The following is a 57,671-nucleotide window of genomic DNA, read 5'->3' on the forward strand; positions in this document are numbered from 1 at the left end:
AGACGGTGGTGCGGTCGTCGGCCGCGACCCGCAATCCGGCGAGGAACGCTGGCGGTACGACCGCGACCGGGCGTTGTGCGCGGTCACCGAGGCCTGGGGCGACGTGGTCTCGGTCTATCGCGGCCCGCGGGGATGCGGTCAGGTCACCGCGCTCGACTCGGGCAGTGGCTCTCGGGGCGCGCAACGGTCGAGCGACGCCGACGATCCGATCCGGGTCGTCGGCGCCGGTTCGCACCTGATCGCCTTCGGCGAGTCACGTCTCGAGATGTGGCGCTCCGATCTGGTGCGCACGGTCGAGTACGGGCGCGTCGACGCACCGGTGAACCCGAACGCGCAGCCACGATCGGGTTGCGAACTGCGCTCGGCGGATTCGGGCGCCGAAGTGCTGGCCGTGCTCGAGCAGTGCGCGAACGAGCCGACCAATCGACTCACCCTTCTCGATCCCACCCCCGACGACAGCACCAAGCCCGAGGAGTTCGCGTCGTCGGTGCTGCCGGAAGCGGGCGGGGACTCCCGCATCGTCGCGGTGGTCGGCGACCGCACGGCGGTCTACCTGGCCCCGGACGACAACGACGGGCCGCGCATCGAGGTCTTCGACAGCGAGGGCGTCCTCCTCGACACGCACGCCCTGTCGCGTCCTGCCGGCGAATCGGACGACCCCGCCCTCGAGCGCGGCGGCGTGCTCGTGTGGTGGACGGGCCGCGACACCGTCGCATTGTCCACCACCGATTTCGCCCCGCAGTGGACCGTCGAGGACACTCTCGGCAACGGCGACATCATGGCCGGTTCGCTGCTCCTTCCCGTCGAGGACGCCCTCGTGGGAGTCGACTCACGGACTGGTGAACCCGGCCCGCGCATCGACGTCGAGCGCGGGACGGTCTCCACGGTGAACGTCGCCGTCGCCGGGGATGTCGTGGTCGAGCAACGCGGCGATGAGCTCGTGGCACTGCGCTGATGGCGAGCCGTCCCGGTCGGTGCTGAAAGCGAGCCGTCCCGGTCGGTGCTGAAAGCGAGCCGTCCCGGTCGGTGCTGAAAGCGAGCCGTCCCGGTCGGTGCTGACGTGTCAGTCCGCGACGGAGGTCTCGAAAGTCTCGAGTTCCGCCTCCCCCGACCAGTAGCGCAGCAGGTTCTCGGAGAGCGCCCGGTACGCCTCTGCGCCCTTGTTCTTGCGTCCCGCCAGCACCGTCGCGCCCGATGCGGAAGCCTCCGCGAAGCGGACCGTGCGGGGTACGGGTGGGGCCAGCACCGGCAGGTCGTACCGGTCGGAGACATCGGCGAGCACGTCGCGACTGTGCGTGGTCCGCGAGTCGTACAGGGTCGGCAGCGCGCCGAGCAGTTCGAGATCCGGATTGGTGATCTGTTTCACCTCGTTCACCGTGCGCAGGAGCTGCCCGACTCCCCTGTGCGCGAGCGTTTCGCACTGCAGCGGAACGAGCACGGACCGCGCCGCGGTCAGCCCGTTGAGGGTGAGGACGCCCAGAGAGGGCGGGCAGTCGATGACGACGACGTCGTAGTCGTCCTCCACCGACGCCAGCGCCCGCTTCAGGGTGTATTCACGCCCCGGCTTCATGAGCAGCATCGCCTCCGCACCCGCGAGGTCGATGGTCGCCGGCAGCAGCGACATCCCCTCCGCTGTCCCGAGCAGAACGTCCTTCGTCTCGACACCGCCCACGAGCACCTCGTGCACGGATTGTTCGAGCTTGTCGGGGTTGTGCCCGAGAGAGAAGGTCAGGCACCCCTGAGGATCGAGATCGACGACGAGCACCCGCCGGCCCAGCGCCGACAGCGCGGCCCCCAACGACGCGACGGTGGTCGTCTTGGCGACGCCACCCTTCTGATTTGCCACTGCAAGTACCGTTGCCACGACCCCGATCCTCGCGCACTCGGCGGCGCAGCGCGAGGTGAATCCGCCCACGAGACCGCAGGAGGCAGCCCGCCGTGATCCGCAGAGCCACACCCGAGGACGTCCCCGCGATCACCGGGCTGATCTACGACCTCGCCGAATACGAGAAGGCCCGGCACGAGTGCACCGTGGTGCCCGAGCAGATCCACGAGGCTCTTTTCGGGCCGCAGCCCTCGGTGTACGCGCACGTCGCAGAGGAATCCGGAGAGGACGGCACCGAAGGCCGGGTCGTCGGGGTGGCGTTGTGGTTCCGGAACTTCTCCACGTGGGACGGCGTGCACGGGATCTACCTCGAAGATCTGTTCGTCCGTCCCGAACACCGCGGCAAGGGACACGGACGGGCACTGCTCGCGGCGCTCGCCCACGAATGCGTGGAGCGCGGTTACACCCGCCTGAGTTGGTCGGTGCTGGACTGGAACGAGCCGTCCATCGGTTTTTACCGATCCCTCGGTGCCGTCGCGCAGGACGAGTGGACGACCTTCAGGCTCAGCGGCCCCGCCCTGCAAGCGCTCGGCAGCTGAGCCGGATCACTCGTCGACGTCGGGCGCGTACTCGTGCGCGAGCCACCGCGACGTGGGCGGGCTGAACAGCAGCACGAGCGTGGGGACCACGACGAGCGCCAGCACAGTGCCGATGACCGGCTGGTGGGAGTCCGTCAGCAGCGACCACACCACGGGCAGCAACAACAGCTGCGCGAGTATCGCCACGGCACGTCCCCAGCGCACACCGCGCACGAGCGCGATCCCGCCGGCCAGGACCCCGCCGAACAGGATGAACAGCCACAGCGCGAAGCCGTAGCCATTGGTGACCGACTGATCGTGTTCGCCCGAGGCGGCGCGGATGATCGAGTACACCGCGAATCCCATCGCGACGACGCCCTCGAGGACGACGAGCCAACCGGCGGCACGCACGGTCGACGGAACGCTGCTGCGAGGTGTTTCGAGAGGCACCCGTCCAGCGTAGTGGACCCGCCGGGCACCACTTAGGCTGATGTTCCGTGCGCGCCCTGCTGATCGTGAACCCGAATGCGACGACGACCACCCCGGCCGGTCGCGACCGCCTCGCTCACGCCCTGAGAGGCCGGCTCGCGCTGACCGTCGCGCACACGACCCACCGCGGGCACGCCGCAGAACTGGCGCGTTCGGCGCACGCCGACGGGATGGACGTCGTCGTCGCGCACGGTGGCGACGGCACCGTCAACGAGATCGTCAACGGCCTCCTCGGCCCCTCCCCCGACCGAGGCGCCGATCCGACCCTGCCGCGACTCGCGGTGGTGCCCGGCGGCTCGGCGAACGTGTTCGCGCGATCCCTGGGACTGTCCGCCGATCCACTCGAGGCTACCGAGCAGGTACTCGAGTCGTTGCAGGAGGGCAGGACCAGCCGGATCGGCCTCGGCCACTGCGACGGGCGGTGGTTCACCTTCAACGCGGGCCTCGGTCTCGACGCCCAGGTGTGCGAGGCCATAGACCTGAGCCGCGCCGAGGGCAAGAAGGTGACGACGGCGCGCTACGTGCGGCACGCGGTGGCCCGGTTCTTCGCGTCGAAGCGGGCCGAACCGGCGCTCACGCTCGAGATGCCCGGATCCGAACCTGTTTCGGGGGTGCACTATGCGTTCGTGTCGAACTCGAGTCCGTGGACCTATCTCGAGTCCCGGCCGGTGCACACGAATCCCGGCACCTCGTTCGACACCGGTTTGGGTGTGTTTGCTATGACGACGACCCGGGTACTTCCGAGCCTGCGGGTGGTGAGACAACTTCTGGCCGCCCGCGGCGAGCCGGCGTCGCCGCATCTGGTGCGTGCGGACGATGTCGCGCGCGTGCGCGCCCGGGCCTCGCGCCCGATCGGACTTCAGGTCGACGGCGACTATCTCGGACTCCGGACCGAGGTCGAGTTCGTGTCCGTGGCGTCGATCCTCGATGTCGTCGCGCCCCGCTGACGATCCCCCCCAGCGGGACAGCGACAGAAAGAGAAGCACGAATTCTGTGATTGCCACTACCTTCTCGGCTCGAGGGGAGTAGAAAGAGGGATTGGCGAACTCGTAGCCCACACCAGCGTGAGCTTCCCCACGATCGTGGTCGATTCTATTGACTCCACGCTCGTTCGTGAAAGCATTCACAAGTAACCGCGCGGAAACACTCCGTGCCACAGGCGTGAACACGCATTGACCAATCAGCCGGTGCACACGCACCATCGAAGGAGAGTAGAAGCATGGACTGGCGCCACAAGGCCATCTGCCGCGACGAGGATCCGGAACTGTTCTTCCCCGTGGGAAACAGCGGCCCGGCTCTCGCGCAGATCGCGGATGCCAAGCTCGTGTGCAACCGTTGCCCCGTCACCGCCGAATGCCTCTCCTGGGCGCTCGAATCCGGCCAGGATGCCGGCGTCTGGGGCGGTATGAGCGAGGACGAGCGCCGCGCCCTCAAGCGTCGCAACGCCCGCACCCGCGCTCGTACGGCGGTCTGAGCAACTCCGATAGACGTTCGAAGGCCCGGCTCCCCTACGGGGGGAGGCCGGGCCTTCTTACGTGCACGGTCGTAAGGACGATCAGGCGACCGGCACCTTGCCCAGCGGTAGTTGCAGGCGTGCATCGGTCCCGCCGACCTCGTTGGACGTCAACTCCAACGATCCGCCGAGCTCGGCAGCCACGAGGGTCCGGACGATCTGCAGACCGAGCCGGTTCGACGCCTCGAGGCTGAACCCCTCGGGAAGACCCTTCCCCTCGTCGCGGACCACGACGTCGAGCATGCGGGCCGAACGCTGGGCATTGACGGTGACCGTGCCGTTCACGCCCGGATCGAAGGCGTGCTCGACGGCGTTCTGGACGAGTTCGGTCAGCACCATGACCAGAGGCGTGGCGCGATCCGCGGGGAACACGCCGAGATTCCCCTCCCGCACCACCCGGATCTGGCTGCCGACCGTCGACACGTCGACGACGATGGGGATCAGCTGGTCGAACACACCGTCGAGATCGACCTCCTCGTCCACTGACATCGACAGCGCCTCATGGACCAGGGCGATGGATGTCACGCGACGGACCGCCTCCCCCAGGGCCTGCTGGGCTTCCGCGTTCCCGGTTCGGCGCGCCTGCAGTCGCAGCAGCGCGGCGACCGTCTGCAGGTTGTTCTTGACACGGTGGTGGATCTCGCGGATGGTCGCGTCCTTGCTCAGCAGTGCCCGGTCGCGTCGCTTGACCTCGGTGACGTCGCGGACGATCACCGCGGCGCCCCGGATCTTCCCTCCCGGGTTCAGGACCAACGCACGGATCAGAACGGTGGCCCCGAGTGCCTCGATCTCCATGCGCTGCCCCAGACGGCCCTCCACGGCCCCGCGGAGGTAGTCGGTGACGTCGCGACTCTCGAAGGGGTCGGTGACCAGTGCGCGGGTCGTCTCGACGAGATCCTGACCGATCAGGTCGGAGTTCAGACCCATCCGGTGATAGGCCGACAGCGCGTTGGGGCTCGCGTAGACGACCTTGCCCTTCCGGTCGAGCCGGATGAATCCGTCGCCCGCACGCGGACTCGACTTGGTGTCCGAGCGCGCCTCGGGCGTCGGGAAAGTGCCCTCGCTGATCATCCGGTAGAGGTCGTCGGCGCATTCGAGATAGGCCGTCTCGAGCGCGCTGGCCGACCGCCGCGACACGCGGGCGGCGTCGCGGCTGAGCACCGCGACGACCCGACCGTCCCAGCGCACCGGCACGGCCTGACGGATGTTGATCCCGGCGCCCGGGGACGACTTGACGTCGACGATCTCTCCGGTTTCGAAAGCCTTACGGACGTAAGGATGTTCGTTGTCGGAGACGAGCGTGCCGACGGCGTCCTCGGGGATCACCGTCGAGGCGGTGGTGGGTCGGCACTGTGCGACGCACACGATTTCGGACGGCGCCGCGTCGACCCACAGGAGGACGTCGGCGAACGACAGGTCGGCGAGCAACTGCCACTCGCCCACGACACGTTGGAGGTGATCGACGGCCGCGCCCGGAAGATCCGTGTACCTCGCGAGCAACGAACTGAGTGTGGACACGGGAACCGCTTTCGTACTCAGGAGATACCCGCCGTCAGGAGATCACGGCGATGAGGTCGCCCTGCTGGATGACATCCCCGACCGAGACTCCGACGGAGGTCACGGTGCCCGCCGACTCGGCGAGCACGGGAATCTCCATCTTCATCGACTCGAGGATCACCAGCGTGTCACCCTCGGCCACCACGTCACCCTCTCGCACGACGACCTCGAACACGGTCGATACCATCTCCGCGCGTACGTCTTCCGCCATCGAACACCTCGTTTCACGCTCCGGCGGCGGACCTGCCGACAGGACCACTCGACCGCACGTGAAACACTGTAATGAACGAGAAAGGAGATCCCACCATGGGTAAGCGAGGTCGCAAGAAGCGCAGCCGCAAGGGTAACGCCGCCAACCACGGCAAGCGTCCCAACGCCTGAGACGCGGACAGGGGCCGGAAAGCAGCAGCTTTCCGGCCCCTGTCACCTTCGGGGGTCTCACTCAGGACTCGGTACGAGTGAACTCGCCTACGACTCGGTACGAGTGAACCCGCCTACGACTCGGCGCTGTCCGTCTCGGTGATCACCACGGTGCGGCGGATCTGCAGCATGAGCCGCTCCCGCAGGCCCTCGGGTGCGTGTTCCCCGCCGCACTTGCGGCTGAGCAGCGATTTGATCTTCTCCTCGATCCCGTAGGCCTCGAGGCAGGTGCCGCACTCGTCGAGGTGCCGCTGCAGCTTCTCGCGGGAACCGGCGTCGCATTCGGAGTCGAGAAGCAGGTAGACGTCCGCGATGACCGCCGAGCAGTCGAGTCGATCGAAGTCGGGTTCGCTCACTGCGGTGCTCCCTTTCCGCTCTCGGGCTGATCCGATGTTCCGGTTGTGGCGTCCACGGCCTTCTCCCGCATGAAACCGCGATCGCGCGCCACGTCGGCCAACAGGCCCCGCAGCTGCTTGCGACCCCGGTGCAGTCTCGACATCACGGTGCCGATCGGCGTCCCCATGATCTCGGCGATCTCCTTGTAGGGGAACCCTTCGACGTCGGCGTAGTAGACGGCCATGCGGAACTCCTCGGGAAGCTCCTGCAACGCCGCCTTGATGTCGTCGTCGGGAAGCGCGTCGAGTGCCTCGACCTCCGCCGACCGCAGACCGGTCGACGAATGCTCGGCCGTGGCGGCGAGCTGCCAGTCGGTGATCTCGTCGGTCGGGTACTGCGCGGGTTGCCGCTGACGCTTCCGGTACGAGTTGATGTAGGTGTTGGTGAGGATCCGGTACAGCCAGGCCTTGAGGTTGGTGCCCTCGCGGAACGACCGGAAGGCGGAGAACGCCTTGATGTAGGTCTCCTGTACGAGGTCCTCGGCGTCGGAGGGGTTGCGGGTCATCCGCAGCGCAGCGCCGTAGAGCTGATCGAGCAGGGGAAGCGCGTCCCGCTCGAACCGCTCGGTCAGTTCTTCCACAGACTCCTCGATCACACCGATCCCTTCATCGACGCCTGTCGAGAAGGCTACCGGTCCGACGGCGTCCGGATCGGGGGGACGTCCGATGGCGTCCGGTCGAGGCGGGCACAGCACTGCCACGAATTCTCCGATCGTCGGGTCTCGGGTGGCCGGTGGATCCACCCGTCGGTGTGCAACGCCGTGCCCACCGCGCTTGTTCCCCACCTCCGGTTCTCTAGAGTGATCGGATGGCCTCGACATCCACTCCCGCGACGGTGTTGTTGAAGCGCGAGAAGGTCGCGCACCGGGTCCACGAATACGCACATGACCCGAGGTCGTCGTCCTTCGGCGCCGAAGCCGTCGAGGAACTCGGCACACACCTCGGGGTTTCCGCCGAACAGATCTTCAAGACGCTGGTGGTGTCGCTGTCCGACGGCAAGCTCGCCGTCGCGGTGATCCCGGTCCCGGCGACGCTGTCGCTCAAGGCCGCAGCCGGGGCGCTGGGCGGCGGCAAGGCCGTGATGGCCGATCACACCGCCGCCGAACGCGCGACCGGGTACGTCGTCGGCGGCATCTCCCCGCTCGGGCAGCGCAAGCGTCTGCGCACCGTGATCGACGTCTCCGCCGAGCAGTGGGACCGGGTGCTGTGCAGCGCGGGTCGGCGAGGGCTCGAGATCGAACTGGATCCGCACGATCTGATCCGGCTGACCGGCGCCGTCGTGGCCCCGATCACGGCCGGTCCGTAGGGCCCGTCCGCTCCGGCAGCGCCTACAACAGCACCATCTGATCGCCAGCGCCGTCGTCGGGTTGCAGCAGTTCGGGGCCGTTGTTGCGGATGCTGTTGACCTTCGCGGACACGCGGCGGATCTCGATCGCCGAGATCGCCTCGACGCTCGGCACGATCAGATCCGGATGGCCGAGACTGTCGGGGTCGAGCCACGCATCCCACCGCTCCGGCGGGAGGATCAGCGGCATCCGTTCGTGCACGTTGCCGAGTTGCTCGACCGACTGAGCGGTGAGGATCGCCGTGCTCGACAGCGGCGGTGCCTTCGGGTTCCGCGGGTCGCGCCACTCCGCCCACACCCCGGCCATGCAGATCCGCGAGCCGTCGGCCGGCGCCATGAAGTACGGCACCTTGCGAGGCTTGCCGTCCGGCGCGGGTTCGACCTGCCATTCGTACCAGCCGTCCATCGGGACGAGGCACCGCTTGTAGCGCAGCGACCGCGCGAAGCTCGGCTTGGTGGCGACCGATTCGGATCTCGCGTTGATCAGTGGTGCGCTTCCGCCCACCTCTTCGGCGAAGTGCGGCACGAGTCCCCATCGCATGCGGCGGATGCGGCGGCGGACGGGACCGTCGGGATCTTCCCCGTCGTGCCGGGCGACAACGGTGAGAACCTCGGTCGTCGGCGCGACGTTGTAGTCGGGCCCCCGCCCGTCCCGGCTGCTGTCGTCGCCGGTCTCGTCGAGTGCGTCGAGTTCGACGGCGAGCGTCGCCGGGTCGGCGGTGGAGACATACCTTCCGCACATGCCGTCGAGTGTGGCATCGCCGGGTGACGGAACCGACACCGGCGCGCACCGGGTGGGCGAGGGTGCCCGCACCGGTCCGGATGGGCGAAGATGGTCGGGTGAGTCTGTGGAGAGCACCCCGCGCCGTGTCCCCGGTTCGAGCGTCGGTGACGCTGCCGGGATCGAAGTCGATCACCAACCGTGCCCTGATCCTGGCCGCACTCGCCGACGGGCCGTCCACCCTGACCGGCGCGCTGCGCAGCCGCGACACCGACCTGATGATCGGGGCCCTGCGCACGCTCGGCACGACCGTCACCGAGCGCGACGGCGGCACCACCCTCGACGTGACCCCCGGCCCCCTGCGCGGAGGCGAGGTCGCCTGCGGACTGGCCGGCACCGTCATGCGGTTCGTACCGCCGCTGGCCGCACTGGCCGACGGCGACGTGCGGTTCGACGGCGACGAACAGGCCCGCGTCCGCCCGATGAGCACCGTGCTCGACGCCCTGCGCGCCCTCGGCGCCGACATCGACGGCGACCGGCTGCCCTTCACCGTGCACGGCCGCGGTGCGGTGCGCGGCGGTTCCGTGACCATCGACGCTTCCGCGTCCTCGCAGTTCGTCTCGGGTCTGCTGCTGTCCGGGGCCGCCTTCGACGAGGGCGTGGTGGTCCGCCACGCCGGTGAACCGGTGCCGTCGATGCCGCACATCGAGATGACGGTCGAGATGCTCCGAACGGCCGGGGTCCCCGTCGACACCTCCGGGGCCGACACCTGGCGGGTGCCCCCGACGACGATCAAGGCCGTCGACGTCACCGTCGAGCCCGACCTGTCGAACGCCACGCCCTTCCTCGCGGCCGCGGCGGTCACCGGTGGTGTCGTCTCGGTGCCCCTGTGGCCCGAGTCGACCACCCAGGCCGGCGACGCGATCCGCGGCATCCTCGAGCAGATGGGCGCCGAGGTGACGTGGGCCGACGGGACGCTGACCGTGCGCGGCCCGGGCGAATTGCGAGGCATCGACGTGGACCTGCACGACGTCGGCGAGCTGGCGCCGACCGTCGCGGCCCTCGCCGCGGTCGCCGCCTCGCCCTCCGACCTGCGCGGTATCGCGCACCTGCGCGGTCACGAGACCGACCGGCTGGCGGCGCTCGCCACCGAGATCGGTCGTCTCGGGGGTTCGATCACCGAGACCGAGGACGGCCTGCACATCGAGCCGACGCCGCTGCACGGTGGTATCTGGCACTCCTACGCCGACCACCGGATGGCCACGGCCGGTGCGATCCTCGGGCTCGTCGTCGACGGGATCGAGGTCGAGGACATCGGCACCACCGCCAAGACGCTCCCCGATTTCGAAGGCCTGTGGGAGTCGCTGCTGACGGGGAGCGACTCCTGAGGCGGCGGGAGTACGACGAGTCCGACGTCCGGGTCCGCCCCGGGCGCGGCTCGCGGCCGCGCACGAAGGACCGCCCGGCCCACCGCAATGCCGAGGAGGGCATGGTCGTCTCCGTCGACCGCGGGCGGTGGGGTGTCGCGCTCGGCGGTGATCCCGACCGGATCGTGACGACGATGCGGGCACGCGAGCTCGGCCGGACCCCGATCGTGGTGGGCGATCAGGTGGGTGTCGTCGGCGATCTCTCCGGTCGCCCCGACACGCTCGCGCGCATCGTGCGGGTCGAGGACCGCAGCACCGTCCTGCGGCGCACGGCCGACGACACCGATCCGTTCGAGCGCATCGTCGTCGCCAATGCCGAACAGCTGCTCATCGTGGTCGCGCTCGCCGATCCCCCACCACGGACCGGACTCGTCGAACGCGCACTCGTCGCGGCCTATGCCGGCGGTCTCGCTCCCCTGCTGGGACTGACCAAGAGCGACCTCGCCGATCCCGACGAGTTCGCCGCGCACTTCGCGGATCTCGACATCCCGGTGCTGCTCGTCGGTCAGGACGACGATCTCACCGCCCTGCACGAGCGGATCGACGGTCGCGTGACCGCCCTGATCGGGCACTCGGGGGTCGGCAAGTCGACACTGGTGAACAGGCTCGTCCCCGACGCCGACCGCGCCACCGGCGAGGTCTCCGGGGTGGGCAAGGGACGTCACACCTCCACCCAGTCGGTGGCCCTGCATCTGCCCGAGGGCGGGTGGGTGGTCGACACCCCGGGCATCCGGTCGTTCGGGCTCGCGCACATCGGGCCCGACGACGTCGTCGCGGCGTTCGGGGACCTGGCCGAAGCGGTCGAGGACTGCCCGCGCGGGTGCACGCATCTCGGCCCGCCCGCCGATCCCGAATGTGCCTTCGACTCGTTGGAGGGCAAGTCGCACAACCGGGCGATGGCCGTGCGCGAACTGCTCACGGCGCTCGCGTCCAACGACCCCTGGTGAACCGACGAACCCCGGCCGAACGCACGAACCCCGGCACCTGTAGGTGCCGGGGTTCGTGCTCGTTCTCGTGACCGTCAGCGCATGCCGAGCGCGCGGCGGACGAATCCGCGCTTGCGTGTCTTCTCGATGGTGGTGGCCAGACCCACGCGGCGGCCGGTGGCCGGATCGATCTCCGGCGCTCCGCCGAAGCCCCGCTCGGAAGCGGTCTCCGGGGCGGCGTCGCGGTCGTCCTTGAGGTACTTGTCGGGCAGCGACAGCTTGGCGATGGTGCGCCAGGACTTCCAGTACTGCACCGCGAGCGGGCCGGTGGTGTACGGCAGGTCGTACTTCTCGCACAGCTCACGCACACGCACCGCGATCTCCGCGTACCGGTTGGACGGCAGGTCGGGGTAGATGTGGTGCTCGATCTGGTAGCTCAGGTTGCCGGTCATGAAGTCCATGACCTTACCGCCGGAGATGTTCGCGGAGCCGAGCATCTGACGCAGGTACCACTCGGCACGCGTCTCGGTCTCGATGTCCTGCTTCGTGAACTTCTCCGCACCGTCCGGGAAGTGACCGCAGAAGATCACCGCGTTGGTCCAGATGTTGCGCACGAAGTTGGCCGTGGCGTTGGCCCTCATCGTGGACTTCCAGGACTTGCCGGTGAGCGCCGGATAGATCACGTAGTCCTTGAGGTGCTGTTTGCCGAGCTTGGCAAGCACCTCCTTGCCGCGTGCCTTGGTGAGCTCGCGGTCGTCGCGCCCCTGGATGACCTTGCCGAGCTCGAGCAGCTGGATGGCGATGCCGTACTGGAACAGCGCTGCGAGGATGGCGTTGTACGCGACGTTGCCGAGGTAGAACGGCTTCCATCGCTGGTCGCGGGTAACGCGCAGCAGGCCGTATCCCACATCGTCGTCCATGCCGAGGATGTTGGTGTACTTGTGATGCAGGTAGTTGTGGGTGATCTTCCAGTGCGCCGACGGGTCGACGTTGTCCCACTCCCAGTTGGCCGAGTGCACCTCGGGGTCGTTCATCCAGTCCCACTGCCCGTGCATCACATTGTGCCCGAGCTCCATGTTCTCGATGATCTTCGACAGGGAGAGCATGCCCGTGCCCAGCAGCCACAGCGGACGCTTGTTCGAGCCGAGCAGCACGAGGCGCCCGCCGATCTCGAGGCCGCGCTGCAGCCGGATCGTGTTGCGGACGTACCGAGCGTCGCGCTCACCGCGGGACTCCTCGATATCGTGCCGGATGGCGTCGAGTTCGCGGCCGATGGCCTCGACGTCCGCCTCCGTCAGGTGCGCGTACTCCTTGACATCCGATATCGCCATGCGGGCTACTCTACCGTAGGTTACGGTCCCGTAGGTTAGCCGGATTCGGAGCTGTGGCGCGAATCACAGAGTGACGGAAGGTCGCGGGTGACCCGATTCACCAGGCGACGACGACGTTCTGCTACCGCATGCTCGGCATGGACCCGCAGCGCCGTGAGCAGACCCCGGTGACGTCCGGTGGACGCCTCGGTGACCACCGCGGGCGCCTCCGGGCGCCACCTGTCGAACTTGCGCTCGGAGGAGGTCTCGGGGGCGTCGTCGGCCGTCGCCTTGAGGAATCGGTCGGGCAACGCGAGCTTGTGGATCGTGCGCAGGGCGAGCCAGTACTGCCGGGCGAGCGAACCGGTCGTGTACGGCAGGTCGTACTTGCCGCACAGCGCCCGTACACGGGCGGCGATCTCCGGGTAGCGGTTGCTCGGCAAGTCCGGGAACAGGTGATGCTCGATCTGATAACTGAGATTCCCGGTGAGGAAATCCATCGCACGCCCACCGGAAATGTTTGCGCTACCGAGCAACTGGCGCAGATACCACTCTCCGCGCGTCTCGTTCTCGTAGTGTTCGGTCGTGAACTTCTCTGCGCCGTCGGGGAAGTGGCCGCAGAAGATCACGAGATACGCCCAGATGTTGCGGATCACGTTCGCGGTGAGGTTCGCCGACAACGTGCTGCGCCAGGCCGGCCCGGTGAGCGCCGGGAAGAACACCAGGTCCTTGACGACCTGCCGGCCGGCCTTCGCTGCGAATTCCTTGTTGGGCCCCGAATTCCACTGCACGGGCGGGACGCCCTCGAGTTCCTTCTTCGCCGAGAGGTCGTGCAGCGCGATCCCCCACTCGAAGGTCAGCGCGAGGACGATGTTCGCGATCGGCTGCGCGAGATTGCGCGGACGCCACTTCTCGTCGCGCGTCATCCGCAGGATGCCGAATCCCACGTCCTCGTCCATGCCCACGATGTTCGTGTAGGTGTGGTGCGCGTAGTTGTGGGCGCGCTTCCAGTGCTCGGACGGACCGGTCTGATCCCATTCCCACGATGTCGAGTGGATCTCGGGGTCGTTCATCCAGTCCCACTGCCCGTGCATCACGTTGTGCCCGAGTTCCATGTTCTCGATGATCTTCGCGAGCGACAGCGCAGCGGTACCGATGATCCAGCGCGACCGTCGACGCGAACCGAACAGCGCGCAGCGTCCGACCACCTCCAGCACACGCTGCGCACGGATGACGGAATGGATGTAGCGGGCGTCCCGCGGGCCGCGCGAATTCTCCACATCCCGTCGAATCGCGTCGAATTCGTTTGCAAGAGCAACGATGTCGTCTTCGGTCAGATGAGAGAACGCGCGGATGTCGGTGATGGCCAAGCGGGATCCTTCGGAGGTTTGCTGTCGGTGTCTATACGTCCAGTGTGCAGTCGCCGGCAGCGGCGGAGATGCAGGTCTGGACGCGTTCGCCTTCTGCGTGCTCCTTGCCGGATCGCAGATCGACGACGTGCCCCTTCTCGAGCGGCACAACACAAGTCTGACAGATTCCCATGCGGCAACCGAAAGGCATCAGCGCACCGACGCTCTCACCGGCCTCGAGAATCGTCGTGGCGCCGTCCACAGTGACGGTCTTGCCGGACTTCGCGAACGTGATCGTTCCGCCCGAGCCAGAGGTGTCGGCGCGGCTGACGGCGAAGCGCTCGAGGTGGACCTGATCCTCGATGCCCTCCGCGGCCCAGTGCGCGGTGATGTCGTCGAGCATCTGCTGGGGACCGCACGCCCAGGTCTGACGCTCGCGCCAGTCGGGGCACACCTCGTCGAGCTCCGAGAGCGCGAACTTGCCCTTCTCACGGGTGTGACGCACGTGCACGCGGAAGCGATCGTGGGTGGCGTCGAAACGCTCGAGTTCGGACCGGAACATCACGTTCTCGGCCGTCGGCGCGGAGTGGATGTGCACGACGTCGGGCAGGTCGAGTTCGCGCTCGACCGCACGCCGGTCGAGCGTCCGCAGCATCGACATGATCGGCGTGATGCCACTGCCGGCCGTGAGGAAGAGGATCTTCGCCGGCGGCGGGTCGGGCAGGACGAAATCGCCCTTCGGGGCGGCGAGGCGCACGACGGTGCCCTCGGGAACCCCACCGACGAGGTGGCTGGACAGAAAACCCTCGGGCATCGCCTTCACGGCGATGGAGATGACCTTGTCGTCCCAGGTGGGCGACGAGGTCAGCGAGTAGGAGCGCCAGTGCCAGCGACCGTCGACATGCAGACCGATGCCGATGTACTGGCCGGGCGCGTATCCGAAGTCGAAGCCCCAGCCGGGACGGATGACGATCGTCGCGGAATCGGGGGTCTCCTGGCGCACCGAGACGATGCGCCCGCGCAGTTCACGGGCGGACCACAGCGGGTTGACCAGATGCAGGTAGTCGTCGGGGAGCAGAGGGGTGGTTAGCCGGGCCACCGCGCCACGCAGGACGTTGGAGAGCGACTTCTCCCCTGGCGCGACGTGTGCCGCAGGCTTCTCGATCCATTCCTTCAGGCCCATCCGACCGTTTCTCCTCACTCCGGTTACGGCTCCGTAGGTTATCAGAGGTTACGGAAGCGTAGGTTGAGCGAGAGACGGTCGTCACACCTATGACGTGGCGATATGCGAGGTCAGAGCAGTTCGAGCAGGAAGGGCAGTTCCTGGGCCGCGTACCACGCCAGTTCGTGGTCCTCCGCGTCGCCGAGGACGAACTCGGCCTCCTCGTCGCCCAGTTCGGCGGCATCGACGATCTCGCGTGCCCGCGCGACGTCGGCCTCCGCCTCCTGCAGGTCGATGTGCACCGACGCAACCGCACGCATCGTGATCGGCCCGGCGAGCTTGACGACCGCATCGTCGAGATCCGGTCGCGGCTTCACCTCGTCGACGTCGGCCGCGATCACCACCCGACGCGACGCGAAGGACGGATGATCGTTCGGCTCCTCGGACCCGAGCAACCGCAGCGACGCGCGTGCCGCCTCGGCCATAGCGACCTCGGCGAGCTCCTCGTCGTCGCCCGCCGTGTAGGCCTCGCGCAGAGCGGGGGTCACCGCGAAGGCCGTCCGGCCCACCGCGTCGACCTCACCGTCGGCGACGAGGCCCTGCAACATCGCGAGCGTTGCCGGTACATAGACACGCGTCACTTCTCACCTGCCGGCATCCGTCAACTCCTCGAGAGATTCCTGGATCAGCGTCGCTGCCACGTCCACATCGGGCATCGCATCACGATCCGCATTCAAACCGTAGTAGATCTTGCCGTCGTAGGACGTCAACGCGATGCTCAGGGCCTGATTCTTCAGCAGCGGCGAGACCGGGAAGATCTCGAGCAGCCGGGATCCGGTGAGGTAGAGCGGGTGCTGCGGACCGGGCGCATTGGTGATCATGAGGTTGAACATCCGCTGCGAGAAACCCATCGCGACCCGGGCTCCCACCGCGTGCATCGTCGCCGGGGCGAAGCCCGACAAGCGGACCATCGTCTGCGCCGCCACCCGCCGCCGCTGCCGCGAGTAGGCCTCGCCCGCATGCGCGATGTGCGACAACCGGACCACCGCGTTCGGCTCCCCCACCGGCAGATCCAGCAGGAAGGACGACACCTCGCCCTGCGGGTGCACCTGGATCGTGTCGTTGTCGCCGCAGTCGTCCGGATCCTGGGTGTACACCGACATCGGGACCATCGCCCGCACCACCGTCGCCTCGGTGACCGGCTCCCCGCGGGAGAGCAGCCAGTACCGCAACGCGCCGGCGAGGACCGCGAGCACCACGTCGTTGATCGTGCAGCCGTAGCGGGAGTGGATCTTGCGGTAGGGCTCCAGATCGGAGCGCACCACGGAGAACCGACGGCTCCTCGAGATCTGCGTGTTCAGCGGAGTCTCGGGCGCCGACTGCGCTGCCGTGCGGGCGATCCGGCCGACGGCGTCGACGGTCTCGGTGAGGGTCGCCGTGAGATCGCCCACGGCCGATCGCACGGCGGCGATCCCCTCCCCCGGGCGCGCGACGAGTTCGGCGAGCGCTCCGACGAGCAGAGCGGACTCCGACGGTTCGCGTTCGGGCATCCACAATTCCTCGGGGACCTCACGCGGCACCGGTTCCTTGTCGAAGAGCACCTGGACGATGTCGAGGGCCTCCTCGCCGTCGACGAGCGCCGAATGCGACTTCGTGAACAGCGCCACCCGATCGTTCGCGAGCCCCTCGACGAGATACATCTCCCAGAGCGGTCGCGTGCGGTCGAGCGGTCGCGAGACCAGACGCGCGACGAGGTCGTGCAGCTGTTCGTCGGAGCCGGGTTTCGGCAGCGCGGAGCGCCGCACGTGGTAGGTGATGTCGAAATCGCGGTCGTCGACCCACACGGGTCGCGAGAGCCCGAATGCGACCTCCCGCACCTTCTTCCGGTAACGGGGCACCTCGGGCAGTCGCTGCTCGACCAACCGCAGCACGCTCTCGTAGTCGAGACCGCCCTCGGGGGGTTCGAGGATCGCGAGCGACCCGACGTGCATCGGCGTGTTGCTCGTCTCCAGGTAGTAGTACGACGCGTCCTGCGCCGTCATCCGGCTCGTCATCGACCCCGTTCCCCCTCCTGACCCGAACCTCCCGAACATCGCCACCACGACTCGGCGCCGTCCGTGGCTCCGCTCCCGATCTCCTCGGGATCGAGATCGAAGAGTACGGCCAGTTCGCCCGGCGCGTCGTGTGAACCATCATGGTGTACGCCGACCATCCCCGCAGCGGCGGCGCCTCGCACATTGCCGACCGAATCGTCGACGAAGACGCACTCGCCGGGTTCGAGGTCCAGCAGCCGGGCGACCAGCAGGTAGCTCTCGGGGTCGGGTTTGGCGACACGTGCGTCACCCGAGAGCACCACGCGGTCGACGAACGGACCCTCGAGATCGCGCAGCCACTGCGCTCCGGGCCCACCGGGATCGTTGCTCAGCAGGGCGGTCCGCACCCCACGCGCGCGCAGGACCGTCACGGCCGCGCCAAAGGTGTCGGGGTCGCTTCCCGGCCCGACCAGGACGCCACCGACGTCGAGTACGAGTCCTCGCATCACGACACCACCGTAGGTCCTGGACGTCCTGCTCGCGCAGCGCATCCCGCGCGCGTCGAACCGGGACCGTCGCCCGGAGATGTGGCATCATGTGCGCGGTTCGTCCTCTCCCGAACCGATCCGCCGTCACGGTGTCACCGTGACGATCCGTTCTCATGCCCTTCGGGAGAGCCCATGTCGCATCACACCGGGCGCTACGTGCGCCGCCTCACCCGCCTCGAACCTCCGGTCGAGGAGAGCTGCCACCGTCCCCGCAGCCACGTCGCCCGTCGGCCCACGCCGCACGACGGACGCTCGGGACGCGCCACGCTCCGCCGCGGCGGAACCGGACGCCCGGCCGAGGGCCCGAGCATCGAAGGCCCGGCCACAGAGCCGAGCGACCGACCCGCGATCGTGCTCGATCCGGGTGTCGTGCGGGTTGCGGAGACGGCGGTGCGCCTGGTCCTCGAGGTCGTCGACGGCCGCCGTCCCGCGGTGCAGTCCACCACGGTCCTCGATCCGCGTCTCGTCGCGACGATCACCGCGGGCCGGCCTCCGCGTGCCGGACGCAGCACCGCGATACTGCTGCGGACGCGGGTGCGTCCCGTCGACGCCGACACCGTGGAACTGTTCGGCAGCTACGGTCGCGGGGACCGGGTGTTCGCCTTCGCCGGCCGGATGGTGCGCAAGCGTCCCCGTCCTCGTGCTCCGCACCGTTGGACGATCACGACCCTGTGGCTCGGGTGAGCCACAGGGTCGTGGGGTGGTCGTGAGTCTTCGACTCAGCGCCTACGTGAGTCTTCGACTCAGCGCCTACGTGAGTCTTCGACTCAGCGCGTTCAGCGTCGCCGGTTGGTCTTCGCATCGCGCCGGGCCGCGGCACGACGCTCCTTGCGGGTGCCCGCCTGCCTGGGCGCGGAGCGCGCGTCGGAACCGGCGGTCGTACGCGCGACGTGGGCGCGGCCGTCCTCGTCGGGACCGGTGTAGGTCAGACGCCGCTCGGTCTCGTCGAGACCCTTGGCCCGCAGCGCGGTCGGTGCGGGCTCCGCCTGCGCCGCCGGGGCCGGCTGTGCCTGTTGTGCCGCCGGGGCCGGCTGTGCCTGTTGTGCCGCCGGGGCCGGCTGTGCGGGTCGGGCGGGAGCAGCCTTGGCGAGGCTCGGGGACGCCTGCGCGGCGGCCGCCGCAGAGGCCGGCGTGACCGCCACACCCGCGGACTGCTGCTGTTGCGCGGCCTCGACCTGGAGGTTGAACAGGAATCCGACCGATTCCTCCTTCAGGCCCTCGAGCATCGCGGTGAACATGTCGAAGCCCTCGCGCTGGTACTCGACGAGCGGATCACGCTGCGCCATCGCGCGCAGGCCGATGCCCTCCTTGAGGTAGTCCATCTCGTAGAGGTGCTCGCGCCACTTGCGGTCGAGAACCGACAACAGCACGCGACGCTCGAGTTCGCGCATCGCGTTCTCACCGGCAATGGCCTCGAGTTCGGCCTCGCGACGTGCGTAGGCGGCGCGGGCGTCCTCGAGAAGGACCTCGAGCAGACCGTTGCGGTCGAGGTCCTCGTTCTCGGCGACGAGCGTCTTGTGGTCGACACCCACCGGGTAGAGGGTCTTGAGCGCCGTCCACAGCTGCTCGAGATCCCAGTCCTCGACGTAGCCCTCGGCGGTCGCACCGTCGACGTAGGCGGTGATCACGTCGGTGAGCATGTGCTGCACCTGACCCTCGAGGTCCTCGCCGCGCAGGATCCGGCGACGCTCCTCGTAGATGACGGTGCGCTGCTGGTTCATCACCTCGTCGTACTTGAGGACATTCTTGCGGATCTCGAAGTTCTGCTGCTCGACCTGCGTCTGCGCGCTCTTGATGGCCTTGGAGACCATCTTCGCCTCGATCGGCACGTCGTCGGGCAGGTTCAGTCGCGTCATGATCGACTCGAGCGCGGCGCCGTTGAAGCGTCGCATCAACTCGTCGCCGAGCGAGAGGTAGAACCGCGACTCGCCCGGATCACCCTGACGACCGGAACGGCCACGGAGCTGGTTGTCGATACGACGCGACTCGTGCCGTTCGGTGCCGAGCACATACAGGCCACCGGCCGCTCGCACCTTCTCGGCGTCGGCCTTCGACTCGGCCTTGATCCGCTCGAGGGTCTCGTCCCAGGCCGCCTCGTACTCGTCCGGCGTGTTGACCGGGTCGAGGCCGCGCTTGCGCAGCTCGATGTCGGCGAGGATATCGGGGTTGCCGCCGAGCACGACGTCGGTACCGCGACCGGCCATGTTCGTCGCGACCGTCACCGCGCCGGACCGGCCGGCCTGCGCGATGATCTGCGCTTCCTGCTCGTGGAACTTCGCGTTGAGCACGCTGTGCGGCACACCGCGCTTGGTGAACTGCCGCGACAGGTATTCCGACCGCTCGACGCTCGTCGTACCGATGAGGACCGGCTGGCCCTTCTCGTGACGCTCGACGACGTCGTCGACGACGGCCGCGAACTTCGCTTCCTCGGTCTTGTAGATCAGATCGCCCTGGTCGACGCGCACCATCGGGCGGTTGGTCGGGATCGGGATGACACCCAGGCTGTAGATCTGGTGGAGCTCGGCGGCCTCGGTCTCGGCCGTACCGGTCATGCCCGACAGCTTGTCGTACAGGCGGAAGTAGTTCTGCAGCGTGATCGTGGCGAGCGTCTGGTTCTCGGCCTTGATCTCGACGCCTTCCTTTGCCTCGATCGCCTGGTGCATGCCCTCGTTGTAGCGGCGGCCCGACAGGACGCGGCCGGTGAACTCGTCGACGATGACGACCTCGCCGTTGCGGACGATGTAGTCCTTGTCCTTGGCGTAGAGCTCCTTGGCCTTGATGGCGTTGTTGAGGTAGCTCACCAGCGGCGAGTTGGCCGCCTCGTACAGGTTGTCGATGCCGAGCTGGTCCTCGACGAACTCGACGCCGGCCTCGTGCACACCGACGGTCCGCTTGCGGATGTCGATCTCGTAGTGCACCTCGGGCTTGAGCAGCTTGGCGATGCGCGCGAACTCGGAGTACCACTTGCTCGACGCGTCGGCGGGACCCGAGATGATCAGCGGGGTCCGGGCCTCGTCGATGAGGATCGAATCGACCTCGTCGACGATCGCGAAGTTGTGGCCACGCTGGACGAGATCGTCGAGCGAGTGCGTCATGTTGTCGCGCAGGTAGTCGAAACCGAACTCGTTGTTGGTGCCGTAGGTGATGTCCGCGGAGTAGGCCGCGCGGCGCTGGGCCGGGGTCATGCCGGACAGGATCACGTCGGTCTCGAGTCCGAGGGAACGGTGCACGCGGCCCATCCACTCGGCGTCGCGCTTGGCGAGGTAGTCGTTCACGGTGACGACGTGGACGCCGTCGCCGGAGATCGCGTTGAGGTAGGCCGGCAGCACGCAGGTGAGGGTCTTGCCCTCACCGGTCTTCATCTCGGAGATGTTGCCGAAGTGCAGCGCCGCGCCACCCATGATCTGGACGAGATAGTGCTTCTGGCCGAGCACACGGAAGGACGCCTCCCGGGCGGTCGCGAAGGCTTCCGGAAGCAGATCGTCGAGCGTCTCGCCGTCCTGGTAGCGGCTCCGGAACTCGTCCGTCTTGGCACGGAGCTCGGCGTCGGTCAGGGCCTCGAAGTCCGGGGAGAGGGAATCGACATGCTCGGCGATGTGCTTGAGCCGCTTGACCATGCGACCTTCACCGATCCGGAGCAGCTTCGTCAGCGACAGCACTGGTGTGTTCGTCCTCAATCTCGGGTACCTGCACGGACAAGAAATCCGGCCGAGGCCTTGTTGGACCCCGGCCGGATTCCATGGTAGGCGCTGCGCGGGAGTGACCGCGATGGCGAGGTGCCTTCGGTCACTCCCTGCAGTGTCACACGAGCCTGATCAGACCGTAGTCGAAGGCGTGTCGCCGGTAGACCACGGACGGCTTGTCCGTCTCCTTGTCGTGGAACAGGTAGAAGTCGTGACCGACGAGTTCCATCTCGTAGAGGGCGTCGTCGACGGTCATCGGCGCAGCGTTGTGTTCCTTCGTCCGGACGATGCGACCGGGACCGTCCTGAGGCTCCTTCTCGCTGTCGCCGAGCGACAGGTCGGGCGAGATCGCGAGCTCGTCATCCTGGGCGAGGGCCGCGGTGGCTTCCGCCACGGACACGGGCGTCTTCTCACCGTAGGAGACCTTGCGGCGCTCCTTCGTCCGTCGCAGGCGCGATTCGAGCTTGCTGATCACAGACTCGAAGGCAGCGTAGAAGCTGTCGGCACTGGCCTCGGCGCGTACGACAGGTCCCTTTCCGCGGGCAGTGATCTCGACCCGCTGACAACTCTTCCTCTGACGCCTGTTGCGTTCGTGTTGCAACTCGACGTCGAAGATGAAGATCGTCGGATCGAAACGTTCGAGCCGAGCGAGTTTCTCGGAGACGTAGATCCGGAAGTGATCGGGGACCTCGACGTTGCGTCCTTTCACGACAACGTCGGCACGTGGGCCTTCCGTGGCTGCATCGGCCTCTGCAACGGAACCTCTGGACTTCGAAGGGGTCGTCACGCGTACCTCCCGAGTTACGGCCGGCGCAGCCCGCGCGCCGGCATGATGTATGAGCGCGAGAGCGCGCTCACCCGGAATCGGAAGAACAGGCGTTTCCACCCGTCTACCTTGTTGTTTCCGGGTCTGATGGCGACGGTAGTACGTAACGCGGAGGTGTGCCACCGTTCCCGCGCGATTTCCCATCGCGTCGCCTTCCGGTCACTCGGTGAGGTACTTTCCGGGCCCGTCCGCGGGCTCACGCGTGGGCGACCACGAGCACTCCGAGAGGGTCGAATCCGGCGCGTCGGAGTGCCCGCACCGACTCGCGCGCGGTGGTTCCGGTGGTGAGCACGTCGTCGACGACGAGGACCGGGATCGTGCGCGGCAGACCGTCGGCGCGCACCCCGACACGGCCGGCGAGGTTGCGCTGCCTGTCGGCTGCCGAGAGCCCCACCGAATCACGCACCCCGGCCGCCACACTCAGGATCGGATGCACGTGGAGGCGACGGTCGTGGGTCGCGGCGGCCCGGGCGGCACGCGTGACGGGATCGCCTCCGCGTGCCCGCGCCGCACGCGTCCGGGTGGGGGCGGGCGTCACGATCAAGGGACCCTCGGGCAGCTCGCTCCATCGGCGCAGCCGCGCGATCGCGACGGCCCACGCGAGCCCGAGCGGCTCGGCGAGATCCCGGCGGGCACGCTCCTTCGCGACGATCACCGCGCGGCGCCTGGGGCCGGTGTACGGGCCCAGGCTCCACACCGGGGTCCCGGGGTCGACGCGCGGCGCGACGGCCACGGGGTGATCGGAGAGCTCGCGTGCGCACGCCCGGCACCAGCTCGCTCCGGGAGCGGCGCACCCACCGCACCGGGCGGGCAGGACGAGATCGAGAAAGGCGGTGAGCACACCGGGAGTGTGCCCGAAGTCACCGACGCCTGGGCGTCACCGTCGGCACGCTCTAGCCGGGAAGGACCGGGATCGCCGCCATCCCGGCCAGTCCGGGTACCTCGCGCCAGTACCGGTCGCCCGCGGGATCGCGGTTGTTGAGCTGGAAGACCGTCCGGGAATCGGCGACGAACTCGCTGGCCGTCGACGCCTCCACGGCCACCACCGGAGGGGTGAGATTGCGGCTCGGGAGTGCGTCGATGCGTGAGCCGTCCACCGCGACCTGCACGACGGGCACGTCGGCCGACGCGCGGGAGACGACGATCGTGTCGGCCGTGCTCCAGTCCAAGGCGAGCGCGGGACCGCCTAGGCCGAAGCCGATCTCGCGCGGGTTGGCGAGCGAGTACTCGCCGGTCGTGGTCGGTACGACCGTCGCGACGAAGACCCGTCCGTCGATGATCAGGGCGGCGCGGACACCGTCGCGCGACAGGCGCAGTTCGGTGATGCGGTCGCCGAGACCGCGGACCGCGCCCGCCTCCACCCCGACGACGGTGACCCGCCCCGTGCCGGGCTCGCGCACCGCACGCACTACCGCCGTGCCGTTGACGACGGCCCACACCGAGTTGTTGTTCGGTGACCAGGACGGCCGGGTGATCGACTCGCCGTCGACCGCGGGTTCGGCAGCGCCTTCGCTGTAGGCACCGACCATCAGCTGCACGGCCGGCTCCGGTGCCGGTTTCCCGGTGTTCTCGACGGCGGCGACGAGTTCCCCGTCCAGCGACAAGGCGACGGACTGCAGATCGTCGGACATGCCGAAGAAGCTGCGGACCGGTGTCACGCCGGTCTCGGCGACGCTCACCAGCGTCCCGTCGAGCAGCGCGTGCAGGCCCACCGTCACGCTCGATGCGGCAAGGGGGTTCATCGATGCCACGTCGGCGGTGGTCCACCCGTTCGGGAACCGTTCGTCGAGGGGCTGGCCGTCGGCGAGGAGCTGGTACGGGCCGCTGATGTCTGCGTTGGCGAGGGTCCAGATCACCTGCGCGGCGAGCAGTTCGCGATCCTGCCGGCCCATCGAGCCGACCCCCTGGAAGTCGATGCGGATACCGCCGAGTCCGACGCCGACGTCGGTCGTGCGGCCGTCCGCCTTCGTCACCGAGCCGATGACGGTGACGTCCTCGAGGAGATTCTTGACCGCAGGCGCGAGGACCTCTTTCGGCCCTTCGACGAGCAACCCGATCAACTGCGACGCCGTCTGTTCGGGGGTACCCGTGATCCAGCGGGGGTCGGGGACGACGGCGGTGCCGGTCGGGTCGAGGAAGTACAGCGAGCGGCGCTGATAGGTGTTGAGGAAGCGCGGGCGGTCCATGATGACGCCGGCCGGCAACCGGTCGATGCGCCACTCCCCGTCCGTGCGGACCAGGGAGAACCGCGCCTCGAACTCCCCGTCGGCGGGACGGTAGATGCCGCCCTCCTCGAGGTAGCCGACGGTGCTGGCCCGCACCACGTAGGTGGCGCTGTCGCCGTCGCGTTCCTCGACGAGGACGTCGACCTTGTCGACGATCGTCGCGCTCGCCGCGTCGTCCCAGGACTCGGACATCGTGGGGGTGAGGAACTGCCGGGCCGCGCGGTGGCGGTTGGTCGGATCCGTGCTCGCCTGCAGGAAGTCGCGCAGGAGCAGGTCGGGTTCGCGACCGGGCACGGGAGCGGCGACCTCGGTGGTCGCGGGGCCGCGTTCAAGGGTTCCGATGGCCTGCGGTGACGACGAATCCGGCAGCGTGGCGCATCCCGACAGCACGAGTCCGGCCACGGTCAGGAGTACGACGAGCACGCCCGCTGCACGCGGAGTCGAGCGGCTCATGTATTGGCTCCTTCGGACGATGTGCTCGCAGGGTCGGTCGGGATCTCTCCCGTCGAAGGCCGCTCCGGGGTGTCGTCACCCGGCGGGGGCTTGCCCTGCACGGCCTTCGCGGCGCTGGGCACGAGAGGCAGGGGGCTGCGACCCACCTTACGTCCGCGTTCGCGCGGGAGGGTGAGCCGGAAGCTGGCACCTCGTCCCGGTTCGCCCCACGCTTCGAGCTTGCCGTTGTGCAGGTTGGCGTCCTCGACGCTGATCGCGAGACCGAGGCCGGTGCCGCCGGAGCGCCGGACCCGCGACGGATCGGAGCGCCAGAACCGGTTGAAGACGAGTTTCTCCTCCCCCGGTCGCAGGCCCACGCCCTGATCGCGCACGACGAAGGCCGCGGCCGCGTCGTCGGCGCGCAACCGCAGCAGGATGGGTTTGCCCTCGCCGTGATCGATCGCGTTGGCGAGCAGGTTGCGCAGGATGCGTTCGACGCGGCGCGGATCGACGTCGGCCTCGACGGACTCGTCCGGAAGGTCGACGATGAGCTCGGTGGCGGTCTCGCGGGCGAGGTGCCGCACGGTCGAGACGGCGGCACGCGCGCACATCCGCAGATCGAGTCGTTCGGAGGCGAGTTCGGCGACACCCGCGTCGTGCCGGCTGATCTCGAGCAGATCGTTGAGGAGGCTCTCGAAGCGGTCGAGTTCGGCGACGAGCAGTTCGGAGGACCGCTTGAGGACGGGGTCGAGCTCGTCGCTGCCGTCGTGGATGAGGTCGGCGGCCATACGGACGGTCGTGAGCGGGGTGCGCAGTTCGTGGCTCACATCGGAGGTGAACCGTTTCTGCAGGTTGCCGTACTCCTCGAGCTGGGTGATCTGCCGCGACAGGCTCTCGGCCATCTCGTTGAACGACATCGCCAGGCGCGCCATGTCGTCCTCACCGCGGACCGGCATGCGTTCCTTGAGCCGTCCGTCGGCGAAGCGCACGGCGATCCGGGAGGCCGACCGGATGGGCAGCACGACTTGCCGCGCGACGATCATCGAGATCGCGGCCAGCAGCACGAGCAGGACCACGGCACCGACGAGCAGGGTGCCGCGGACGAGGGCGAGGGTGCGTTCCTCACCGCCGAGCGGGAAGACGAGATACAGCTCGAGTGTCGAGATGTCGGAGTCGGTGGGGCTGCCCATGATCAGGGCCGGCCCGGTGTAGCCGTCGGGATCGGCGACCGTCGCGAACTGGTACGCGATCTGCCCGTTCTGGACGAAGGCACGCAGGTTCTGCGGGATCTGGTCGGCGGGCCCGCTCGAGGTGGGGGCCCGCGGACCGTCGCCGGGAACGATCAGGACGGGGTCGAAGGTTCCGGCGACGCCGGTGTCCTGTCCCCCGTCGCTGCCACGGCTGGTGAGGATCGCCGCGGCACCGTCGAGGCGGACCGCGAGCGAACCGGAGTCGTCGGCGCCCGCGAGTTGTCCCTCGACGAGTGCGCGCGAGCGATCCATCTCCTCGGTCGCCGCGTCGATCTTCACTTCGAGCAGTCGGTCGGTGATCTGGCTCGTGAGTACCACTCCGAGCACGAACATGACGATCAGCGACAGCGTGAGGGTCGAGGTCACGACCCGGAGCTGCAGGGATCGTCGCCAGGTGTGCGCGAGTCGGCTGCTCATCGACCGCGACCACCTCACCAGCGGCAGCGTCCTACGCGTGATACGCCGCCGAAGCCGGTAGGTTCGAATCACGGCGGTCCGGCCTTGTAGCCGACCCCCCGCACCGTGAGCACCGCCTCGGGATTCTCGGGATCCTTCTCGACCTTCGCGCGCAGACGCTGGACGTGGACGTTCACGAGCCGGGTGTCGGCGGCGTGCCGGTAACCCCAGACCTGCTCGAGCAGGACCTCACGGGTGAACACCTGGCGCGGCTTGCGTGCGAGCGCCACGAGCAGGTCGAACTCGAGGGGCGTGAGCGAGATCGCCTCGTCGCCGCGGGTGACCTTGTGGGCGGGGACGTCGATGGTGATGTCCCCGATGTTCAGGACCTCCGCCGGTTCCTGCTCGGTGCGACGCAGCCGGGCCCGCACGCGTGCGACGAGCTCCTTCGGCTTGAACGGCTTGACGATGTAGTCGTCGGCGCCCGATTCGAGGCCGAGCACGACGTCGACGGTGTCGGACTTGGCGGTGAGCATCACGATCGGCACACCGGAATCCGCGCGGAGCACACGGCACACGTCGATGCCGTTCATGCCGGGGAGCATGAGGTCGAGCAGGACGAGGTCGGGCCGGATCTCGCGCACGGCACCCAGCGCCTGAGTGCCGTCCCCCACCACGAACGGTTCGAATCCCTCGCCGCGCAGCACGATCGTGAGCATCTCGGCCAGCGCGGTGTCGTCGTCGACTACCAGAATCCTCGGCTTCATAGCCTCTATCGTGTCACCCCTCGAGCGTCGTGAAGCAGATTTGAGATGTCAACGGCGAGTTGTCGCGGGGAGGTCTGCGGGCCTGCGACCTCCCACGGAGACATCCACTGCTGCTGCGCGAGCCCGTCGTAGACCGCGCCGGTGCGCTCCTGCAGACCGGCATCGCGCTCGTAGGCGTCGCGATCGCGGTCGACCTCGGTCGCGGCGCGGTTACGGGCACGCTCGGCGGCGAGGGTGACCGGAACGCGGAGCAGCACCTGCAGATCGGGCACCGGAAGCCCGAACCGTTCGAACTCGAGACGGCGGATCCACTCCACCGCCGGGCCGGTCGCATCCTGGTTCCGGCGCGCCGCGGTGTACGCGGCGTTGGACGCGACGTACCGGTCGAGCAGCACGATATCGTTGTCGGCGAGCAGCTTCCGCAGCTCGTCGGCAGCATCGCGACGGTCGAGCGCCCACAGCAACGCCATCGCCTCGACGCTCGAGGCGGTGTCGCCGTGCTGCCCGCGCAACGCCTCCGCGCCCAGATCGGCGTGGATCGACTGCCCGTACCGCGGGAAGGCCAGCGTCGCGACCTTCCGTCCGGCCTCGCGCCAGGTCTCGACGAGACCGGCGGACAAGGTCCGCTTGCCGGCCCCATCGAGACCCTCGACGACGATCAGATCACCCATGTGCCCTGTGATTTCCGATCACTCATGCGCTCTGCGTTCCCGTCGCGTTGCCGGGATCAGTAGCGGTAGTGCTCGGGCTTGTACGGGCCCTCGACGTCGACGCCGATGTACTCGGCCTGCTCCTTGGTCAGCTTCGTGATCTGTCCGCCGAGTGCCTCGACGTGGATCTTCGCGACCTTCTCGTCGAGGTGCTTGGGCAGGCGGTAGACCTCGTTGTCGTACTGGTCGGGCTTGGTCCACAGCTCGATCTGGGCGATCACCTGGTTGGCGAACGAGTTGCTCATCACGAAGGAGGGGTGGCCCGTGGCGTTGCCCAGGTTGAGCAGGCGGCCCTCCGACAGGACGATGATCGAATGGCCGTCGGCGAAGGTGAACTCGTCGACCTGCGGCTTGATGTTGATCCGCGTGACGTCGGCGGCCCGCTCGAGGCCGGCCATGTCGATCTCGTTGTCGAAGTGGCCGATGTTGCCGAGGATGGCCTGGTGCTTCATCGCCTTCATGTGCTCGAAGGTGATGATGTCCTTGTTGCCCGTGGCGGTGATGACGATGTCGGCCTGGCCGATGAAGTCCTCGACCGTCACGACGTCGTAGCCGTCCATCATGGCCTGCAGGGCGTTGATCGGGTCGACCTCGGTGACCGAGACGCGTGCGCCCTGGCCGCGCAGGGCCTCGGCGCAGCCCTTGCCGACGTCGCCGTAACCGCACACGAGCGCGGCCTTGCCGCCGATGAGGACGTCGGTGCCGCGGTTGATGCCGTCGAGCAGCGAGTGCCGGGTGCCGTACTTGTTGTCGAACTTGCTCTTGGTGACCGAGTCGTTGACGTTGATCGCGGGGAACGCGAGCTCGCCGGCCGCGGAGAGCTGGTACAGGCGCAGGACGCCCGTGGTGGTCTCCTCCGTGACGCCCTTGACGGACTCGGCGACGGTGGTCCACTTCTTCGAGTCGGCCGCGAGCGAGCGGCGCAGCAGCTCGAGGAAGACCTTGTACTCTGCGGAGTCCTGCTCTTCGTCGCTCGGCGGGACGACGCCGGCCTTCTCGAACTGGGCGCCCTTGAGCACGAGCATCGTGGCGTCGCCGCCGTCGTCGAGGATCATGTTGGCGGGTTCGCCGGGCCAGGTGAGCATCTGCTCGGCCGCCCACCAGTACTCTTCGAGGGTCTCGCCCTTCCAGGCGAACACCGGGACGCCCTTGGGCTCCTCGGGGGTGCCGTGCGGGCCGACGACGACGGCCGCGGCGGCGTGGTCCTGGGTGGAGAAGATGTTGCATGACGCCCAGCGCACCTGCGCGCCGAGGGAGACGAGCGTTTCGATGAGCACAGCGGTCTGGACCGTCATGTGCAGCGAGCCGGAGATCCGTGCGCCCTTCAGCGGCTGCACCTCCGCGTACTCGCGACGCAGCGCCATCAGGCCCGGCATCTCGTGTTCGGCGAGCCGGATCTCCTTGCGCCCGAACTCGGCGAGGGACAGATCGGCGACCTTGAAATCGAGACCGTTGACCCGGTCGGCTACGAGCGTGGTGTCAGACACGTGCAGATGCCTCTTCCTGTCGGCAGACGATGTTGGTTCCAGGCTATACAACCTGCGCAAGAAGAGGCCCGGCAGATCGTCCCCCGACGGGATCCGTCCGCCGCACCTTCCGGTACGACGCCCGGACGTCAACCGCGTATGGCGGCCCGTTCGACGAACGGCACGAGCAGATCGGCGAGGTCGGCGGCGACATCACGCCCCGAGGCCGGGGGCATCGAGACGAAGCTCAGCGCGACCCGCACGACAGCGCGCGCGAGGATCCCCGCGTCGGATTCGGACGCCGCGATCCAGCTGTGGTGGAAGGTCTCCGTGAGGCGACCGGCGCCCCGCTCGAGGATGGGGGCGGCGTCGGTGGTGATCAACCGCAGCAGGTCGGGTTTGGCCTCCCCGCTCAGCAGCGACTGCACCAGGGGGTCGGCGGCGGACGCCTCGAAGAAGAAGGTGAATCCGTCCACGAGCGCGGCCCGCGCGTCGCCGACGTGGGCGTACACCGAATCGGCCACCGCATCGACGAACTCGTCGACCAGACGCAGCGCATATCCCTGGGCGAGCCCCTGCCGGGAGGAGAACTCCTTGTACAGGGTCTGCCGGCTGATACCGGCGGCTCGGGCGACGTCGCTCATGGTGACGGCCGACCAGTCGCGTTCGTGTAGCAGCTCGCGCATGGCGTCGAGGATCGTCGAGCGCAGCAGCACCCGACTTGCCTCGTGGAAGGGAACCCGCGCGTTCGGCATGGTGGGAACGTTCTCACGCACGGATGTGCTCGTCAAAGCAAGACGGGTAGTGATCCCCCGTGCAGCGGTTCACCGGCGGACGATCTCGACCATCTCGAAGTCGGCCTTGGCGGCGCCGCAGTCCGGGCACGACCAGTCGTCGGGGATGTCCTCCCACCGGGTGCCGGGTCCGATGCCCTCGTCGGGCCACCCTTCGGCCTCGTCGTATTCGAATCCGCAGACGAGACAACGGAACAGACGGTAGTCGGTACTCACTGGGTGTACTCCTCGAAATCGGTCTTCTCCCGGACTCCGCAGTCGGGACACGGCCAGTCGTCGGGCACGTCGGACCACGGGGTGCCGGCCGGAAAGCCCTCACGGGGAACGCCGGCGGTCTCGTCGTACACGAACTCACAGACGGGACAGCGGTAGGACGCCACGATCACTCCCCTTCCGCAGTAGTGGGATCCGATGCTCCGTAGCGGGCCAGGATCTTCTCGCGTCGACGCGGTTCGATGTTGACGCGGGTGATGTCGCCGTCGTAGTGGTCGAGCACGCGGTGGTCCATGACCTTGCGCCACAGCGGCGGGATGTAGGCGAGGGTGATCATCGTCGCGTAACCCGCGGGCAGTTGCGGTGAGATCTCCATGCTGCGCAGGGTCTGGTAGCGCCGCGTGGGGTTGGCGTGATGGTCGCTGTGCCGCTGCAGGTGGTACAGGAAGATGTTCGTCACCAGGTGGTCACTGTTCCAGCTGTGCGCGGGCGAGCAGCGCTCGTAGCGCCCCTTCGCGGTCTTCTGCCGCAGCAGACCGTAGTGCTCGAGATAGTTCACGGCCTCGAGCAACGAGAACCCGAACACCGCCTGGATCACGAGATACGGCGCGATCGACAGACCGAAGACACCGAGGAGCACCGCGTACAGCGCGACGGAGATCGCCCACGCGTTGAGGACGTCGTTGTGCACGCTCCACACCGGCTTGTCGAGCCGTTCGAGGCGGGCCCGTTCGAGGCGCCACGCCGACCGCAGGCTGCCGACGACGCTGCGGGGCAGGAATCGCCAGAAGCTCTCCCCGAACCGGGCAGAGGCCGGATCCTCCGGGGTGGCGACCCGCACGTGGTGGCCGCGATTGTGCTCGATGTAGAAGTGCCCGTAGAACGACGGGGCGAGCGCCCACTTCGACAGTCGCCGTTCGAATTCGATCTTCTTGTGGCCGAGTTCGTGTGCCGTGTTGATACCGATGCCCGCGACCACGCCGACCGAGATCGCGAGTCCGATCTTCGACATCACGCCGAGCCCGCCGTCGATGCCGAGCCAGGACAGGTCGTCGGCCGACCAGAGGTAGCAGGCGAAGACCAGCGACGCGAACTGGAAGGGCAAGTAGAGGTAGGTGCAGTAGCGGTAGAAGCGGTCGTTCTCGAGTTGCTCGAACAACTCGTCGGGTGGGTTCTCGCCGTCGGGGCCGACGAACAGGTCGAGCAGCGGGACGAGGACGTAGATCAGCAGGGGGCCTATCCACCACAGGACCGGGGTGACGCTCTGCAGACCGAGTTCGTTACCGCCCCACACCAGGGCGGCGGCGACGAACAGCGCCGTCGGGGGCACCAGCCCCAGAAGCCACAGATGGCGTTTCCGGTCGCGCCACTGAAGGTCGGGTCGATCCACCGAATCCGCGGATGCCGTACTCATGTCGGGTCTCCTTCATCACCGTTGATGGCGCCGGGCACGCCACCGCACGGTGACGCACACCACTCATATCTTGACCCTAGGCCACTGTTCGTCCTAGGTCTAGACATATAGCCGATTTTGTAAATCTCACGAAGGTGCATCCGGAAACGACGAAGGCGAGCCCGTGCGGGCTCGCCTTCGGTTCGATTCCGTCCCTACCGGGACTCTGCTTCAGGACTCGTCGGTCGCCGATCCCGGCATCTCCCCGAGCCGGGCCCGGAAGACCTGGGTGTCCGCGGCACAACCGTGGACGGTCGGATTCCGGTCGCACGCCGACAACCACGCCGAGTCGCCGGGCCTCAGCGTCACCGACTCGCCGTCGCACTCGACGCGGGCATCGCCTGCGGTGCACAGCAGGATCTGTGGTCCGTCGGCACCGACCCCGAGGGCGTCGCCCGCGCCGAGATCGATGCGGGACAACGCGAACTCCGGTGCCGGGGTGCGGTAGCGGCGTTCGATCGGACTCTGCCCCGACCCGGTCTCCGCCGAGGCCTCCGGCACGGCTTCGAGAATCGGCACCGAGGCCGCACCGAAGTCGAGCACCCGCAGCAGTTCGGGCACGTCCACGTGCTTCGGGGTGAGACCACCGCGCAGCACGTTGTCGGAGTTCGCCATGACCTCGACACCCATGCCGTGCAGGTAGGCGTGCAGATTTCCCGCGTCGAGGTACAGGCCCTCGCCCGGCTGCAGGGTGATGCGGTTGAGCAGCAGCGAGGCGAGCACTCCGGCGTCGCCGGGATAGAAGTCCGCCAGCTGCAGGGCCGTGCGTACCTCCGGAACGAAATCGCGTTCGCCGTCCCGTCCGGCCGCGAGATAGGTGACGCAACCGTCGAGCACACGCGGCAGCAACGCTGCGAGAGCGGGCGGGGGCAACGTGATCCAGGTGGTGAACAGCGCCCGCAGACCGCTCGAATCGGGTTGGCCCGCGAGCAGTCCCACATAGGGGTCGAGTTCCGGCACGGCCAGCGCCTCGAACAGCTCCACGGTCCGTTTCGGGTCACGGAAGCCGGCCAGGGCCTCGAACCGGGTCAGCGCCACCACGAGTTCGGGCTTGTGGCTGGCGTCCTTGTAGTTGCGGACGGGCGAGTCGATCGGGATGCCGAGTGCTTCCTCACGAGCGAAGCCCTCGGCCGCCTGGCCGGCGCTGGGATGCGCCTGCAGCGACAGCGGCTCCTCCGCCGCCAGTAGCTTGAGCAGGAAGGGCAGGCGGGGACCGAACGCCCCCACCGTGCGATCACCGAGGTGTCGCTGCGGATCGGCCGACAACACGTCGAGCAGCGAGTGCTCGTCGCCGTCCGGATCCACCAGCCTGGCGGGATCGGCCGGGTGCGCACCGAGCCACAACTCGGCCTCGGGATGATGGGACGGCACATTGCGGCCACGCAGGGTGGCGATCGCGGTCCGCGATCCCCAGGCGTACGAGCGCACCGCACCTTCGAGTCGGTGCACTATCTCCCCCCTGCCAATCCGAGATATGCGGCCGCCATCTCTGTGCGGACGGTCAACACTGCCACCTGTTCCAGCACGGTCGGAACCGTGCTCGATTCGAATTCTCCGATCACGGACATCAATTCCACATCCGGAAGTGCCGCCGTCCTGCGCTGCGCCGCCGAGCGGTCGGGGTCGGTGCTGAGCACGAACACCCGTGCCGGTGCGATCGGCGCCGGTCCGTCCAGCTCCTCGTCGTGGAAGAACGGGTCGTAGTTCTCACCGCTCGCGGTGACCACATTCGTGAGCCGGTCGCGCGCGACCAGCACGTCGCTCAGTGCCGCAGCGCCGGCGACCACACCCGCCTCCTGGAGCAGGGCCTCCGACGCGTGCCGTGCGAGCACCGTCGTCGCGGCGGAGTCTCCCGCGAACGCCACGCGACGCGACTGCATGCGCACCGCGAGCGACTTTGCGGGATTGTGGAAGACCTCGTTCGCCGGATGATTGCGCGCCGCTTCCTCGTCGGCCGTGTCGGCGACCTCGGCGAGCGGCGGGACACCGGTGATCCGGACGGCGCGCTGCAACACGCCGAGCACCGCACAGAACACCGCGACGTGCCGGGCGAGCACGTACCGGGTCTGGACCCGGACGCGCGGCGGCAACAACATCGCGCGACCGGCCGAGACCGCCCGCACCGGACCTTCGTCGGGGGCGTCGACGACGACCTCAGCGCTGCGACGCAGTCCGGCGTCGATGCTGCGCGCCAACTCTGGATCGCCGGCGTCGTTTCCCGAGACCACCACGACATCGAGCGCGCCGACCCACGGCGGTGTGGTCGGCGCGGAGATCAGCGGTACACCGGCCTGCCCACCGAACATCGCGACGACCAGTTCCGCGGCCGAGCGGGCGCGGGCGTCGGTGCCGACGAAGACCACACTGCGTGGGTGCATGTCGGTGAGCCGGCCGAGCAGACCTTCGTCGACCGCCGCGGCGACCGCGCGGATCTGGGCGCCACCGAGGGCCGCGCTCCTGAGGATGCCGTCGACATCGGCGGCGAGAACACCGCCCGCATCGTCGAAGTCGAACAGCGGTGAGGGTGCCGTCACGACCGCATCACCTTCCTTCCGCCGCCGCGACCTCGGCGAGCCGGCTGACAGGGCCCGGTGGGGCCACCGACCCGAGATCGGTGCTCCGCCGAACCGACACCGGCACGACCTGTCCCGGCACTTCGATTATTCCCGTTGTCCCTCCGCCTACGCACGAACGACGGAAAGGATCTCCTTCACCAATGCCTCGACCTCACCGTCCGTGCGGGCCTCCACGTTGAGCCGCAGCAACGGCTCGGTGTTGGACGCACGCAGGTTGAACCAGGCGTTGTCGGGCAGGTCGACGGTGACACCGTCGAGCCGGTCGATCGATACCGCGCGGTCCTCGAACGCCGCGACGACGGCCTCGGTGCGCTCGGCAGCATCGGCTACCGTCGAGTTGATCTCGCCCGACGCCGCGTACCGGTTGTAGGAGCTCATCAACTCGGAGAGCGGACCGTCCTGCGAGGCGAGTGCGGCGAGGACGTGCAGCGCCGCGAGCATGCCGGAGTCGGCACCCCAGAAGTCGCGGAAGTAGTAGTGCGCCGAGTGTTCCCCGCCGAAGACGGCACCGGTCTCGGCCATCTGCTGCTTGATGAACGAATGCCCGACCCGGGTGCGCACCGGCTTGCCGCCCTGCTCGGCGACGAGTTCGGGCACCACGCGCGAGGTGATGAGGTTGTGGATGATCGTCGAGCCGGGTTCCTTGGCGAGTTCGCGGGCGGCGACGAGCGCCGTGACCGCGGACGGGGTGACCGGCTCGCCGCGCTCGTCGACGACGAAGCAGCGGTCGGCGTCGCCGTCGAAGGCCAGGCCCACGTCGGCACCGGACTCGACGACCAGACGCTGGAGGTCGACGAGGTTGGCGGGGTCGAGGGGGTTGGCCTCGTGGTTCGGGAAGGTGCCGTCGAGATCGAAGTACAGCGGCACGAGATCGATGGGCAGGGCACCGAAGACGGCGGGGACGGTGTGGCCTCCCATGCCGTTGCCGGCGTCGACCGCCACCTTCAGCGGACGCATCTCCGCGAGATCGACCAGGCCGCGGACGAACGAGGCGTAGTCCTCGAGGACGTCCTGCTCGGTGATGTTGCCGCGCTCGCCGTCGTAGGCGGGCACCCCCTCGACGAGGTCGGCGGAGATCTGCGCCAGACCGGTGTCCTGACCGACGGGCTTGGCACCGGCACGGCAGAGCTTGATGCCGTTGTACTTCGCGGGATTGTGGCTGGCCGTGAACATCGCGCCGGGTGCGTCGAGCAGGCCCGACGCGAAGTAGAGCTGGTCGGTGGATGCGAGGCCGATCAGCACCACGTCGAGTCCCTGGGCGGTGACCCCGTCGGCGAAGGCCTGCGAGAGCGAGGGGGACGAGGCGCGCATGTCGTGCCCGATCACCACACGGTCCGCGCTGCCCTCACTGCGCAACAGGCGTGCGAACGACGCTCCGACCTCGCGGACGAACTCTTCGTCGATCTGCTCTCCGACGACACCCCGTACGTCGTAGGCCTTGATGACTGCTGACACCGACTCGGCAGCTCTCGCCACTGTATTAGCTCCTGAACTCGACTCGTGCGATACCGTCCTCCGCGACATCGCACTCGCTCAGCCTAGTGCGAACGGCTCAGGACGTGGGATCGGGAAGAACACGCAGGTGACCGCGTCGGCCGGTGCGTGCGGTGGGAGGCACGACGGCCCGTTGGGGTTGCTCGGCGTCGTCGTCGCTCGCGTCGGAACGGGAACGCTCCCCCAGGCCGGCCTCGCGTACGGCCTCGGCGAGGGCGGTCAGATCGTCCTCGTCGGGGGTGGCCGACGAGAACGCTCCCTCGTATCGGACGAGTTCCCAGCCCTTGGGTGCCGTGATGCGCGAACCGTGCATCTCGCAGAGATCCCACGAGTGCGGTTCCGCGACGGTCGCCAGGGGACCGACAACGGCAGTGGAGTCCGAGTACACGTAGGTCAGCGTCGCAACAGCAGGGTTCTTGCACCCAGGCCGGCAGCATCGACGCAGTGTTCTCACGACTGGGAGCGTAGCGCGCCGGACGCGCCAGGACTATTCGGACACACCGAAAGGGTGGAGCGATTTTCGTGTCGTAGTGTCCATGGCATGGTCCGCGCACGACGTTCCCGCCCTGTGTCGTCCCGTGCCGTGGCACGCCGCGGCAGGGGAATCCGCGGTCCCCTGTTCCCGCAGAGCCTGCCGGCGTGGAAGACACGCGCAGAGAAATTCGACCTGCTCGTATTGGGGGCGTTCGCGCCGATCGACGCGCGCTGGCACGACCGCCTCACCAAACTCGACATCGCCGTCGACGAGGTCCCGAAGATCCGGGCACGCGACCCCGACTCGGTCAACTGGCCGGACGAGGTGGTTGCCGACGGGCCGGTGCCGCTGTCCCGGCTCGTGCCGGCGGGGATCGATCGACGAGGCGCTGCCACCCGGGCGCGGATCGTGTTGTTCCGCCGACCTCTCGAGGTGCGCGCGAAGGATCCGGACGATCTGACGGATCTGGTGCACGACGTCCTCGTGCACCAGGTGGCCACCTATCTCGGCGTCGAACCGGAAGTGGTGGATCCGACACTCGACGAGGACGACGAGGACTGAGAAACGTTCCGGATACATGACGAAGGCCGGGTTGCTCGTCCCCCACGGCCGCAACCCGGCCTTCGTCATCCGATTCGGTGTTTCACTCGGTCCCGCACTCCCCGTACCGGGCCGAACTCCTCGTCAGACTATTCCGCGCTTGAGGCGACGGCGTTCCCTCTCGGAGAGCCCGCCCCAGATACCGAACCGCTCGTCGTGAGCGAGAGCGTATTCGAGACATTCGTCCCGGACCTCACACCCCATGCAGATGCGCTTGGCCTCTCTGGTGGAGCCACCCTTCTCGGGGAAGAATGCCTCCGGATCGGTCTGCGCACAGAGCGCACGCTCCTGCCACTGCTCCTCGCCGTCCGCTGGGTCACCGAATCCCGAGATCAAACTCAGGACGGGCACCCCGACGTCCGGGTAGTCACAGACAGCCTCGACTGCAGTATCGCTTCGAGTGAGCTCGAAGCTGTCGCGCTCGCCGGCCATTGTCCCTCCTCACCTGCAGCGCCGAATCATGACCGGGGATCAACCCGCTGCCATCCTTCGAATACTCGTTCGAATGCGGGTTCACCGCAAGGGATCTCGAATTCGATTATCGAATGACATGTATGTGATTAGACACTTCGGGTGTGTCGCGGTCAAGCGGAGCGGCGTTGTTCACATATCATCGGCCGCTTTGCCGAAACGCGTTTCGGACGGTGCGCGACCGGGTAGGCGACGCACCGCTTAGGCTTGGGCCGTGAATGTGACTGTATTGGTCGGAGGTGTCGGTGGGGCGCGTTTTCTCTCAGGTTTGCGCCGGCTTCTCGATATTTCTCCGGGCGTGGAGCCGAATCCGGACGCGGCACACCGCATCACCGCGATCGTCAACGTCGGCGACGACGTGTGGATGCACGGCCTGAGGATCTGTCCGGATCTCGACACCTGCATGTACACCCTCGGCGGTGGGATCGACACCGAACGCGGCTGGGGCCGCGCCGGTGAGACCTGGAACGCCAAGGAGGAACTCGCCGCCTACGGGGCGATCCCCGACTGGTTCGGTCTCGGCGACCGCGACATCGCCACCCACCTCATCCGGACGCAGATGCTGCGGACCGGCTATCCGCTCTCCGCGATCACCGAAGCACTGTGCACGCGGTGGAAGCCGGGTGTGACCCTGCTGCCGGTCTCCGACGACCGCAGCGAGACCCACGTCGTCATCACCGATCCTGAGGACGGTGAACAGCGGGCCGTGCACTTCGAGGAATGGTGGGTCCGCCACCGCGCCCAGGTGCCCACCCACAGCTTCGCCCACATCGGCGCGGAAGAGGCAGAGCCCGCTCCCGGTGTGCTCGAGGCGATCGAGAACGCCGATGCCGTCGTTCTGGCCCCGTCGAACCCCGTCGTGAGCGTCGGAGCGATCCTCGCGATCCCCGGTATCCGTGGGGCGCTGCGCACCACGTCGGCGAAGGTCGTCGGCCTGTCCCCCGTCATCGACGGCAAGCCCCTGCGCGGCATGGCCGATGCGTGCCTGGACGTCATCGGAGTGGAGACCACCGCCGAGGCGGTCGGCCGGTACTACGGCGCCCGCTCGGGCACAGGCATTCTCGACGGCTGGCTCGTGCACTCGACCGACAACGCCGAGGTGCCAGGCGTCGAGGTCCGATCCGTTCCCCTGCTCATGACCGACACCGACGCGACGGCCGAGATGGCCCGCGCCGCCCTCGACCTCGCCGGAGTGACCCTGTGATGCCGGACGCCGTCGCCGACCCTGCAGTGCGCGACCACGCGCCGGGCGGCCCGATCGAGATCCTGCCCGTCGCCGGGCTTCCCGAATTCCGGCCCGGCGACGACCTGGCCGCAGCCGTCGCTCAGGCCGCACCGTGGCTGGCCGACGGGGACGTCCTCGTCGTCACCAGCAAAGTGGTCTCGAAGGTCGAGGGACGGATCGTGGCCGCGCCCACCGATCCCGACGCCCGCGACGCGCTCCGCCGGCGCCTGGTGAACCAGGAAGCGGTGCGCGTGCTGGCACGCAAGGGCCGCACCCTCATCACCGAGAACAAGCTCGGCATCGTGCAGGCAGCCTCCGGCATCGACGGATCCAATGTCGACAGCGCCGAACTCGCGCTGCTGCCCGAGAACCCCGATGCGAGCGCAGCGGCGCTCCGCGAACGGATCGGTGCGCTGCTCGGCGTCCGGGTCGCCGTGGTGGTCACCGACACCATGGGCCGCGCCTGGCGCAACGGCCAGACCGACGCCGCGATCGGCTCGTCCGGGCTTCCAGTCCTGCACGGCTACGCCGGCTCCCACGACTCGCAGGGCAACGAACTGCAGGTGACGTCCGTGGCGGTCGCCGACGAGATCGCCGCCGCAGGCGATCTGGTCAAGGGCAAGCTCGGCGGTGTGCCCGTCGCCGTGGTACGCGGACTCGGCCTGCCCGACGACGGATCCACCGCCCGCGCCCTGATCCGCAGCGGCGAGGACGACCTGTTCTGGCTCGGCGCCGAGGAGGCTCTCGAACGCGGTCGGCGCGAGGCGCTGCTGCTGCGCCGGTCGGTGCGGCAGTTCGCCTCCGAGCCCGTCGATCCCGAGGATCTGCGCGAGGCGGTCGCCGAGGCCCTCACCGCACCCGCACCTCATCACACCCGTCCGGTCCGGTTCGTGTGGGTGCGCACCGAGCAGGTGCGCCGCCGGCTCCTCGACCGCATGCGCGACAGGTGGGCCGAGGATCTCCACGGCGACGGACTCGACCCGGTGGCCGTCGAACGCCGGATCTCCCGCGGCGCGATCCTCTACGACGCACCCGAGGTGATCGTCCCCTTCTGGGTGCCCGACGGCGCACACCATTATCCGGATGCCCGTCGCACCGCGGCCGAGGCGACGATGTTCACCGTCGCCGCCGGCGCCGCGGTGCAGGGCCTGCTCGTGTCCCTGGCCACCCGCGGGCTCGGCAGCTGCTGGATCGGTTCGACGATCTTCGCGCCCGAGGTGGTCCGCGAGGAACTCGGTCTTCCTGCCGAGTGGTCGCCGCTCGGGGCGGTCGCCGTCGGTTACCCGCTCACCGAACCGGAACCGCGCGAACCCGCGGACCCGGGCGACGCCCTCGTGGAGCTGTAGTCGTGTCGGCGCGTTCCCTGCACGCCTCGGCGATCGACCGGCTCACCGCCTGGCGCACCGACTCGGAAGACGCCGAATCGCTGCGGCACACGATGCTGGCGTTCCTCGATTCAGCGCCCGACGGGTGCCTGCGCGAACACGTGCCCGGCCACATCACGGCGTCGTCGATCGTGCTCGACGCCGACCACCGCAACGTGTTGCTCACCCTGCATCCGCGGGTGGGGCGGTGGATCCAGCTCGGCGGTCACTGCGAGCCGTCGGACGACACGGTCGTCGACGCGGCCCTGCGCGAGGCCACCGAGGAATCCGGCATCGCCGATCTGGTGATCGATCCGGAACTGCTGTCGGCGCACACGCATCCGATCACGTGCTCCCTCGGCGTGCCCACCCGTCACCTCGACCTGCGGTTCCTGGTGACCGCACCCGTCGGTGCCCGGCCGGTGCGCAGCGACGAATCCACCGACCTGCAGTGGTGGCCCGTCGACGCGCTTCCGCCGGAGGCCGAGCACGAGACCATCGCGCACATGGTCCGGCTCGCCGCGGCCCGACGGGCCTGAGACGACCACGCTCGTCCCGGTGGGTTGCCGGGACGAGCGTGAGGTCGGAACCGGGCCGTGAGGTCAGAACCGGACAGGGCCGAGGTCGGGGTATTTCGGGGTGATGCCGTCGCCGGAGGATACTCCGCGCAGCCGCCGGCCCACCCAGGGGACGAGGAACTCGCGCATCCACGCGCGGTCCGCGGCGCGTTCCTGGGCCCGTGTGAGGACGGGTGCCTCGTCGAACTCCACCGGTCCGAGACCGTGTGCGACGCCCAGCAGATCGAGCACGCGGATCGCCATGTTGTGGTGGCCGGCCGCGGACATGTGCAGCCGGTCGAAGTCCCACATGCGCAGATCGCGGTACTCGTCGAACCGCCAGAAGTCGACGATGGTCGCCCCGTGTCGATCGGCGATCGCCCGGACGAGTTCGTTGTACACGGCCCAGCGGCCGCGCAGCATCCCGAAGACCGGCGCCCAGCTGCCGTCGTAGGCCGTCCACATCAGGATGCGGGCGCCGGTCGCGGCGAGCTTGCCGATCGCCTCGTCGTATTCCGCCGCGAGCGCGTCGAGGTCGAGCTTCGGACGCATGAGGTTGTTGCCGCCGGCATAGATCGTCACGAGATCGGGACGCATCGCCACGGCGGTCTCGAGCTGCTCGTCGATGATCGGTCGCAGCAACCGGCCCCGGATGGCGAGGTTCGCGTACGCGAAGCTCTCCGAGTGCCGCGCCAGCTCACCGGCGACGAGATCGGCCCAACCGCGCAGCCCGTTGGCACGCGCCGGATCCGGGTCGCCGACTCCCTCGGTGAACGAATCACCGAGGGCCACGTATCTTTCGAAACCCACTTCGACCTCTCGACTCACACGTCGGTACTGAACCGGATACCGCCGTCGGGGATCTTCACTCCCGGCCACACCCGGGCACCGCGCAGCAGCTCGCATCGCGCACCGATATCGGCGCCGTCACCGATCACACCGTCGCGGATCAAGGCCCGCGGACCGACCCGTACACCGAAACCGATGATGCTCCGTTCGACCACCGCACCGGCCTCGACCCGCGCACCGTCGAAGATCACCGCGCCGTCCAGGCGGGCACCCGCACCGATCTCGGCGCCGCGGCCGACGACCGTGCCGCCGATGAGCAGGGCGCCCGGGGCCACGGAGGCACCCGGATGCACGAGCGACTCGCCGCGCTGCGGCGGGAGCGCCGGGGACGGAGCGATACCGCGGACCAGATCGGCCGAGCCGCGGACGAAATCCTCCGGGGTGCCCATGTCGCGCCAATAGGCCGCGTCGACGTGCCCGAACACCTTCTTGCCCTCGGTCAGCAGCGCCGGGAACACCTCGCGCTCCACCGACACCGGACGGCCTTCGGGGATCTGCTCGATGATCTCGCGGCGGAAGACGTAGCAACCGGCGTTGATCTGATCGGTCGGCGGATCCTGAGTCTTCTCGAGGAAGGCGGTCACCCGGCCGTCCTCGTCGGTCGGCACACAGCCGAAGGCACGCGGATCGCTCACCCGCACCAGGTGCAGGGTCACGTCCGCCTCGGTCCGCACGTGGGTGTCGAGCACCGCACCGAGATCGGTGCCACCGAGCACGTCGCCGTTGAAGACCATCACGTTGTCGGCGCGCAGCCTCGGCAGCACGTTGCGGATACCGCCGCCGGTGCCGAGCGGCTCGGTCTCGGTGACGTACTCGATCTCGAGACCGAAGTCGGAACCGTCGGCGAAGTGCTGCTCGAAGACCTCGGCCTTGAACGAGGTGCCGAGGACGACGTGTTTGATGCCTGCCTCACGGATCCGCGCGAGCAGATGGGTGAGGAAAGGCACCCCCGCGGTGGGCAGCATCGGCTTGGGTGCCGACAGCGTCAACGGGCGTAGCCGCGTGCCCTGTCCGCCGACCAGAATCACCGCATCGGTGTGCGGTGCCGACTCACTCGTCATCGTCTCCCCTGTTCACTGTCGTGCCGACCCGAATGTTCCGGTCGGTCCTCCCGTTCCGACGCTCCCGCACGGCCGCTGCGACCGCCACTCGCGATCGCACCGCGAGCCCGGCCCGCAGAGCCCACCGCAGCGGTGCCTGCCACCCGTGGGGGTGACGGTCCGACTGGAAGCGGTAGGCACTCTCATGATGTGCCGGAAGCATCAGTTCGGGGTGCCGTCCGGCCGCGTGGCCCTTGGCGTGCGTGACCACCGCGGACGGCACGTACACGTTGAGCCAGCCCGCTCGTCCGAGCCGGTCGCCCAGGTCCACGTCCTCCATGTACATGAAGTACCGCGAATCGAAGCCGTCGATCGAATCGAAGGCCGCTCGCCGTAGCAGCAGGCACGATCCGGACAGCCAGCCCACGGGGCGTTCGCTGATCTCCTCGTTCTCCTGCCGGTAGCGACGCGTCCACGGATTGGCCGGCCAGACGGTGCCGAGCAGCGCGTGACCGGCACCGGAGGCGAGGGTGGGGACGGTGCGTGCCGAGGGGTAGACGCTTCCGTCGGGTTCGTGGATCAGCGGCCCGAGCGAGCCGGCTCGCGGCCAGCGAAGCGCCGCCTCGAGCAGTTCGTCGATCGAACCGGGGTGCCACCGGACGTCCGGGTTCGCGACGATCACGAACTCCGCGGACGGGTCGATCTCGGCGACCGCGCGATTGATCGCCCCGCCGTATCCGATGTTTCCCCCGGTCCGGAGCAGTCGCACGTTCTCGTGTGCCGCGTCGGCGGCCTCGGGAGCACCGTCGATCGAACCGTTGTCGGCCAGGATCACCTGCGTCGGCAGAACGGTCGCGGAGGTGAGCGAGGTGAGAAAGTTCTCGAGGTGCTCACCGGGCGAATAGGTCACCGTCACCACGGCCAGCGTCGAATCCACGCCGGTCACCTTAGCGACCTCGACGGTGTGCGACACCTCACGGGCCGTTTCCTCCCACGTCATCGCGCGGGCGGCACGGTTCCGCTACCGGCGATCGCCTCGTGCAGTGCCTCCCGCCACGGACGGAAGCGCGTCAGGCCGGCACCGATCCAGGCACTGTCGTCGAGCACCGAATAGGCCGGCCGCGGCGCGGGGCGGACGAACTCGTCGCTGCCACAGGGTTGCACCCGCTCCGGGTCGGCGCCGATCTCCTCGAAGACCGCCCGGGCGAGGTCGAACCACGTCGCTTCTCCGGCGTTCGTGGCATGCAGAATCCCACCGGGGATCCGGTCACCGTGCTCGGCGAGTTCGATCAGTCCGTCGGCCAGGTCGCGCGCGTAGGTGGGGCAACCGCGTTGGTCGTCGACGACGCGCAGGGTCTCCCGCTCGCCCTCGAGCCGCCGCATGGTCGCGACGAAGTCGTTGCCGTCGCCGGTATACACCCAGGCGGTGCGCACGACGTGCGCGGTGGGAAGCACCTCCAGCACCGCCCGTTCACCGGCGAGTTTGGTGCGGCCGTAGGCCGTGCGCGGGCCGGTCGGCGCGTCCACGCAGTAGGGCTCGGTCGCGTCGCCGGCGAAGACGTAGTCGGTGGAGACATGGACGAGACGGGCACCTTTGTCGGCACAGACGGCGGCCAACACGCCCGGGCCCGTGCCGTTCACCACAGCGGCCCGGTCCTCGTCGGTCTCGGCCGCGTCGACGGCGGTGTACGCGGCGGCGTTGATCACCACGGATCCCGGTTCGACCGCGGCGGCCACGGCCTGTGGATCGGTGATGTCCACCTCGGACGATCCGACACCGCGGATCGGTATCCCCGCCGCGGTGCCGCGGTTCACGAGATGACGGCCGAGCTGGCCACGGGCTCCGGTGACGAGAACGCTACGCACTCGGAGAAGTCTGGCACGCCGGAGTGGTGCGCGCCGGGCGAGCGTCCCCACCAGTAGCCTTCAACCGAGAGCTACATCCACAGACCCCGTACCACCCACAGGAGGAGTACCAGGTGCCGCCAGAGCCGCGTCGCCGCACCGGCCGACGTCCCGCCCCCACGGGACGTCGCACCCGCGCGGGCGATCCGACAGCTGCCGACGGCAGGTACGGGTCGGATCCCGGTCCCCGGCAGTCCCGGCGTTCCGCGCGTCGCGAGCCGCCCTCACGCAGCCCCGGAGCACCGGCGGAGGCACGGGTGTACAGCGGAAGGCCGTGGCAGATCGCCGTCGCGATCGCGGCGTGCCTCGTGCTGGTCGTCACCGGTGCGGCGTGGCGCAGCGTCGACGCGCTGCAGTCGTCGCTGGCCTCGGTCCGCGGCCTGGCCCTCGGCGACGGCGAGGACGGCGCCGTCGACATCCTGCTGGTGGGCACGGACAGCCGCACCGACGCGCACGGCAATCCTCTCTCCCAGCGCGAGCTCGACGCGTTGCGCGCCGGCGAAGAAGTAGCGAACAACACCGACACGATCATCCTGATCCGCGTGCCGAACGACGGCCGGTCGGCCACTGCGATGTCGATCCCCCGCGACACCTACGTCGAGGTGCCCGAGATCGGGATGTCGAAGATCAACGCGGCCTACGGCGCCACGAAGGCGAACCGGCGCGCCGAGCTCGTCGAAGCGGACGCCGACGCGACCGAGGCCGAACTCGAGAAGGAATCGACCCAGGCAGGCCGGGAGGCGCTCATCGAGTCGGTCGCCGACCTGACGGGTGTGACGGTCGACCACTACGCCGAGGTCGGACTCCTCGGCTTCGTGCTGCTCACCGACGCCGTCGGCGGTGTCGAGGTGTGCCTGAACGCACCGGTCGACGAGCCGCTGTCGGGTGCCCGTTTCGATGCCGGTGAGCAGACCCTGCAGGGTTCGGACGCACTGAGCTTCGTCCGCCAGCGTCACGACCTGCCGCGCGGCGATCTCGACCGGATCGTGCGGCAGCAGGTGTTCATGGCGTCGCTGGCACAGAAGGTGCTCAGCGCCAAGACGTTGTCCAACCCGTCGAAGGTGAGTCAGCTGACCGCCGCAGTGCAGCGCTCGGTGGTGCTCGACTCCGATTGGGACATCATGGCGCTCGCGACGCAGTTGCAGGGCCTCGCCGGTGGCGACGTGACCTTCTCGACGATCCCGGTGCAGGACATCAACGCGATGACCGACTACGGCGAGTCGGTCGTGCAGGTCGATCCGGACGAGGTGCGCTCCTTCGTCGCCGAGTTGATCGGCCGCGAACCGGACGGCAGCGAGACCACCTCGACCCCGGTGCCCGCTCCCGACATCGACGCGTCGACCGTTACGGTCGACGTCGCGAACGCCGGATCCGTGTCCGGCCTGGCCTCCCAGGTCTCCACGGCTCTGTCCGAGGAGGGCTACGTCGAGGGCGAGGTGGGCAACTACACCGGTTCCGGTGTGGGCACGTCGACGGTCTTCGGTGCCGATGAGGACTCCGACGAGACCCGCGCGGTGGCCGCGGCGCTCGGTGGTCTCGCCACCGAGTCCGATCCCTCGCTCCCGGCCGGCACCGTGCGGGTCGTGCTCGCCGGCGACTACACCGGCCCCGGCTCGTCGTCGTACTCCGGTTCGTCCACCGCCGCATCCGCCTCCGACATCGGCGTGAGCCCGGCCGGTGGCACCGCCACCCCGGCTCCCGCCGCACCGCCCATCGATGCGGGCTCCGACGGCCCGCGCTGCGTGAACTGACACCTGTGTGAACCGACAGTCGCGCGAACAGAATCCGAGAAGAAGGACATCGTGACCACCCTGACCGACGCACTGCTCGACCCGATCCTCGCCGAAGATCCGGCGGGTCCGCGGATCACCTGGTACGACGACGCGACCGGCGCGCGGATCGAACTGTCGGCGCTCACCCTCGCCAACTGGGCTGCCAAGACGGCCAATATGATTCGCGACCAGTTCGGAGTCCTTCCGGGAGGTCGGGTGGCGGTGCTGCTTCCCGCCCACTGGCAGAGCGCCGCGGTCCTGCTGGGCGTGTGGTGGGCAGGGGCCGAGGTCGTCCTCGACGCCGACCCGGATGCCGATCTCGCTCTCGTCACCCCCGACCGGTTGGACGAGGTCGACACGGTTGCCGAGGTCGCGGCGTTGTCGCTCGACGCCTTCGGTGCCCCCGTGCGCGACCTGCCGCCAGGGATCACGGACTATGCGACGGACGTGCGGATGCACGGCGACCAGTTCCGATCCTCCGGTGCGGGCGACGCGGTGCTCGCCGGACGTTCGCAGTCGGACGTGCTCGCTGCCGCCACGGAGTCGGCGTCGGCGGCGGGTATCGGCAGCGGCGACCGCGTGTTGTCGTCCCGGTCCTGGTCGCAGCCCGACGCTCTCGTCGCCGGACTGCTCGCGGTGCTCGCGGCCCGGGCGTCGCTGGTACAGGTGAGCAATCCCGACCCGGAGGCCACCGAACGCCGCGTCGCGAGCGAGAAGATCACGGTTCGTCTGGACGGGTGATCCCGCGCTCCGCGCGGTAGCCGCCATCGGCGAGTCCCGCCTCGATCTCGAACCTGTTGCGGGAGCCCGGGTTGCGGAGTTCCTCCCACAGATAACGCACCGCGAAGCCGATGCCGTAACGGGCCCACTGGTCCGCGTGCACGGATTCGTGGCGCAGCAGCGCCCGCGTCGGTGGCCTACGGGTGAGGAAGACACCGCCGACGGTGGTGCCGCCGCGCGCGAAGCCACCGCGCATACCGCTGCAGACGAACAAGCCGAACTCGTCGTCGAAGGACACCGAGCCGCCCCAGGCCCTGCCCCACACCGTCGCGAGCGCGGTGACGAACCGCACCGACGGGACCCCGCGCGACACCCGTATCGCCCTGGCACGCTTCCGGTCCCGTCCCGACACGGCTCGAGCCTACGCCGACTCGATCGGTCCGATCCTCTGCCGACTTCGTCGGCCTGATTCTCTGCCGACTTCGTCGGCCTAGTTCTCGGCCGGTCGTCTCGAACCGCCGATTCGACGACGAACGCCCCCGAGCCGCGGAAGGACTCGGGCGCGTTCCGGTCGACCGGGAGCACCGTCGGGCGGAGGACCGACCGTCACCCCGCCATCGCCGCGACCGGCGACACCCGGCTCGCGCGCTGGGCGGGGACGAGCGAGGCGACGACGCCCGCCACACCGCCCACCAGGACGATCGCCGCGAGCTGCCACCACGGCACCGAACCTGGTGCGATGTGGCCCGGGCCGATTACCGAGGCCGTGCCGGCCGCCCCGAGCAGCAGGCCGAGCACCACGCCGAGCAGCGACGCCACGCCGGCTATGATCGACGCCTCCCGCACGAGCAGACTCCGCACACCGGCCCGCGAGAGACCCACCGAGCGCAGCATCGCGGTCTCCCGTCGCCGCTCGAGCACGGACAACGCCATCGTGTTGCCCACGCCGATCAGGGCGATCACCACGGCCACGGACAGCAGCCCGCCGACGATCAGCAGCATCGTGTCGAGGATCTTCTCGAGCATCTGCCGCATCTGCACCGCACCGACCACCTCGCTGCCCGGAACCTCGGCCGCGGCGACCCGAGACAGGTCGTCGGAAACGGCGACGAGGTCCTCGTCCGACATTCCCCGATCGAGTTTCAGCCACACGGTGTCCGCCGTGACGGGGCCGGCGACGGCGGTCAGGTCGCTCCACTCGATCATGTCGGGCATCCCCGGCTCGGTCGTGGCGACGGTCAGCTCGCGGGTGCCCACCGGGCCGCCGACGGTGATGACGGCTCCGTCGTCCACGCCCACCGACCTCGCCAGAGAGCGTTCGAGCACGATCGTCCCGGCCTCGGGCAGGCGCACGTCGGTCCGGACGGTCGAGGCCATCGCCGCGGGATCGACGCCGAGGACCGACGCCTCCGTGCCGCCGATCGTAAGGTCGACCGCCGCGAGTTCGGCGCCGCTGCTCACCCGGTCGACCGCCGTCAGCCGCTCGGTCACCTCCGGTGCGAGCCCGTCGCGTTCGGGCGCGGTCACGGCCATGTCGACGGGGAACTGCTCGTCGATCACGTCCGGCGCCCCGGCCTCGAGCGTGCCGATCCCCACGACGAGGGTCGAGGTCAACGTCACGCCGATGAACAGCGCGGTGGCCGTCGACGCGGTGCGGCGCGGATTGCGCCGGGCGTTGCCGGCGGCGAGCACCGCGAGCGGGCCACCGGCACGGGCGAGCACGTCCCCCACCGCACCGACCGCGGCGGGCACGAGACGGCGGGAGGCGAGCACCACACCGACGAACAGCAGCAGTCCACCCGGGCACGCGACGAGCACGTTCGCCACGACGACCCCGAGACCGAGCAGGGCCGTGCCCCCGACGATCGCCAGCGCGGCACAGATGCGGCGCACCCACGAATCGCGCACCGGTTCGGGGCGGGTCTCGAGGGGCTGCAGGGCCGCGAGCGCCCGCACGCGGGTCGCCGCCCGCGCGGCACCGTTCGCGGCGACCACCGTCATGCCCGTTCCCACGATCAGACCCGCGATCACTGTGGTGGCCGTCACCGAGACCGACGTGAGCGGGATCGGGGCGTCCACGGCCCGCGCCGCGGACACCACGGCCGCGGCGAGTCCGGACCCGCCGAGCACGCCGAGGACGGCCGCGACGAGGCCGACGACGAACGCCTCGCCGCGGACACTGCGGCGGACCTGGGTGGACGTCACGCCCACGCAGCGCATCAGGGCCAGTTCGCGGGTGCGCGCGGCGAGCAGGACGGAGAAGGTGTTGGCGATGACCAGGCCGGCCACGACCACCGAGATCGCCGCGAAGCACAACAGGACGTTGCGCAGCAGGGCGACGTCCCCGACGTAGTCGTCGGCGACCGCCGTGGCGCGATCGGCACCCGGCACGACGTCGACGCCCGGCACCGGCGCGAGTGCCGCTCGCACGGCGTCGGCGTCACCGACTGCACGGACCTCCCAGTCCGTCGTGTCCCCGGACCACGACCGCACCTGCGCGGCGTCGCCGAAGACCGATCCCGGGCTCAGGGCGAGCGGTGATCCGTCGAGATCGACGACACCGACGACCTCCACGGTGGTCGGGGGGACGGAACCCGTCGGGCCGGCGACGGTGATCTCGTCACCGATCGCCCGGCCGGACGACGAGCCGACGGCGACCTCACCCGGGTTCGACGGCCAGCGTCCGTCCCCGAGCTGCTGCCACCGCAGGGCGCCCTCGGGTGCGATGCTCGTCGCGGTGCCGTTCGAGGACGACCCGTCGGCTCCGATCAGCCGGACGGGACCGCTGACGTCGAGCGCCGCCGCCTCGACGCCCGGTGTCGTAGCGACCAGCGTGAGCACCTCGTCGGGTGCGACGGTGGAGTCGGCGGGAAGAGCGACTGCCGCGACCCCCTCATACCGGGCCGCCGTGGATTTCGAGACCGACGCACTCACCGTGTCGCCGAGCACGAGGGTGGTGACGACGAACGCGACCGCGACGAAGACCGCCAGCACGGACGCGACGTACCGCCCCCGATGGGCGCGGGCCTGGGCCAGGACGAGATGCCTCATCGGACCGGCACCACCGTTCGGGATGTGCGCAGGTCGCGCATCGCATCGATCACCGAATCCGCTGTGGGTTGCGCGATCTCACCGGCGAGCCGGCCGTCGGCGAGCAGCACCACCCGATCGGAGTAGGAGGCCGCGACCGGATCGTGCGTCACCATCACCACGGTCTGACCGGTCTCCCGCACGCTCGACCGGAGCATCGAGAGCACCTCCCCGCCGGACTGCGAGTCGAGGTTTCCGGTGGGTTCGTCGGCGAAGATCACGTCGGGCTGCGGCAGGAGCGCACGCGCGACGGCGACGCGTTGCTGCTGACCGCCGGACATCTCGTGGGGAAGGTGGTCGAGCCGGTCGGTCAGACCGAGCCGGCCGGTCACCTCGTCGAACCACTCGGGCGTCGGGCGCGAGCCGGCCAGCCGCATCGGCAGCAGGATGTTGTCGCGGGCGGTGAGCACGGGCAGCAGATTGAACGCTTGGAAGACGAATCCGATGCGGTCGCGGCGCAGTTCGGTGAGCACCGCATCGGGGGCGGTGCTGATCTCGACGTCGGCGCGGCGGCCGTCGCCGTGGAGGATCACGCGCCCGGAATCGACACCGTCGAGACCGGCGAGGGTGTGCATGAGTGTCGACTTGCCGGATCCGGACGGTCCCATGATCGCGGTGAAGCGTCCCCGCGCGAAGGCGACGGACACCCCGTCGAGGGCACGCACCTCGGCGTCGCCGCGCCCGTAGACGCGGGCGACCCCCTGAGCCGAACATGCCGGTACGAAAGAGCTGATCGAAGTCATGCTTCGACGCTAGAAACGATGCGGCGCACGCACATCGACCCGCGAGTCGATCTTCGCCGCCCCGGTGTCCTACCCCGGGAGGACCGGTCGTCTCCGGGATGGCACCACGGTCCTACTCCCCCGAGCCGAGCAGATCGTCGGGATGCACGAGACCGGCGCGGAAGGCGAACAGCACCGCCTGCACGCGGTCGCGCGATCCCGTCTTCGCCAGCACCCGGCCCACGTGGGTCTTGACGGTCGTCTCGGAGAGCACGAACCGCTCGGCGATCTCCCCGTTGGTCAGGCCGTGTGCCATCGCGACGAGCACCTCGAGTTCGCGTGGAGTCAGATCCTCGGGCACCGCGACCGGCACCGCGCGCCGCTCCGCACCGTCGAGCAACGGCGAGACATGGTGCAGCAGTGAGCGGGTGGCGCGCGGGGCCATCACGGCGTCACCGCGGTGCACCGTCCGTACCGCGGCCAGCAGGTCCTCGGGCGGCGCGTCCTTGAGCAGGAAGCCGCTCGCACCGGCGGCGATCGCCTGGACGATGTAGTCGTCGTTGTCGAAGGTTGTGAGCACCACGACCTTCGGCGCGTCGGCCGAGCGCAGCAACGACCGCGTCGCCGAGATCCCGTCGACCCGCGGCATCTGCACGTCCATCAGCACGACGTCGGCGCGGACCCGTTCGAGTTCGGCGACGGCGGCCTCGCCGTCGGACGCCTCGACGACGACCTCGATGTCCGGCTGCGATTCGAGCACCATGCGGAAACCGGCGCGCACGAGTTGCTGGTCGTCGACGAGCCCGATACGGATGGTCGTGTCGGATCGGGTGTCGCGGGCGGGTTCGGTCACGGACGCCACCCTAGGGGGGAGACCGCCGGTGCGGGCAGTTCGGCACGGACCCGGTAGCCGCCACCGTCCCTCGGACCGGCCGCCGCGCGACCGCCGTGCAGCCGGGCCCGCTCCTCGATACCGGTCAGCCCCTGCCCACCCGGGCGGGCCTCGACGAGCGCCGCCGCTCCCCTGCCGTCGTCGACGATCTCGACGACGAGCGTGTCGGGCCGCCAGTCGAGACGGACGTGGGTGCGGGCGCGGGGACCCGCGTGCTTGAGGACATTGGTGAGCGATTCCTGCACGATCCGGTAAACCGACAGCCCCAGTCCCTCGGGCACCTCGCGGCTCTGCCCGTCGACCGAGAACTCGACCTCGAGCCCGCTCGTGCGCATCTGCTCGACGAGCGCCGGCACGTCGCCGACGCCTGGTGTGGTGGTGAACTCGCGCGGCGTGTCCTCACGGAGCACCGACAGCAACCCGCGCATGTCGGTCAACGCGCGACGCCCGGTCTCGGCGATGGTGGTCAACGCCCCTGCGGCCGCCTCCGGGTTCGTCGCGGCGGCGTAGCGACCACCGTCGGCCTGCGCGATGATCGCCGTGAGCGAGTGCGCGACGATGTCGTGCATCTCCCGGGCGATGCGGGTGCGCTCCTGGGTGGCGGCCAGTTCGGCCTCCTTGAGGCGTTCGAGTTCGAGCAACCGGTTGCGCTCGGTGAGCGAATCCATCTCGCGCAAACGCAACCCGCGGACCCGGCCGAACGCCCACACACCAGCGAGGAAGACCGCGACGAAGGTGGCCGTCACGAACGCTTCGAGCGCGGTGCGGCCGTCGTAGCCGAAATAGAGCACTCCGGCGAGTGCGCCCCCAACCACCGCGACGGGCAGCGCGGTGTTGGCGGCCCACCGCGGAGCGTAGGCGGCGAGCGCGTACACCGCGATCGGCACCGCGATCGCCGCGATCGGCAGGACCTCCGGCAGGACGAGCAGGTGCGCGTAGGCGGCGAGCGCGACGAGCGAACCCGCCACCACCGGGCGGGTCCTGCGCCAGGCCAGCGGCAGCGTGAGCGCGAGGGTGACGAACAGACCCGCCACCGATCGCGCGTCCGCCACGTGCAGGGCGACCCCGAACAGGGCGAGCACCGCGGCCAACGCCCCGTCGATCACTCCGGTGTGCCCGCGGGCCCACCGGTTCCAGCGTTCGAGCAGCGGGGTCGTCTGCACGGCGACGCTCCGTCAGCCGAGCAGCTTCTGCCGCAGCGCCTCGTCCTTCTCGAGCACCATCTGCTCGAGACCCGCCTGGAACTTCTCCATCTGCTCGCGCAGCGCCGGATCGGAGGCACCGAGGATGCGCGCGGCGAGCAGACCCGCGTTGCGGGCGCCGCCGATCGAGACGGTGGCGACGGGGACACCGGCGGGCATCTGCACGATCGACAGGAGCGAGTCCATACCGTCGAGGTACTTCAGCGGCACCGGAACGCCGATCACCGGCAGCGGGGTCGCCGAGGCGACCATGCCGGGTAGGTGGGCGGCGCCGCCGGCGCCCGCGATGATGACCTTGATCCCGCGGCCGGCGGCGTCCTTGGCGTAGTCGAGCATCCGCTGCGGCGTGCGGTGCGCCGAGACGACACCCACCTCGAAGCGGATCCCGAACTCGACCAGCGCCTCGGCCGCGGCCTGCATGGTCGGCCAGTCCGAGTCGCTGCCCATGATCAGGCCGACCTGTGCACACTGTGCCACGTCACTCACCGATTTCTCCCGTGTGTTCGTTCCAACCGTCGGTCCACACCGCGTGCGAGAGCCAGTGCGCCGCGCGTTCCGCGCGTTCGCGCACGGCGGCGACGTACTCGGGATCGTCGATCGACCCGGACGGCGCGCCGAGCACGTTGACGTGGCCGATCTTGCGGTCCTTGCGCTCACCCTTGCCGTAGAGGTGCACGTGCACGTCGGGCATCCGGGCGAACAGGTGGTGCAGTCGCTCGTCCATGCTCATCGCCGGCGCCTCGGGCGCGCCGAGCACGTTCGCCATCACTGTCACCGGCGCGATCGGGCTCGTGTCGCCGAGCGGGTAGTCGAGCACGGCGCGCAGGTGCTGTTCGAACTGGCCGGTGCGGGCACCGTCCATGCCCCAGTGACCGGAGTTGTGCGGACGCATCGCCAGTTCGTTGACGATCAGCTCACCGGAGCGCGTCTCGAACAGCTCGACCGCCATGACACCGACGACGCCGAGCTCACCGGCGATGCGCAGCGCGAGCTGCTCGGCGGCGGTGGCGACGTCCTCGGGCAGGTTCGGGGCGGGTGCGATGACGACGGCGCACTGGCCGTCGCGCTGGACGGTCTCGACGACCGGCCACGACGCGCCCTGGCCGAACGGGGACCGCGCGACCATCGCCGACAGCTCGCGCGTCCACTCGACCTTCTCCTCGGCGAGGAGCGGGACACCGGCAGCGAGCTGGTCGGCGACGACCCGCTCGAGTTCGGCGTGGTCGTCGAGAATCCACACGCCACGGCCGTCGTAGCCACCGCGTGCGGCCTTGAGCACGTACGGATCGCCGAGCGCGTCGAGGGCGGCGCGGGCATCCTCGACGGAGGTGATCTCCGCGAACTTCGGCATCGGTGCGCCGAGCTCACCGAGCCGCTTGCGCATCGCGATCTTGTCCTGGGCGTAGATCAGGGCCTGCGGGGGCGGCAGCACCGCGACGCCTTCGCGCTGCAGGACCTCGAGATGTTCGGTCGGGACACCCTCGTGATCGAAGGTCAGCGCGTGCGCGCCGGTCGCGGCGCGGCGGAGGGCGTCGAGGTCGTCATGGCTGCCGAGCACCACATTCGGGCTGACCTGCGCGGCGGGTTCGTCGGCGCTCCCGGCGAGGACGCGGAGCGTCTGGCCGAGCGCGATCGCCGCCTGATGGGTCATCCGCGCGAGCTGTCCACCACCGATCATCGTGACGACCGGCATGCCCGTCGTCAGGGTGCGGGGCGTATCGGATCTGGGGGACGATTCAGGTCTGCCTGTCACGGCTGTCCATGGTGTCACAGCATGTCGTGACGTCGTTCCGCTGCTCCCCCGCCGAGCGTCGAGGGACCTCCCACCGGCCCGCCCAGCGGTGTGGGAATGCCGACATGTGCGGTCGGGTTTCGGAAATTCACCTCTTCGTTTCGTACACTTCTCCAAGTGACAATCGTCGATGAAGCGTTGAGCAGAGTTCCCCAGCCTTTCCGGGGGCTGTTGCTCCGGCATCGCGAATTGATCAAATTCGCCATCGTCGGCGGCACCACCTTCGTGATCGACTCGGCGATCTTCTACACGCTCAAGCTCACAGTTCTGTCCGAGAAGCCGGTGACCGCCAAGATCATCGCCGGTGTCGTCGCGGTGATCTGCTCGTACATCCTCAACCGCGAATGGTCCTTCCGTAATCGCGGCGGTCGCGAGCGCGCCCACGAGGCGTTCCTGTTCTTCTTCGTCAGCGGTATCGGCGTCGTGCTCTCGTTCATCCCGCTATGGATCTCGAGTTACGTCTTCGACCTGCGCGTACCCGAGGTGAGCCTCGCGACGGAGAACATCGCCGACTTCGTCAGCGCGTACATCATCGGCAACCTGCTGCAGATGATCTTCCGCTTCTACTGCTTCAAGAAGTTCGTCTTTCCGGAGGAGATGGTCCCGGACGCTCCCCTGGGCGAGCCCAGCGAGCAGCTCGACCGCTCCTGACGGGAAGAAGGTCTAGCGGGGTTCGCGCGTGCCGGTCGGCGTACAGGTGTCCCGATCGCGGGGCGCGCCGAGGAACAGCGCAAACAGTGCCGGCCGGCGTCGCTGCAGTTCGAGGCGACCGCCGTCGGCCTCCGCGAGGGCACGTGCGAGCGCCAGTCCCACCCCGGTCGACCCGCCCCCGGAGAAGCCGCGGTCGAAGACGTACGGCGCGACCTCGTCGCTGACACCCTCTCCCTCGTCGGCCACCTCGACACACACCGTGACGTCGCCGCGGGTCGCGACCTGTCGCACCGAGACCGTGCACGTGCCTCCTCCGTGCACGAGCGCGTTGTCGACCAGCACCGCCACCGCCTCACGCAACCGCGAACCGGTCACCGCCGCCCGCAACGACGGATCGCCGCGCAACACCAGCTCCCGTCCCGCCTCCTCGTAGGGACCGCGCCAGTCGGCGACGACACCGGTGAGTTCGCCGACCACCGAGACGTCGGTGCGCTGGTCGGCACTGCTGTCGCGGGACTGGCGCACGAGACCGTCGATCGCGGTGGTCAGCCGGTCCACCTGTGCCATGGCCGCCTCGGCCTCCTCCACCACGGCAGGATCCTCGTGGGTGGACAACTCGTCGAGCCGCAGCCGGATCGCGGTCATCCGGGAGCGGAGCTGATGCGAGACGTCGCCGACGAGCGCGTGCTCGCGCTGCAGGCGGTGCGAAATCTCGACGGCGGCCGAATCCAGCACGTCGGAGACGCGATCGAGTTCGGGGATACCGTGCCGCCGGGCCACCGGGCGGAAGTCGCCCTCGGCGAGACGGGCCGCGCGGTTCGCCACGTCGCGCAGCGGGTCGGCGAGTCTTCGGGCGGTCGCCACCGCGACCAGCGCCCCGGCCGCGACGGACAGCAGCACCAGCAGGCTCACCGCGGCGAGCACCTGCTGCTGCAGAGTTCGCATGCTCTCCGAGGGCACCTCGATGAGCAGCGAGCCGGACGTCCCCATCGACAACGACTCGACGATCGACGCCCCGAGCACCGGCGTGCCGATGTCCAGCCGCGCCGCGACGTTCTCGGGTGTCGGGTAGACCACGACAGCCCGCCCGTCGGTGGGGACGAGCAGACGCAGGGAACTCGTGTCGAGACCACCGACGACGAATCCGTCGGTGCCCTCCTGGGCGATGATCTCGTCGGCCATGCGTTCGAGCCGGTTCTGCAGGTCGCGGCGGGCGGTGTCCTCGACGAACAGGAACGCCGTGTAGGCCAGCGGAATGCCGAGCAACAGCGCGACGAGCAGCACGGTCGCCAGGACGGCGTTGAGGATGCGGCTGCGCACGCCGGAGACGCTAGTCGGTGTTCAGCCGGAAACCGACACCGCGCACCGTGGCGATGCGACGTTCCCCGGCCGGCCCCTCGTCGCCGATCTTGCGGCGCAACCACGACATGTGCATGTCGAGCGTCTTCGAACCGCGCAGGTCGGCGTCGCCCCACACCTCCTCGAGGATCGCGTCGCGGGAGACGACCTGCCCCGCGTGCTCGAGCAGCACACGCAGGAGCTCGTACTCCTTGTTGGCGAGCGTCACCTCGGAGCCGTCCACGAGGACACGGCGCGCGGCACGTTCGAGCCGGATCCCGGCGACGTCCACGATGTCGTCGTTCTCCGGGCCGCCGCGCCGGCGCAACAGCGCGCGCACACGCGCCATGAGCTCAGCGAGACGGAACGGTTTGCCGACGTAGTCGTCGGCGCCGGCATCGAGACCGACGACGAAGTCGACCTCGTCGGTGCGGGCGGTGAGCATGAGCACGGCCAGATCGGAGCGGCTCGCCCGGATCTGGCGACACACTTCGAGTCCGTCCATCCCAGGTAGACCGAGGTCGAGGATGAGCAGTTCGAACCTGCCCGACAGTGCCTGTTCGAGCGCGGCCGGACCGTTGTCCTCGACGGTCACGTCGTACCCTTCGCGTCCCAGCGCGCGGGACAGCGGTGCAGCGATTGCGTCGTCGTCTTCGGCGAGTAGAACGGCAGTCACCACGCCAGCGTACGGATCGCGGTTCGCTTTGTCGGGATTACCGGCGGGTCGTGTCGGCGCACCTGCGACTCGCGTCGGCGCACCTGCGACTCGCGGTCACCACCCCTTGCGGTGCTCATGCCCGTGCTCGTCGCGCCGGTAGCGGGTGGTGTGACGGTCACCGGGGCGCTGGTTCTGCGCGTCGAAGGCCTGCCGGTAGAGCAGGGCGTGCACCTGCTGGACGTCAGGGATGTCGTCGAACTCGATGGGATCGTCGGCGGCGGACACCACGACGAGCGTGCCGGTCCGGAGCATCCGGTCGACGAGGCCGTGCCGGAACTGGACGTTGCTGATCCGGCCCATCGGGATGTCGATACCCGTGTGGGTGAGCACACCGGTGCGGACGAGGACGCGCCGGTCGGTGACGATGAAGTGCGTGGTGAGCCACCCGACGAAGGGAGGGACGCA

At 69.0% G+C, this 57,671-nt stretch carries 60 protein-coding genes (2 of these 60 cut by a window edge); 16 read left to right on the top strand and 44 right to left on the bottom strand.

Annotation, left to right across the window (positions count from 1 at the left end; translation table 11 throughout):
• Positions 1–955, top strand: partial view of a hypothetical protein gene (locus K3M35_RS17160; RefSeq protein ID WP_220666774.1) — the 3' portion only. Its footprint begins 251 nt before the window's first position; only the last 955 of its 1,206 coding nucleotides appear in the window; its start codon lies beyond the left edge, outside the window; the stop codon is at positions 953–955.
• Positions 956–1,063: 108 nt separating this feature from the next.
• On the opposite strand, the gene K3M35_RS17165 is transcribed toward K3M35_RS17160, so the two are convergent.
• Positions 1,064–1,864 carry a ParA family protein gene (locus K3M35_RS17165; protein ID WP_220666775.1) on the bottom strand — a complete coding sequence of 267 codons (801 nt, stop codon included), beginning with the start codon at positions 1,862–1,864 and terminating at the stop codon, positions 1,064–1,066.
• Between the two features lie 74 nt (positions 1,865–1,938).
• Between K3M35_RS17165 and K3M35_RS17170 the strand changes: the two genes are divergently transcribed.
• On the top strand, positions 1,939–2,424 hold the full coding sequence (locus tag K3M35_RS17170) for a GNAT family N-acetyltransferase (protein WP_006550239.1): 486 nt from the start codon (positions 1,939–1,941) through the stop codon (positions 2,422–2,424).
• Positions 2,425–2,430: 6 nt separating this feature from the next.
• On the opposite strand, the gene K3M35_RS17175 is transcribed toward K3M35_RS17170, so the two are convergent.
• Positions 2,431–2,853 carry a hypothetical protein gene (locus tag K3M35_RS17175; RefSeq protein ID WP_024101488.1) on the bottom strand — a complete coding sequence of 141 codons (423 nt, stop codon included), beginning with the start codon at positions 2,851–2,853 and terminating at the stop codon, positions 2,431–2,433.
• A 47-nt stretch (positions 2,854–2,900) separates the two neighbouring features.
• Here K3M35_RS17175 and K3M35_RS17180 point away from each other — a divergent pair, with 47 nt between their 5' ends.
• Entirely contained in the window at positions 2,901–3,839 is a 939-nt protein-coding gene (locus K3M35_RS17180) for a diacylglycerol kinase family protein (RefSeq protein ID WP_006550237.1), read from the top strand.
• 272 nt (positions 3,840–4,111) lie between these two features.
• Positions 4,112–4,366, top strand: coding sequence for a WhiB family transcriptional regulator (locus K3M35_RS17185; protein WP_006550236.1), 255 nt, complete (start codon positions 4,112–4,114; stop codon positions 4,364–4,366).
• Positions 4,367–4,447: 81 nt separating this feature from the next.
• Here the strand turns inward: K3M35_RS17185 and K3M35_RS17190 are convergent, their stop codons facing one another.
• On the bottom strand, positions 4,448–5,923 hold the full coding sequence (locus K3M35_RS17190) for a sensor histidine kinase (RefSeq protein ID WP_220666776.1): 1,476 nt from the start codon (positions 5,921–5,923) through the stop codon (positions 4,448–4,450).
• A 34-nt stretch (positions 5,924–5,957) separates the two neighbouring features.
• Positions 5,958–6,173, bottom strand: coding sequence for a biotin/lipoyl-binding carrier protein (locus K3M35_RS17195; protein ID WP_006550234.1), 216 nt, complete (start codon positions 6,171–6,173; stop codon positions 5,958–5,960).
• Positions 6,174–6,268: 95 nt separating this feature from the next.
• Here K3M35_RS17195 and K3M35_RS26945 point away from each other — a divergent pair, with 95 nt between their 5' ends.
• On the top strand, positions 6,269–6,343 hold the full coding sequence (locus K3M35_RS26945; protein ID WP_022597109.1) for a 50S ribosomal protein bL37: 75 nt from the start codon (positions 6,269–6,271) through the stop codon (positions 6,341–6,343).
• 113 nt (positions 6,344–6,456) lie between these two features.
• Here the strand turns inward: K3M35_RS26945 and rsrA are convergent, their stop codons facing one another.
• Both rsrA and K3M35_RS17205 read right to left on the bottom strand, forming a co-directional pair.
• Entirely contained in the window at positions 6,457–6,738 is a 282-nt protein-coding gene (rsrA, locus tag K3M35_RS17200; RefSeq protein WP_006550233.1) for a mycothiol system anti-sigma-R factor, read from the bottom strand.
• A complete protein-coding gene (locus tag K3M35_RS17205; RefSeq protein ID WP_371683125.1) occupies positions 6,735–7,379 on the bottom strand; it encodes a sigma-70 family RNA polymerase sigma factor in 645 nt (214 codons plus the stop codon). The genes rsrA and K3M35_RS17205 overlap by 4 nt, the downstream gene beginning before the upstream one ends.
• A gap of 206 nt (positions 7,380–7,585) precedes the next feature.
• Here K3M35_RS17205 and ybaK point away from each other — a divergent pair, with 206 nt between their 5' ends.
• Positions 7,586–8,083, top strand: a complete 498-nt coding sequence (gene ybaK, locus K3M35_RS17210) for a Cys-tRNA(Pro) deacylase (RefSeq protein WP_019288488.1) — start codon at positions 7,586–7,588, stop codon at positions 8,081–8,083.
• Between the two features lie 22 nt (positions 8,084–8,105).
• On the opposite strand, the gene K3M35_RS17215 is transcribed toward ybaK, so the two are convergent.
• Entirely contained in the window at positions 8,106–8,864 is a 759-nt protein-coding gene (locus K3M35_RS17215) for an SOS response-associated peptidase (RefSeq protein WP_217579631.1), read from the bottom strand.
• Between the two features lie 80 nt (positions 8,865–8,944).
• Here K3M35_RS17215 and aroA point away from each other — a divergent pair, with 80 nt between their 5' ends.
• Positions 8,945–10,231: a 3-phosphoshikimate 1-carboxyvinyltransferase gene (aroA, locus tag K3M35_RS17220; protein ID WP_220666789.1), complete on the top strand. Its 1,287-nt coding sequence runs from the start codon at positions 8,945–8,947 to the stop codon at positions 10,229–10,231.
• Positions 10,198–11,217 carry a ribosome small subunit-dependent GTPase A gene (gene rsgA, locus K3M35_RS17225; RefSeq protein WP_006550228.1) on the top strand — a complete coding sequence of 340 codons (1,020 nt, stop codon included), beginning with the start codon at positions 10,198–10,200 and terminating at the stop codon, positions 11,215–11,217. Before aroA ends, rsgA begins: the two co-directional genes overlap by 34 nt.
• A 74-nt stretch (positions 11,218–11,291) precedes the next feature.
• On the opposite strand, the gene K3M35_RS17230 is transcribed toward rsgA, so the two are convergent.
• From K3M35_RS17230 to K3M35_RS17255, 6 genes are all read right to left on the bottom strand, one after another.
• Positions 11,292–12,527, bottom strand: coding sequence for a fatty acid desaturase (locus K3M35_RS17230; protein ID WP_024101492.1), 1,236 nt, complete (start codon positions 12,525–12,527; stop codon positions 11,292–11,294).
• 35 nt (positions 12,528–12,562) lie between these two features.
• Positions 12,563–13,876 (bottom strand): acyl-CoA desaturase, encoded by a 1,314-nt coding sequence (locus K3M35_RS17235; RefSeq protein WP_220666777.1) that lies wholly within the window; start codon positions 13,874–13,876, stop codon positions 12,563–12,565.
• A 31-nt stretch (positions 13,877–13,907) separates the two neighbouring features.
• On the bottom strand, positions 13,908–15,038 hold the full coding sequence (locus K3M35_RS17240; protein ID WP_024101494.1) for a ferredoxin reductase: 1,131 nt from the start codon (positions 15,036–15,038) through the stop codon (positions 13,908–13,910).
• A gap of 110 nt (positions 15,039–15,148) precedes the next feature.
• A complete protein-coding gene (locus K3M35_RS17245) occupies positions 15,149–15,658 on the bottom strand; it encodes a hypothetical protein (RefSeq protein WP_006550224.1) in 510 nt (169 codons plus the stop codon).
• A 3-nt stretch (positions 15,659–15,661) separates the two neighbouring features.
• Positions 15,662–17,071 carry a wax ester/triacylglycerol synthase family O-acyltransferase gene (locus K3M35_RS17250; protein ID WP_064060259.1) on the bottom strand — a complete coding sequence of 470 codons (1,410 nt, stop codon included), beginning with the start codon at positions 17,069–17,071 and terminating at the stop codon, positions 15,662–15,664.
• Positions 17,068–17,556 (bottom strand): HAD-IA family hydrolase, encoded by a 489-nt coding sequence (locus K3M35_RS17255; RefSeq protein WP_024101497.1) that lies wholly within the window; start codon positions 17,554–17,556, stop codon positions 17,068–17,070. The genes K3M35_RS17250 and K3M35_RS17255 overlap by 4 nt, the downstream gene beginning before the upstream one ends.
• 174 nt (positions 17,557–17,730) lie before the next feature.
• Between K3M35_RS17255 and K3M35_RS17260 the strand changes: the two genes are divergently transcribed.
• Entirely contained in the window at positions 17,731–18,282 is a 552-nt protein-coding gene (locus K3M35_RS17260) for an Rv3235 family protein (RefSeq protein WP_064060257.1), read from the top strand.
• Positions 18,283–18,374: 92 nt separating this feature from the next.
• Here the strand turns inward: K3M35_RS17260 and secA are convergent, their stop codons facing one another.
• The 16 genes from secA to K3M35_RS17340 form a co-directional block, all read right to left on the bottom strand.
• On the bottom strand, positions 18,375–21,215 hold the full coding sequence (gene secA, locus K3M35_RS17265; RefSeq protein ID WP_374107773.1) for a preprotein translocase subunit SecA: 2,841 nt from the start codon (positions 21,213–21,215) through the stop codon (positions 18,375–18,377).
• 184 nt (positions 21,216–21,399) lie between these two features.
• Positions 21,400–22,068, bottom strand: a complete 669-nt coding sequence (gene hpf / locus K3M35_RS17270; RefSeq protein WP_024101500.1) for a ribosome hibernation-promoting factor, HPF/YfiA family — start codon at positions 22,066–22,068, stop codon at positions 21,400–21,402.
• Positions 22,069–22,303: 235 nt separating this feature from the next.
• A complete protein-coding gene (locus K3M35_RS17275; protein ID WP_033097095.1) occupies positions 22,304–22,948 on the bottom strand; it encodes a ComF family protein in 645 nt (214 codons plus the stop codon).
• A 52-nt stretch (positions 22,949–23,000) separates the two neighbouring features.
• Positions 23,001–24,785: an MtrAB system accessory lipoprotein LpqB gene (gene lpqB / locus K3M35_RS17280; protein ID WP_220666779.1), complete on the bottom strand. Its 1,785-nt coding sequence runs from the start codon at positions 24,783–24,785 to the stop codon at positions 23,001–23,003.
• Positions 24,782–26,431 (bottom strand): MtrAB system histidine kinase MtrB, encoded by a 1,650-nt coding sequence (gene mtrB, locus K3M35_RS17285; protein WP_019288499.1) that lies wholly within the window; start codon positions 26,429–26,431, stop codon positions 24,782–24,784. Before mtrB ends, lpqB begins: the two co-directional genes overlap by 4 nt.
• A gap of 68 nt (positions 26,432–26,499) precedes the next feature.
• On the bottom strand, positions 26,500–27,177 hold the full coding sequence (gene mtrA, locus K3M35_RS17290) for an MtrAB system response regulator MtrA (RefSeq protein WP_024101503.1): 678 nt from the start codon (positions 27,175–27,177) through the stop codon (positions 26,500–26,502).
• Positions 27,178–27,182: 5 nt separating this feature from the next.
• Positions 27,183–27,848 (bottom strand): dTMP kinase, encoded by a 666-nt coding sequence (locus K3M35_RS17295; protein WP_220666780.1) that lies wholly within the window; start codon positions 27,846–27,848, stop codon positions 27,183–27,185.
• A gap of 56 nt (positions 27,849–27,904) precedes the next feature.
• Positions 27,905–29,374 (bottom strand): adenosylhomocysteinase, encoded by a 1,470-nt coding sequence (gene ahcY, locus K3M35_RS17300; RefSeq protein ID WP_006550214.1) that lies wholly within the window; start codon positions 29,372–29,374, stop codon positions 27,905–27,907.
• A 128-nt stretch (positions 29,375–29,502) separates the two neighbouring features.
• Positions 29,503–30,108 carry a TetR/AcrR family transcriptional regulator gene (locus tag K3M35_RS17305; RefSeq protein ID WP_039584805.1) on the bottom strand — a complete coding sequence of 202 codons (606 nt, stop codon included), beginning with the start codon at positions 30,106–30,108 and terminating at the stop codon, positions 29,503–29,505.
• Between the two features lie 69 nt (positions 30,109–30,177).
• Positions 30,178–30,363 carry a rubredoxin gene (locus tag K3M35_RS17310; protein ID WP_019288502.1) on the bottom strand — a complete coding sequence of 62 codons (186 nt, stop codon included), beginning with the start codon at positions 30,361–30,363 and terminating at the stop codon, positions 30,178–30,180.
• Positions 30,360–30,527, bottom strand: coding sequence for a rubredoxin (locus K3M35_RS17315; RefSeq protein ID WP_006550211.1), 168 nt, complete (start codon positions 30,525–30,527; stop codon positions 30,360–30,362). Before K3M35_RS17315 ends, K3M35_RS17310 begins: the two co-directional genes overlap by 4 nt.
• A gap of 2 nt (positions 30,528–30,529) precedes the next feature.
• A complete protein-coding gene (locus K3M35_RS17320) occupies positions 30,530–31,774 on the bottom strand; it encodes an alkane 1-monooxygenase (protein ID WP_006550210.1) in 1,245 nt (414 codons plus the stop codon).
• A gap of 210 nt (positions 31,775–31,984) precedes the next feature.
• Positions 31,985–33,262 (bottom strand): mannose-6-phosphate isomerase, class I, encoded by a 1,278-nt coding sequence (gene manA / locus K3M35_RS17325; RefSeq protein WP_217579629.1) that lies wholly within the window; start codon positions 33,260–33,262, stop codon positions 31,985–31,987.
• A complete protein-coding gene (locus K3M35_RS17330) occupies positions 33,262–34,347 on the bottom strand; it encodes a hypothetical protein (RefSeq protein ID WP_033097092.1) in 1,086 nt (361 codons plus the stop codon). The genes manA and K3M35_RS17330 overlap by 1 nt, the downstream gene beginning before the upstream one ends.
• 147 nt (positions 34,348–34,494) lie before the next feature.
• On the bottom strand, positions 34,495–35,865 hold the full coding sequence (locus tag K3M35_RS17335) for a phosphomannomutase/phosphoglucomutase (protein ID WP_217579628.1): 1,371 nt from the start codon (positions 35,863–35,865) through the stop codon (positions 34,495–34,497).
• Positions 35,866–35,941: 76 nt separating this feature from the next.
• Positions 35,942–36,337, bottom strand: coding sequence for a DUF3499 domain-containing protein (locus tag K3M35_RS17340; RefSeq protein ID WP_170318468.1), 396 nt, complete (start codon positions 36,335–36,337; stop codon positions 35,942–35,944).
• 87 nt (positions 36,338–36,424) lie between these two features.
• On the opposite strand from K3M35_RS17340, the gene K3M35_RS17345 reads away from it, so the two are divergent.
• Entirely contained in the window at positions 36,425–36,919 is a 495-nt protein-coding gene (locus K3M35_RS17345) for a metallopeptidase family protein (RefSeq protein WP_033097091.1), read from the top strand.
• A gap of 123 nt (positions 36,920–37,042) precedes the next feature.
• Here K3M35_RS17345 and K3M35_RS17350 read toward each other — a convergent pair whose 3' ends face one another.
• Positions 37,043–37,309, bottom strand: coding sequence for a WhiB family transcriptional regulator (locus tag K3M35_RS17350; RefSeq protein WP_167414258.1), 267 nt, complete (start codon positions 37,307–37,309; stop codon positions 37,043–37,045).
• Between the two features lie 334 nt (positions 37,310–37,643).
• Here K3M35_RS17350 and cofD point away from each other — a divergent pair, with 334 nt between their 5' ends.
• From cofD to K3M35_RS17365, 3 genes are read left to right on the top strand one after another with little or no spacing between them, the layout of a single operon-like run.
• On the top strand, positions 37,644–38,633 hold the full coding sequence (gene cofD, locus K3M35_RS17355) for a 2-phospho-L-lactate transferase (RefSeq protein ID WP_072740421.1): 990 nt from the start codon (positions 37,644–37,646) through the stop codon (positions 38,631–38,633).
• Positions 38,633–40,000: a coenzyme F420-0:L-glutamate ligase gene (locus K3M35_RS17360; protein WP_217579627.1), complete on the top strand. Its 1,368-nt coding sequence runs from the start codon at positions 38,633–38,635 to the stop codon at positions 39,998–40,000. Before cofD ends, K3M35_RS17360 begins: the two co-directional genes overlap by 1 nt.
• Before the next feature lie 2 nt (positions 40,001–40,002).
• Positions 40,003–40,557 (top strand): NUDIX hydrolase, encoded by a 555-nt coding sequence (locus K3M35_RS17365; protein WP_006550201.1) that lies wholly within the window; start codon positions 40,003–40,005, stop codon positions 40,555–40,557.
• A gap of 63 nt (positions 40,558–40,620) precedes the next feature.
• Here K3M35_RS17365 and K3M35_RS17370 read toward each other — a convergent pair whose 3' ends face one another.
• Genes K3M35_RS17370 through rfbD form a run of 4 tightly spaced genes read right to left on the bottom strand, consistent with a single transcriptional unit; the run spans position 40,621 to position 44,330 of the window.
• A complete protein-coding gene (locus K3M35_RS17370) occupies positions 40,621–41,385 on the bottom strand; it encodes an SGNH/GDSL hydrolase family protein (RefSeq protein WP_064060252.1) in 765 nt (254 codons plus the stop codon).
• Between the two features lie 14 nt (positions 41,386–41,399).
• Complete coding sequence (locus tag K3M35_RS17375) at positions 41,400–42,485, bottom strand: sugar phosphate nucleotidyltransferase (RefSeq protein WP_006550199.1); 1,086 nt, start codon at positions 42,483–42,485, stop codon at positions 41,400–41,402.
• On the bottom strand, positions 42,475–43,401 hold the full coding sequence (locus K3M35_RS17380) for a glycosyltransferase family 2 protein (RefSeq protein WP_064060265.1): 927 nt from the start codon (positions 43,399–43,401) through the stop codon (positions 42,475–42,477). The genes K3M35_RS17375 and K3M35_RS17380 overlap by 11 nt, the downstream gene beginning before the upstream one ends.
• Before the next feature lie 59 nt (positions 43,402–43,460).
• The gene (gene rfbD, locus K3M35_RS17385; protein WP_006550197.1) at positions 43,461–44,330 is read right to left on the bottom strand and encodes a dTDP-4-dehydrorhamnose reductase; all 870 of its coding nucleotides are present in this window, start codon (positions 44,328–44,330) and stop codon (positions 43,461–43,463) included.
• Positions 44,331–44,626: 296 nt separating this feature from the next.
• Here rfbD and K3M35_RS17390 point away from each other — a divergent pair, with 296 nt between their 5' ends.
• The gene (locus K3M35_RS17390) at positions 44,627–46,120 is read left to right on the top strand and encodes an LCP family protein (RefSeq protein ID WP_006550196.1); all 1,494 of its coding nucleotides are present in this window, start codon (positions 44,627–44,629) and stop codon (positions 46,118–46,120) included.
• A gap of 51 nt (positions 46,121–46,171) precedes the next feature.
• Positions 46,172–46,882 (top strand): TIGR03089 family protein, encoded by a 711-nt coding sequence (locus tag K3M35_RS17395; protein WP_006550195.1) that lies wholly within the window; start codon positions 46,172–46,174, stop codon positions 46,880–46,882.
• On the opposite strand, the gene K3M35_RS17400 is transcribed toward K3M35_RS17395, so the two are convergent.
• The 7 genes from K3M35_RS17400 to K3M35_RS17430 form a co-directional block, all read right to left on the bottom strand.
• On the bottom strand, positions 46,860–47,234 hold the full coding sequence (locus K3M35_RS17400; RefSeq protein WP_033097089.1) for a hypothetical protein: 375 nt from the start codon (positions 47,232–47,234) through the stop codon (positions 46,860–46,862). The two genes, K3M35_RS17395 and K3M35_RS17400, sit on opposite strands and share 23 nt — an antisense overlap.
• Positions 47,235–47,467: 233 nt before the next feature.
• Positions 47,468–49,912: an FtsX-like permease family protein gene (locus K3M35_RS17405; protein WP_064060251.1), complete on the bottom strand. Its 2,445-nt coding sequence runs from the start codon at positions 49,910–49,912 to the stop codon at positions 47,468–47,470.
• Complete coding sequence (locus K3M35_RS17410; RefSeq protein WP_019288512.1) at positions 49,909–50,694, bottom strand: ABC transporter ATP-binding protein; 786 nt, start codon at positions 50,692–50,694, stop codon at positions 49,909–49,911. Before K3M35_RS17410 ends, K3M35_RS17405 begins: the two co-directional genes overlap by 4 nt.
• A gap of 112 nt (positions 50,695–50,806) precedes the next feature.
• Entirely contained in the window at positions 50,807–51,535 is a 729-nt protein-coding gene (locus tag K3M35_RS17415) for a response regulator transcription factor (RefSeq protein ID WP_006550191.1), read from the bottom strand.
• On the bottom strand, positions 51,523–52,728 hold the full coding sequence (locus K3M35_RS17420) for a sensor histidine kinase (RefSeq protein WP_039584819.1): 1,206 nt from the start codon (positions 52,726–52,728) through the stop codon (positions 51,523–51,525). Before K3M35_RS17420 ends, K3M35_RS17415 begins: the two co-directional genes overlap by 13 nt.
• A gap of 12 nt (positions 52,729–52,740) precedes the next feature.
• The gene (gene purE, locus K3M35_RS17425) at positions 52,741–53,253 is read right to left on the bottom strand and encodes a 5-(carboxyamino)imidazole ribonucleotide mutase (protein WP_006550189.1); all 513 of its coding nucleotides are present in this window, start codon (positions 53,251–53,253) and stop codon (positions 52,741–52,743) included.
• On the bottom strand, positions 53,246–54,520 hold the full coding sequence (locus tag K3M35_RS17430) for a 5-(carboxyamino)imidazole ribonucleotide synthase (RefSeq protein WP_033097087.1): 1,275 nt from the start codon (positions 54,518–54,520) through the stop codon (positions 53,246–53,248). Before K3M35_RS17430 ends, purE begins: the two co-directional genes overlap by 8 nt.
• Before the next feature lie 156 nt (positions 54,521–54,676).
• Here K3M35_RS17430 and K3M35_RS17435 point away from each other — a divergent pair, with 156 nt between their 5' ends.
• Positions 54,677–55,210 carry a GtrA family protein gene (locus tag K3M35_RS17435; protein ID WP_024101520.1) on the top strand — a complete coding sequence of 178 codons (534 nt, stop codon included), beginning with the start codon at positions 54,677–54,679 and terminating at the stop codon, positions 55,208–55,210.
• Between the two features lie 12 nt (positions 55,211–55,222).
• On the opposite strand, the gene K3M35_RS17440 is transcribed toward K3M35_RS17435, so the two are convergent.
• The 3 genes from K3M35_RS17440 to K3M35_RS17450 form a co-directional block, all read right to left on the bottom strand.
• A complete protein-coding gene (locus K3M35_RS17440; protein WP_006550186.1) occupies positions 55,223–56,530 on the bottom strand; it encodes a HAMP domain-containing sensor histidine kinase in 1,308 nt (435 codons plus the stop codon).
• A gap of 10 nt (positions 56,531–56,540) precedes the next feature.
• Positions 56,541–57,224 carry a response regulator transcription factor gene (locus tag K3M35_RS17445; RefSeq protein ID WP_024101522.1) on the bottom strand — a complete coding sequence of 228 codons (684 nt, stop codon included), beginning with the start codon at positions 57,222–57,224 and terminating at the stop codon, positions 56,541–56,543.
• 96 nt (positions 57,225–57,320) lie between these two features.
• Positions 57,321–57,671, bottom strand: partial view of a PH domain-containing protein gene (locus K3M35_RS17450; RefSeq protein ID WP_006550184.1) — the 3' portion only. The gene runs 219 nt beyond the window's last position; 351 of the gene's 570 nt are visible here — the last part of the coding sequence; its start codon lies beyond the right edge, outside the window; the stop codon is at positions 57,321–57,323.

Source organism: Rhodococcus sp. DMU2021, assembly GCF_019641445.1.
GTDB lineage: Bacteria > Actinomycetota > Actinomycetes > Mycobacteriales > Mycobacteriaceae > Rhodococcus > Rhodococcus pyridinivorans.

Excerpts from the sequence above, each read along its gene's own strand:
- K3M35_RS17185 (WP_006550236.1), top strand. The coding sequence starts at position 4,112 with ATGGACTGGCGCCACAAGGCCATCTGCCGCGACGAGGATCCGGAACTG.
- mtrB (WP_019288499.1), bottom strand. The coding sequence starts at position 26,431 with ATGAGCAGCCGACTCGCGCACACCTGGCGACGATCCCTGCAGCTCCGG.
- aroA (WP_220666789.1), top strand. The coding sequence starts at position 8,945 with ATGGGCGAAGATGGTCGGGTGAGTCTGTGGAGAGCACCCCGCGCCGTG.
- K3M35_RS17305 (WP_039584805.1), bottom strand. The coding sequence starts at position 30,108 with ATGCCGAACGCGCGGGTTCCCTTCCACGAGGCAAGTCGGGTGCTGCTG.
- secA (WP_374107773.1), bottom strand. The coding sequence starts at position 21,215 with ATGGTCAAGCGGCTCAAGCACATCGCCGAGCATGTCGATTCCCTCTCC.
- K3M35_RS17250 (WP_064060259.1), bottom strand. The coding sequence starts at position 17,071 with ATGACGAGCCGGATGACGGCGCAGGACGCGTCGTACTACTACCTGGAG.
- mtrA (WP_024101503.1), bottom strand. The coding sequence starts at position 27,177 with ATGAAGCCGAGGATTCTGGTAGTCGACGACGACACCGCGCTGGCCGAG.
- K3M35_RS17375 (WP_006550199.1), bottom strand. The coding sequence starts at position 42,485 with ATGACGAGTGAGTCGGCACCGCACACCGATGCGGTGATTCTGGTCGGC.
- ybaK (WP_019288488.1), top strand. The coding sequence starts at position 7,586 with ATGGCCTCGACATCCACTCCCGCGACGGTGTTGTTGAAGCGCGAGAAG.
- K3M35_RS17260 (WP_064060257.1), top strand. The coding sequence starts at position 17,731 with ATGTCGCATCACACCGGGCGCTACGTGCGCCGCCTCACCCGCCTCGAA.
- K3M35_RS17255 (WP_024101497.1), bottom strand. The coding sequence starts at position 17,556 with ATGCGAGGACTCGTACTCGACGTCGGTGGCGTCCTGGTCGGGCCGGGA.
- K3M35_RS17215 (WP_217579631.1), bottom strand. The coding sequence starts at position 8,864 with ATGTGCGGAAGGTATGTCTCCACCGCCGACCCGGCGACGCTCGCCGTC.
- K3M35_RS17295 (WP_220666780.1), bottom strand. The coding sequence starts at position 27,848 with ATGGGTGATCTGATCGTCGTCGAGGGTCTCGATGGGGCCGGCAAGCGG.
- K3M35_RS17195 (WP_006550234.1), bottom strand. The coding sequence starts at position 6,173 with ATGGCGGAAGACGTACGCGCGGAGATGGTATCGACCGTGTTCGAGGTC.
- K3M35_RS17360 (WP_217579627.1), top strand. The coding sequence starts at position 38,633 with ATGCCGGACGCCGTCGCCGACCCTGCAGTGCGCGACCACGCGCCGGGC.
- K3M35_RS17405 (WP_064060251.1), bottom strand. The coding sequence starts at position 49,912 with ATGAGGCATCTCGTCCTGGCCCAGGCCCGCGCCCATCGGGGGCGGTAC.
- K3M35_RS17240 (WP_024101494.1), bottom strand. The coding sequence starts at position 15,038 with ATGGGCCTGAAGGAATGGATCGAGAAGCCTGCGGCACACGTCGCGCCA.
- K3M35_RS17410 (WP_019288512.1), bottom strand. The coding sequence starts at position 50,694 with ATGACTTCGATCAGCTCTTTCGTACCGGCATGTTCGGCTCAGGGGGTC.
- K3M35_RS17320 (WP_006550210.1), bottom strand. The coding sequence starts at position 31,774 with ATGAGTACGGCATCCGCGGATTCGGTGGATCGACCCGACCTTCAGTGG.
- lpqB (WP_220666779.1), bottom strand. The coding sequence starts at position 24,785 with ATGAGCCGCTCGACTCCGCGTGCAGCGGGCGTGCTCGTCGTACTCCTG.
- K3M35_RS17345 (WP_033097091.1), top strand. The coding sequence starts at position 36,425 with ATGGTCCGCGCACGACGTTCCCGCCCTGTGTCGTCCCGTGCCGTGGCA.
- K3M35_RS17230 (WP_024101492.1), bottom strand. The coding sequence starts at position 12,527 with ATGGCGATATCGGATGTCAAGGAGTACGCGCACCTGACGGAGGCGGAC.